The following is a 56,399-nucleotide window of genomic DNA, read 5'->3' on the forward strand; positions in this document are numbered from 1 at the left end:
GTGTCTGCTCTTCTCCGGCGGCAAGGACTCGATCGTCATGCTGCGGGTCGCCGAGAAGGCCTTCTGGCCGGCGCCGATCCCCTTTCCCCTGATGCACGTCGACACCGGGCACAACTTCCCCGAGGTCATCGAGTTCCGCGACCGGCGGGTCGCCGAGCTGGGCGCGCGTCTCGTGGTCGCCTCGGTCCAGGCGTCGATCGACGCCGGGCGGGTGGTCGAGCAGACCGGGCGGCGGGCCTCCCGCAACCGCCTGCAGACCACGACGCTGCTGGACGCCATCGAGGAGCACGAGTTCGACGCGGTCTTCGGCGGGGCCCGGCGCGACGAGGAGAAGGCCCGGGCCAAGGAGCGGGTGTTCTCCTTCCGCGACGAGTTCGGCCAGTGGGACCCGAAGAACCAGCGTCCCGAGCTGTGGAACCTCTACAACACCAAGATCAGCAGGGGTGAGCACATCCGCGTGTTCCCTCTGTCGAACTGGACCGAGCTGGACGTGTGGCACTACATCCGGCGTGAGGGCATCGAGATCCCGTCGATCTACTTCTCCCACAGCCGGACGGTCTTCGAGCGTGACGGCATGCTGCTGTCCGACTCCGAGGTGGTCCAGCGGGGCGACGACGAGCCGACGTTCGAGGCCGTCGTCCGCTACCGCACGGTCGGCGACATGACCTGCACCGGCGCGGTCGCCTCCACCGCCACCACGATCGAGCAGATCATCGACGAGATCGCCGCCACCCGGATCACCGAGCGCGGCGCGACCCGCGCCGACGACCGGGCGTCCGAGGCCGCCATGGAAGATCGCAAGAAGGAAGGCTACTTCTGATGGACATCCTTCGTTTCGCGACGGCGGGCAGTGTCGACGACGGCAAGTCGACGCTGATCGGGCGGCTGCTGTTCGACTCCAAGGCGATCTTCGAGGACCAGCTCGAAGCGGTCGAGCGCACCTCTCGCGACCGGGGCACGGAGTACACCGACCTGTCGCTGCTGACCGACGGCCTGCGGGCCGAGCGCGAGCAGGGCATCACGATCGACGTCGCCTACCGCTACTTCGCCACGCCCAAGCGGAAGTTCATCATCGCCGACACCCCCGGGCACATCCAGTACACCCGGAACATGGTCACCGGCGCCTCCACCGCCGACCTGGCGATCATCCTGATCGACGCGCGCAAGGGCGTGCTGGAGCAGTCGCGGCGGCACGCCTTCCTGACCACGCTGCTGCGGGTGCCGCACCTGGTGCTGGCGGTCAACAAGATGGACCTCGTCGACTACTCCGAGGCCCGGTTCGAGGAGATCCGCGAGGAGTTCACCGCGTTCGCCAGCAAGCTGAACGCGAGCGACCTCACCTTCATCCCGATCTCGGCGCTGCACGGCGACAACGTGGTCTCCCGCTCGGAGAACATGCCGTGGTACGAGGGCTCCTCGCTGCTGCACCACCTGGAGAACGTGCACATCGCCTCCGACCGCAACCTGGTGGACGTGCGCTTCCCCGTGCAGTACGTCATCCGCCCGCACAGCGCGACCAGCCAGGAGCTGCACGACTACCGCGGATACGCCGGGCAGGTCGCGGGCGGCGTGCTCAAGCCGGGCGACGAGGTGCTGCACCTGCCCTCCGGCCTGACCACCACGATCAGCGCGATCGACACCTTCGACGGCCCCGTGGAGGAGGCGTTCGCGCCGATGTCGGTCACGCTGCGCCTGGGTGACGACATCGACATCTCCCGGGGCGACATGATCTGCCGGCCGAACAACCAGCCGCAGTCCGCCCAGGAGATCGACGCGATGATCTGCTGGATGGCCGACGGCCTGAAGCTCCAGCCGCGCTCCAAGCTGATCATCAAGCACACCACCCGTACGGCCCGGGCCCTCGTGCGGGACCTGCACTACCGGCTCGACGTCAACACCCTGCACCGGGACGAGTCGGCCACGGCCCTCGGCCTGAACGAGATCGGCCGGGTGTCGCTGCGGACGACCCAGCCGTTGTTCGTGGACGACTACGCCCGCAACCGCCTGACCGGTGGCTTCATCCTGATCGACGAGGCCACCAACGGCACCGTCGGCGCCGGGATGATCGTCGACGCGCGCTGATCCACCCACCTCTGACACGCTGATCGGCCCCCGGCACGGCACTGCCGGGGGCCGTACGCGTGTGCGGGGTGCCTGGCAGGGCGCTCCGCGCGCCGGTAGATCCTTTGGCGATTGGCGGCCGTACGATTACACTCCGCGCTAGGGTCGTCACGTTTCGCATCCATACGTGGAGGATACGTGGCCGACGCTCAGCCGGTGATCTTCGTGGGCGGCCTGGGGCGCAGCGGGAGCACTCTGGTCGAACGCCTCCTCGGCGAGGTGCCCGGCGTGGCGCCGCTCGGCGAGGTCGTCCACCTGTGGGACCGCGGCGTACGCGCCGACGAGCCCTGCGGCTGCGGGCAGCGGTTCTCCCAGTGCCCGTTCTGGACCAAGGTGGGCGCCCGCGCGTTCGGACAGTGGCGGCAGAGCCAGGCGGGGTGGCTGCCCGGCCTGCGCGCCCGTGTCGACAGGACCCGCCGCGTGCCCGTCCTCGCCCTCGGGCTCGCGACCCGTGAGGCCGAACTGGCCGAATACGTCCGGTCGTACTCCCGCATCTACGCGGCGGCGGCGGAGGTGGCCGACGCCCAGGTCGTCGTCGACTCCAGCAAACACGCCTCCCTGGCGTACTGCCTGGCAGCGATCATGGAGATGCGGGTCGTGCAGGTGGTGCGCGACCCGCGGGCGGTGGCCGCGTCGTGGCGGCGCAGGGTGCGCAGGCCCGAGGACGGGCGGCCGATGACCCGCTGGACGCCCGCGCGCACCGCCGTCCACTGGCTGGCCCAGAACCTCGCCTTCGAAGTGCTGCGCCGCAAGGGCGTGCAGGTCGTCCGGGTGCGTCACGAGGACCTGGTGCGTGATCCGGGCGCGACCCTGGGACGCCTGGCCGCGCGGCTCGGACTTCCCACCGGCGGGCTCGCCTTCCTGGACGACCGCGAAGCGCTGCTCGGCGTCGCGCACACCGTCTCCGGCAACCCGATGCGCTTCTCGGTGGGCCCGGTCGAGATACGCCACCGTCCGGCGCCCCTGCCCCGGCCCCAGCGGTGGCTGGTCACCGCGATCACCCTCCCGCTTCTTCTCTTCTACGGCTATCGCCTCGTCTACCGCCCGGGAGCCCGGCGATGAGGCCGTCCGTCGGCGTCGTCATCCCCACCCGGGGCGACCGGCCCGGCCCGCTGCGAGCCGCGTTGACCGGCGTGCTCGCCCAGGAGTACGCCGGCCGGGTCGAGGTGGTGGTCGTGGCCGACGGGGCCCCCGCCTCCCTCGTCGCCGGTTCCGTGGCCGGTTCTACGGCGTGCTCGGAGGCGGTCCGGAGCGTCCGCGTCCTGGACAACCGACGGGCTGCCGGCCTGCCGGGTGCGCGCAACACCGGGATCTCGGTGCTCGGCACGGACTTCGTCGCCTTCTGCGACGACGACGACCTCTGGCTGCCCGGCAAGCTGGCCGCCCAGGTCGCCGCGCTGACGGAGGAGCCCGACGCCGGCTTCGCGAGTTGCGCCGTCGAGGTCGAGTACGGCGACCGCCGGGTGCCGCGGCTGGCCGGCACCGGCCGGGTGACCCACCGGCACCTCACCCGCTCGCGCATGATGATGGTGCACTCCTCGACGTTCCTGTTCCGCCGGGGCTCGACATGGGTGGACGAGAGCGCGCCGGCCGGCCAGAACGAGGACTGGGACCTCGCGCTGCGGGCCGCCTGGCGGCATCCGATCGTCCACGTCGACCGGCCGCTCGTGCGGGTGCGCTGGGGCTCCTCGCACTATGTCGGGCGCTGGGCCGACCGGATCGCGGGGCTGGAGTGGATGCTCGCCCGGCATCCCGGGCTGGCCGCGGAACCGCGGGGCGCGGCCCGCGTCTACGGGCAGCTCGCCTTCTGCCACGCCGCCCTCGGCCGCCGTCGCGAGGCGGCCCGCTGGTCGCTGCGCGCTTTCTCCGCCCGGCCCGGCGAGCCGCGGGCGGCGGTGGCGCTGGCGGTCGCCGGGGGGCTGGTCAGCCCGCGCGCCGTGGTGCACGCCCTTCACCGTCGCGGCCACGGCATCTGATGGCCGAGCCCGCGCCGGCGCGTACGGCGGCCGTGGACCCGGAGACGCCGGTGAGGCAGTGGTCCGAGGCGGTCGGGGCCCAGGTGGCCGGGGCCCAGGTTGCCGGGGCCCAGGTTGCCGGGGTCGGGGTGGCCGCCCCACGGGGTGTCGGGGCACGGGGTGCCGGGGTTCGCGTGGGCAGGGTTCGCGTGGGCAGGGTTCGCGTGGGCGGAGTGCTGCTCGACCCGCTCACCGAGGCGCAGGTGGTCGCGCGGGTGATGACCGCGCTGGAGCGCGGCACGGGCGGCCACGTCGTCACGCCGAACGTGGACATCTGCCGTGCCGCCGCCCGCGACCCCTCGCTGCGCGCGCTGATCGACGCGGCCGAACTCGCCGTGGCCGACGGCATGCCGCTGGTCTGGGCGTCGCGCCTGCTCGGGCGTCCGCTGCCGGAACGGGTGACGGGAGCCGACCTGATCTGGTCGCTGACCGGGGCCGCCGCGGCCCGCGGCCTGCCCGTCTACCTGATCGGGGGACCGCCCGGCGTCGCCGAGGCGGCGCGGGACGCGCTGTGCGGGCGGCATCCGAGTCTGGTCGTGGCGGGGGTCCACGCTCCGCCGTACGGGTTCGAGACCAGCGCGGCGGCGCTGGCGGAGGTGCGGGGGCGGCTCGTCGCCGCGCGGCCGTCCCTGGTCTTCGTGGGTCTCGGGTTCCCCCGGCAGGACCGGCTCATCGCGGAGCTGCGGGCCGACCTGCCGGGCACCTGGTTCGTGGGATGCGGCGCGGCCATCGCGTTCGCCGCCGGATCGGTGCGCCGGGCCCCGGGCTGGATGGGCGACCACGGGCTCGAATGGCTGTTCCGCCTGATCAGCGAGCCCCAGCGGCTCGCCCGCCGCTACCTGGTCGACGACCTTCCCTTCGCTCTCCGCCTCCTGGCAGGTGCCCTGCTGCGCAGGGCCTTCGGGTCGCGAAGCAGAGATTAGAAGGCGTACGGACCGAAGCGGCCCCACGCGACCACGGCGGCCAGCACCAGGAGCGCCAGGTTGACGACGATCACCTGGGATTCCGCGCGGCGGGCGTGGACGACGACCGCTCCGGCCATGATCAGGGCGATGCCGAGCGCGGCGAGCGGCGTCAGCACCGGGGCGATGCCCGTGACGGCGGGCAGGACGAGGCCGAAGGCGATCAGCACCTCGAGAGCGCCGATGCCCTTGACCGCGCCCGCGGAAAAGTCCTCGGTCCAGGCCATGCCGGACACGGCCAGCCTGTCCTTCGGCTGGGCGAGTTTCATCACCCCGGCGACGAGGAAGGCGAGGGTGAGCAGGCCGGCGATGACCCACAGGGCGACGTTCATGGGGAGTCCGTTCTTGCGGCTTCAGAGCGAAATGTAGCGGATAGGCGAGCCGCGGCCGTCGTCGCGGACCGCTGTCACGCCTGTCGCGGCCGCGAACGCGGATGAGGGAACGGCGGACCGGCCGCCCTCGGTGAGGGAGACCGGCCCGCCGCTCGTGACTGTTCCGCTTCTACTGGGCCACGGTTCTACTGGGCCACGGTGATCGTGGCCGAGGCGGTCTGCCCTCCCGAGGTGACCGTGAGGGTGGCCTGGCCGGGCCGTACGCCGGTCAGCGTGTGCGTGGACACGTCGAGGACGGCGACGACGTCGTGGCGGCGTGCCGCCTTCTTCGCGTCCGCGGCCGACTCGGCCACGGCGAGGGCGCGGTCGCCGCTCCAGGTCACGCTGGCCGGGTATGCCAGCGGGAACGTCAGGTTGGCGCCGCTGGTGCTGCCCGTCGCCGAGACCGCCGCCGAGGAGCCCGGGGCGAGCGTGCCGGGCGCCGACAGGGCGATCTTGTCGATCAGCGGGTTCGTCCGCGCCACGACCCAGTCGCGGGTCTCCGGGCTGGGACGGCCCGCCTCGACCTCACCGGGCCGGGGATCGACGCCGACGAGGTCCCACCCGAAGAATCCGCCCTTGTCGGGGGAGCTGTAGGGCGTCTTGCCCACCGGCGGCGTGGTGACCTCCAGCACGCCGTCCGACCTCGTGGCGGCGGCGGTGTGGGCGTGGCCGGTGAACAGCGCGACCGGCTTGCCCGACGACTCGCGCCAGTCGGCGAGCCACTTCTCGACGAGGTCCGCCTCACGCTGGTCGGAGAACTGCGACGCGCCCGCCCCCGAGGGATCGCGGAGGGGGTGGTGGAAGACGACCGCGACCGACTTCACGGACCTGTCCTTCGTCGCGGCCTCCAGGTCCTGCCGCAGCTCAGGCACCTGCGACCAGTCCGACGCCCGCAGCCCGCCGAGGGTGGTGTTGAGCAGGATGAAGCGCGTGCCCTTGTGGTCGAACACCTGGTGGGCCGGCCGCCCGGTGGCGAGGAAGTTGTCGAGGGTCCCCGTCGCCGTGGCTCCGGACTCGTGGTTGCCCGGCGTCCAGTAGACCGGCAGGTCCGCCGGCACGTTGGCCTTGAGGATCTCCTGCGCGAGAGCAAAGTCGGCCGGCGTGTCGTTGTCCACGAAGTCGCCGTTGATCACGATGAAGTCGGGCTTCGCGGCGACGGCCTGCTTCAGCGCGGCGGCCGCCTGCTGCGCCGCGAACGACGTCGTGCCCCCGGCCGCGCCCACGTGCAGGTCGGACATGATCGCGAACCGCCAGCGCGAGCGGTCGATGTCGGCCTGCTCCAGGACGAACGGATCGGGGGTCTGGGCGTCGCCGGTGGCGAGATCCTGCCCGACCAGCGCGGTGAGTCCGTCGAACCTGAGTTGCCCCGCGTCCTTGGCGAGGTTGGACGTCTCCACCACGTACACATTGAGCAGCGTGATCGGCTCGGTGAAGCCGGTGGGCAGGGTGCCCTCGACCCACTTCCACCCCGTCCAGTCGACGACGGAGGCGAAGGTGAAGGGGACGTTCGTCGTGCCCTGCGACCGCAGCGTGGCCCGCAGCCAGTGCCCGCGGCCGTCGCCGTACACCCACATGCCGAGCCGCCTGGTGCCGGTCGGCAGGGTGAGCGGGCCGGGCTTGGCCACCGCGTACGCCGCCGAGGTGCCGGAGGTGCCGGTGAAGTCGTAGGTGAGGGCGAGGGCCTGGTTGCCGGCCGCCGCGCCGGGGCGGTCCGCGGCGTCGACGCTCGCCACCGACGCGGTGGCCTTGGCGGTCGAGACGCCCCAGGGCTCGCCGCCGTCGAACTCGGCCAGCGACCCGCGCTTCAGCCCGACGGCGACGGGCAGGTGCGCGACCTTGCCCTGGACGGTCGCGGTGACCACGGCGCCTCGGCCGTCGGCCGCCTCCAGGCCGGTGACCGTGAACGACCCGTCGTCCCGCGGCTCCACCTTCACCACGGCCGCGTCGTAGTCCAGGTCGACGTCGCGGGCGGCGATCGGCGCGTCGAAGCCGTCGGCGTCGGTGCCGGTGACCCCTACGACGGCCGAGCCTCCGGCGTCCAGGGTCAGGCTCGTGGTGGTGAACGCGGCGGTGGACAGGGAGCCGAGCACGCGGACGTCCGCCGCGCCGTGCGCCCGCCCCGAGCGGGCCTCGATCTCGCCCTCCCCGGAACGCTCGGCGCGCAGCACGCCGTCGCGCACCGTGCCGAGCTCCCCGGCGTCCCAGCGGACCGTGCCGTCCTTACCACCCTTGCCGTCCTTGCCGCCGCCGAGGGCGACCGGGGCGTACGACTCGTCGTACCCGGCGGCGGAGACGCCGAGGGTGAGCCCGGGGAAGACGCGCGGCGCGCTCGTGCGCACCGCGATGCCCTTGAGGGCTCCCGATCCCTTCGCCGCGAACAGCCCCACCCCGCTGGGGATGGGCCGTTCACCGCCGTCCGACGGGGTGTTGACCACGCTCACCCCGGAGTCCCCGGGCGTGCGGGCGACGAGATCGGACGAGCCGCCTCCGTCGAGCATGAACGCCTCGTCGGCGCCGAGCCGTACGAGGAGCTTGGCCGTCTCGTCGAAGCTCAGACCGGCCGAGAAGTTGGCCGAGCCGTCGACGGTCACGAGCAGGAGCCGCCTGCCGCCGTCGCGCCAGCCGATCGCCGTACGCGGCTTCGGCGCGTCGTTGCCCGTCGAGGGCGGGAAGTCGATCGCCTGGCCGTCCCGTACGAGGACCGCTCCGCTGCCCAGGGCGGTGCGCAGCTTGGCGGGGGAGTCGGTGCGCAGGCCGGTGGCGAGCGTCACCGGGTCACCGGCCTTGGCGGTGGCGAGCGGGGCCGCCGCGTTCCCCACGCCCACGACAACTAGGCCTCCGGCAGGCACCGGGGTGGTCGTGACCGTGTCGTTCACCGCCGTGACGACGCCGCCGGAGACGACCAGCTCGGTGACGGGCGTGGCGTGGCCGATCAGCGTGCGCAGGCCGGGCCCCCACTGGTCGGTGAAGACGGAGACGGTGTTCGCGGGCAGGGACGCCGAGTTGAGCGAGGCGACCGGGTGGTTCGTGCCGCCCACGGTCACCGTGCTCTCCAGCAGCGCGCTCGCGAGCCGGGCGATCTTGTCCTCGCCTACCGAGGCGACCGTGGCGGGCTGGGTGGTCGCCTTGCGCACCTGGCCGTCCCTGACCTCGGGACCGATGACCGCGTTGGTCTGGTTGATGTCGTAGTAGTCCCCGTTGACCGCCGCCACGGCTCCCGCGGCATCCGCCGACTTCGACAGCGCCCGCGTCTCGGTCAGCGTGCCGCCGACCATGCCCACGTCCACCCGGTCGTCCGCCAGGTCGGCGTTGAGCACGTGCGTGCGGGTCCAGCCCGTACGGCCGAAGGTGTCGAACGACGTCAGCACGATGCCGGGGGCGATCACGCGGTCGGTGCGGGCCGCCTCGACCGACTCGCCGGGGACGGTGGTCTGGTAGCCGGGCGGGGCGGCCGGCCTGTCACCGGGCGGCGCCTCGGCCCATGCCGTCCCGGCGACGGCCACGGAGCCCGCGGCGACGACAGCAGCCACGGCGACAATGTGCGCAAATTTGCGCATTTTGTACCTCCAAGCAATAACGGGCCTGAAGGTAGACAATCTCGAAACCGATCTTCCGTCCACGGCATGACGCCGTCATGGCCACCCCATGAACGGCGAGCCTCTCAGACGTCGGTGTCTTTGGGGTGGCGTGTGGAGGCGTAGACGAGGTGGACAGTTCGCCGGGGCTCGTCGACCAGGTAGCGAACGCGACCGCCCGCGGTGACTTCGTACTCCCACTGGGGGTAGTCGCGGCCACCGAGCGAGCCGGTGGCCAGCCGGCCACGAAGCCGGTGTTGCCGGTCCGGATCCTTCTGTGACAACGGGTCCGCGCGTAACGCCTCGAAACAGCGCCTGGTGTTCCCGGCCGCCTCGGCGCACAGGTCGCTCCAGCCCTTGGCGGCCTCGCTGGTGGCGAATCGAAGGTGCCACTCGTCGCCGACCGCGGGCGGAGCAACGGCATCTCCGCGCTTCGGACTCACGGCGCGAACACCTCGCCGTGGTCCTCGTCCGGCAGCGCGCGCGTGAGTTGTGCGGTCAACGCCGGATCGGCCAGAATCCGGGCGGTCGCCCGCCATTCGACGATGACCCGGTGCAGCGTGGCGTGTACATCCAGGTCGATCGCGTCGTAAGTGGCGTCGACAAGGTCCCGCACGAACTGCTGTCTCTCGTCGTCGTCCAGGTGCCGAACCCAGGGAAAGACGACGGGAAGGGCGTGCAGCACGGCACGGGTGCCCTCGTCGCTGGCAAGGAGCGCCGCGACCATACGGGCGGCCACTTCGGCGGTCTCCTCCCGTTGCCGGTCATGCCGGGCGGTGGAGATGAACAGGTCCTCTCCATCGCGGCGCTTGATGTGCACGCGATGAACCCGCTCGACCGTCTCGGCGACGCGCTTCGAGTGCTTCGACAGGTCGGAGAACGGCACAGTCGGCATGGTCATGCCTCATAGTACTTCGGAACACGTTCCGAACTGAAGCGTTCTCCGGGCAGGCGCTGGCTCGGACCAGGATGCTGGGCCGCCTCGGGGCGACGGTCGTCTCCAGCGACTGGCGGCAGTGCCCGGCTGGCAGGGCCCGAGCGACCACGCCGCCCGTCAGGTCCCACCGGTCTCGGCAAGCCTGCGGGCGAGGTAGCGGCGCTCCGCGTCGGTCGGCGCGAGAGCCAGGGCCTCCCCGTAGGCCTGCGCCGCCTCCGCCGTACGGCCCAGCCGCCGCAGCAGGTCGGCACGGGTCGCGGCGAGCAGGTGGTGCCCGGCCAGCTCGCCGCCCGCCCGCAGTTCGTCGACCAGCCGCAGACCGGCGAGGGGGCCGTCGGCCATCGCCACGGCCACCGCCCGGTTCAGCTCGACCACCGAAGACGGCGCCATCCGTGCCAGCCGTGCGTACAGCCCGGCGATCTGCGGCCAGTCGGTGTCGTCCGGGTCGAGGGCGGTGGCGTGACAGGCGGCGATGGCCGCCTGCACCTGATAGGGCCCGGGGCGGCGGCGCGCCAGCGCGTCGTCCAGGAGCCGCAGTCCCTCCTCGATCTCGTCGTGGTCCCACTTCGCGCGGTCCTGGAACTCCAGGGTGACGATGTCACCCGCCTCGTCGAACCGGGCCGCGCGCCGTGAGTCCTGCAGCAGCATGAGCGCGAGCAGCCCCCGCGCCTCGGGCTCGCCCCGCATCAGCCCGGCGAGCACCCGGGCCAGCCGGATGGCCTCGGCGGACAGTTCCGGCCGGGCGGGGCTCGGCCCGCCGCTGGCCGAGTATCCCTCGGTGAACAGGACGTACAGCACGCCGAGCACACCCGCCGTCCGCTCGGCCAGCAGGTGCGCGGGCGGCACCCGGTAGGGGATGCCGGCGTTGCGGATCTTCCGCTTGGCCCTGACCAGCCGCTGCGCCATGGTCGGCTCCGGCACCATGAACGCCGCGGCGATCTCGGCCGTGGTCAGCCCCGCGAGCGTACGGAGGGTGAGGGCGACCTGCGCCTCCAGCGGCAGGGCCGGGTGACAGCAGGTGAACATCAGGCGCAACCGGTCGTCGGGCACGCGGTCCTCCTCCGTGGGTTCCGGCTCCCCGGGTTCCGAAGCCGAGGCGGGCGGCATCGAAGCCAGCGCACGCAGCCGCACCGCCTCGGTCGTGCCGCGGCGGAGCCGGTCCAGCGCCCGGTTACGCGCCGCCGTGGTGAGCCACGCCCCGGGACGGCGCGGCACGCCGTCCCGGGGCCAGCGGGCGAGTGCCTGGGCGAAGGCGTCCTGGGCGCACTCCTCTGCCAGGTCCCAGTCGCCGGTCAGCCGGATGAGCGTGGCGACGACGCGGCCCCACTCCTCGCGGAACGCTTCCTCGACGACGCGGGTGACCTCGGCGTCGCTCACTCCGGCCAGAACGGCCTCACCTCGATCGAGCCGTACGACGCCACGGGATGCTTCGAGGCGATCTCGATGGCCTCGTCCAGGTCGCCGCACTCGATGATGTCGAATCCGGCGATCTGCTCCTTGGTCTCGGCGAACGGCCCCTGGGTCACCAATCCGGCTCGCACCGTCGTGGCGTCGCTGACGGGGCACAGGCGATGCCCGTCGAGGCGCACGCCTCGGCGCTCCGTCTCCTCGAGCCACGGCTCGGGGTCGGCCTGCTCGGGGCTGACCTCGACCGACTCCTCCGCGCAGATCAACAACAGGTATTTCATCGGTTCTCCTCCGGGACACGACGGCCGCCCTGCGCGGCCGCTCTCCTCTACGACGCGGTGGAGTCTCGAAATCGACATCCGGTCCCGCCCGGATGTCGAAAATCCGCCTCGGCGCCGTCGTCCTTCGGGAGGCGCCGTACGGGAAGGCGGGCACAGAAGAGGGCGCCACGGGCGCGACCGCCGCGGTCTCGCGGCTCACCACCATGACCTACTCCGCCATGCTGCTCGCTCCGGCGCTCGTCGGCCGCGTCGCACAGCCGCTCGGGCTGACCTGGACGCCGGCGCTGCTGGTGCCGCTGCTGGTGACCGTGGCCTGGAAGGCTCCGGTGGTGGCGCGCATCCCGTCGAGCTCGACCCCACCTGGTGCGGTCTGGCGGTGCGGGGTGTTCAGCCGCGGTCGGCGGCCCGCACGGTGTGCCGCAGCAGCAGTGCGGTGGTGACCGGGCCGACCCCGCCGGGCACGGGAGTGAGCGCCCCGGCCTTGTCCGCGACCGTGAGCGCGTCGACGTCGCCGACCAGGCCGCCGTCCTCGGTGGGGTTGGTGCCGACGTCCACGACCGCCGCCCCGGCCCGCACGTGCTCGGCCGTGATCAGCCCGGCGCGGCCGACCGCGGCCACGACCACGTCGGCCGCGGAGGTGACGGCGGCCAGCTCCCGCGTACGGGAGTGGCAGACCGTCACGGTGGCGTTCCTGTCCAGCAGGAGATGGGCGGCGGGCTTGCCGACCACGGTGGACCGGCCGACCACGGCGACGTGGAGGCCGGTCAGGTCGATCCCGTGGTGGTCGAGGATCGCCACGACGGCCTCGGCGGTCGCCGGAGCGAACGCGGGCAGGCCCGCGGCCAGGCGGCCCAGCGACAGCGGGTTGGCGCCGTCGACGTCCTTCTCGAACGCGATCGCACCGGCCAGGTCCTCCAGCTTCGCTCCCTGCGGCAGCGGAGTCTGGAGGATGATCCCGTGCACGGTGTCGTCGGCGCTCAGCGACGCCAGCCTGTCGCGGATCAGGCCGGGGGCGGCCTCCGGGCCGAGGTCGACGATGTCGCAGATGATGCCGGCCTTCTCGGCGGCACGGGCGATCGAGCGTACGTACCAGGCGCTGGACTCGTCCGCCGTGGCGACGACGACCGCGAGCTTCGGCGGCGCGCCGGCCGCGGCGAGCGCGGCGGCCCGCTCGGCGGCCTCGGCCCGGATCGACGACGCGAGCTCCTTGCCGGACAGAACGCGGGCGCTCACTTGGAGATCTCCTCACGGACGGCGGCGGTGACCCGTTCGGCCCGCGCGGCGACGTCGTCCACCCCGGCCGCCTCGGCGGCCAGTTCGGCGCGGGCCCGCTCGTCCTTGATCCCCCCGAGGTTGATCTCGATGTTCACCCGGGCGGTGGTCGCCGCGGCCCGCGCGGCCTCGGTGGCGGCGGCGATGTCGGAGACGACGTTGCGGTTGCCGATGGGCAGCAGTTCCTCGGCGATCCCGACGGCCTTCCTCGCGACGGCGACCACCTCGGCAGGGACCCTGCCCGCCCCTATCAGCGCCTCAGCGATGGCGGCCGATCGGGCCGCCTTCGCCTCGTCGGTGTCCTTGGGCAGTTTGTACGCCTCGGTGACCGCCGTGAACGCCGCCGCGTCGTCCTCGGCGAGGAGTAGGGCGCTCGACCGCAGTTCGTCGGTCTCACCGATGATCCGTTCGATCACGGCCGTGTGCTCGGCGTACTTCTCGCCGGTGGTGTAGCGCGCGACCATGCCGAGCAGCGCGGCGGCCTGCGCGGCCTGCAGGGCCGCGGCGGCGCCTCCGCCCGGTGCGGGCACCCGATCGGCGAGGCGGGACAGGAAATCGCTGATCTTCTCGTCGCGCATCGCGCTCGTCCTCCGGTCGTCCTGGGTCGCGAATGGGCACAGTTCGCGCATGGGCACAGTTCGCGCATGGCACAGTTCGCGCATGGCACGGCCGGGAAAATCCTCCCACGTCCCGCTCGTCGCTCCGCGTATTGGGCTCCTTCGTGTCAGCGCGACGGGCAGGCCGTCTGGGCCGCGGGCCGTACGGGTGCGGGCGGGGTCGCGGCGCGCCCGGAGGGCCGGGCCGGGGCCTGGCCGAGCAGGGTGCCGCCGAGGGCGAGGACCATGCCGAACAGCTGAACCGGGCTGAGGGCCTGACCGAGCGCCGCCCAGCCGATGACGGCCGCGGAAACCGGACTCAGCAGTGCGAGGAAGGCGACGGACGTCGCGGGGAGCCGGGAGATTCCGCGGAACCAGATCCAGTAGCCGATGGCGGTGCCGACGATGCCCAGATAGGTGTAGCCGAGCAGGTTCTCGCCGCTGAGCGCCGGTGGCGCGCCCTCGATGAGCAGGGCGACCGGGACGAGCAGCAGCCCGCCGGCGGTGAGCTGCCATCCGGTGAGGGCGAGGGCTCCGACCCCCTCGGGGCGGCCCCAGCGCTTGGTCAGGATCGTCCCGGCCGACATGGACGCGGCCCCGGCCAGCCCGGCGAGCACGCCGACCATGTCCAGCCGCGCCTCGGCGCGCAGGACGACCAACCCGACCCCGAGCAGTCCGAGGAGGCCGGCGAGCACCTTGCGCACGGTCGGACGCTCGGCGAGCAACAGGGCGGCGAAGACGAGCGCGAACAGCGGGCCCACCGCGCCCAGCACGGCCGCGACGCCGCCGGGCAGCCGGTACGCCGCCAGGAACAGCAAGGGGAAGAACGCCCCGATGTTCAACACGCCGAGCGCCGCCGCCCGCCAGATCCAGACGCCGCGCGGCAGCACGCGGCAGATGACCAGCAGTACCAGCCCGGCGGGCAGCGCTCTCATCACCGCGGTGAACATCGGGCGGTCGGGTGGCAGGAACTCCGTGGTCACGGCGTACGTCGAGCCCCAGGCGAGCGGCGTGAGCGCGGTGAGGGCCAGCGTTCCGGCGTACGGCGCGGAACCGGACCGAGATGCGGCGAACGTGCCCATGGAGATTGCTCCTCATTGATAATCTCAACGTTGAAATAACAGCATGAGACTCGCATCGACGTCAAACTGATTAATGTTGAGATACTTAGTGTTTGGGGGTCGCCATGGGTGACGCCGTCGATCTGCTGATGGCGCAGTGGGCGCGGGAACGGCCTGACCTGGACGTATGGCCGATGGGGGTCATGGGCCGGATCGCCCGGCTGTCGCGGCTGCTGGACCGGGAGCTGAAGGAGTTCTTCGCCGCGTACGGCCTGGAGCGCTGGGAGTTCGACGTGCTCGCGACGCTGCGCCGGTCCGGCCCGCCGTACGAGTTGACGGCGGGAGCGCTGAACAGGGCGGCGATGGTGACCTCCGGTGCGATCACCAACCGCATCGACCGCATGGCGGGCAAGGGACTGGTCGAGCGGATCCCGGACGAGGACGACCGGCGGTCGATCCGGGTCCGGCTCACCGACCGCGGCCTCGCGCTCGTGGACCAGGTGCTGGAACCGCACGTCGCGAACGAGGCGCGCCTGCTGGCGTCGCTGGACCCCGGGGAGCGGGAGCACCTCGCCGGAGCCCTGCGCACCCTCCTCGCATCCCTCGGCGACACCACCCTCGGCTAGCTCGATGCCGCTGTTCAAGGCTGGTGGTTGCCCGATCGGGGGCGTGGTCTGCACCTGCACCGCATACAAAATCTGCTGGTGGAGCCCAACATGCTGACCGGTATTGGTCTTCAGAGGGCAGAACCGGTGTCTGCGGCATAGAACCCGGCCCGGATGCAGGTCGGCTCCCCGGGGAGACGCAGTCGGTGTGCTTCAGCCGGGCTGCAGGGCCTGTACGAGATCGGCGGCGAGGAGGGACGTTGCCAAGGCAACAGTTTCAGGTTCACCGATGCCCTCTTCTGCGCGTCCCGCCATCCTCGCGCCGAGTGCGTCGGGCCCCGGTGCGAACAGTGCAGTCAGATACTCGACGGCTTGGTCAGTGATCTCGCTGCTGATGGGGTCGCTGAGTAGGACGTTGAAGGCGGCAGCCAGTTGGGAGGTGTCGGTGTCGATCAAGACGCGGTATATGTCATGTGCGTCCTTGTCGTTGAGCCGGTGAGGAACAGATACGCGTTCGGAAATCTTGTGAAGCTTGGCCACCAGTAAGGCCGCAGGCCCAGCGACCTTGACCCGATACGTCCGGTCATCGTCCGGGTCGAGCGCGGTGACGTCCATGACCATGTTGTCGATGACGGCGGCTTCGAGACCTCGAGCACGCCGAGTAGCACGCCGATCATGCGGGGGGATGCGCGCTCCTCGTGTGTTCTTCGTGCCGGGTCCTGCGAGAGCTTCGGGCACCATCAGATCGACAGGAATGCCCTCAGAGTTCAGCCATGCGCCAGGCTGTCCACCGAGGGGGTCACGGTAGAACCCCGCACGGCTCATGGACCGCTCCAGAAGGGGTTCGTCCTCCAGCGCCCTCGGATCGAGTGCGATATCGCTGTCTTTCGTCGTCTCGGCCAGCGCGACGGGACTTCGCGCGGTGTGCAGATAGATGGCCTGCGCGCCAATCACGATCACGGCGTTGCGATGTGCATCCAGAGCGGCCAGAGCATCAAGAAGCGCGGAGCGAGATCGAACGAGGAGGTCTCCTCTATCTACGCCAGGAGGATTCATTGCGCGTCATCCATTCGATGAGTTCTTCGGCTTCGGCAGGATTGCGCCCAGGACCCGTCATCAGGTCAACGGCGACCTGGGATGGCGCTGCGATCATCAGGCCGGCGGCATCGGCAAGGCCGCGAGCGAAGACGACGTCGATTTCGGGCTCGGCCAACATGACATTCGCCCCGGCATCGGCAGGGCGGAGATCCCAAAGCTGCGCGGATCGCTTGGCGTCCTGTGTATAGATCATCGCCGAGCGGGCGGGGGCGTAGGGGGCCCACGTAGCGGCGGCCAAGGTTCCGGTTACCGCGTAGCGAACAGAGCTTCCCGCCGCCCGCTGCAGGAGGTTCGATAGACCTCTCGGTGCTATCCAGCGGGTGACGCGGCTGTTCCGCACGAACCCGTAGTCCTCGCTCCATCGCCTCAGAAGTGCAACCCAGTCGGGCACGATGACAGCGCCTGAACTGTTTCGCGTCGCGAGGCCCTCTGCCTCGAGGAACTCGACCACCCGATAAGTCGACCCCGTGGAAACGCCTGCGATGTCAACCAATTCGCGGATCGCCCACGATTTGTCATGGTCCAGCAGCGCACGTGCGATCTTGGCCGCAGGAGCGCCCTTCAGCGTTCCGCGCGGTCTGCCGGGACCGCGCCACGGGTCGCGGTCAGCCCCTCGGTCCGCTATGTAAAGTCCAGGCCGAGGCGCACTCACACGTATGTTGCCTGTCGCGTCGATGTAGGACAGGCCGGCAGTGGAGAGCCGCTCACGCACCGGCGGCGACAGGTATCTGGATACGACAACCCCACGGCTGCCTGGAATGGCTCCTGTGGAGGTGCTCAGTTGCTGAAGCAGTGCGGCGGTGTCGCGCCTTTCCACCAGGCGCTTGGCCTCCACCACTAGCACGACCGTGCTTCCATCTGGTGCGGTCACCTCCCAGAGCGCGTCGAAGCCGGCATCGGGGACGCTGCCGTGGCTGCGCGACCGGACGTCCCACCCGGTCGGCAACCGGTCTTTCAGCACCGCGATCCCGGCCTTCAGGACTTCAACCTCGTTCTGAGGCCGCGCCCTCGACTCCATCTACTCTCCAGCCCTCGTATCGTTCGGGAAACAGCCTACTTCCGCCGCCGGTGGAACGGTGGCATTTCCCGAACGTCGGTGCTGGTGCCCAACCACCTGGCCGGAACCCTGCGCGCCCTCCTCGCATCCCTCGGCGGCACCACCCTCGGCTAGCGGGAGCGATACGCCGATCAGTCGTACGCGAGGGCCCGTACGCGGGCGGCGTCCTCGTGGGGGAGGGAGGACGACGTGAGCGCCCGCCGGGAGTCCATCGGGCGGTAGGCCGTACGGGACAGGCCGGTCCAGGCGAAGGCGGGGCGGGTCGCGGCCTGGGAGGACGTGCAGGCGGCGGTTATCCGGCGGGCGGCGCGGCCGGTCCAGGGCAGGCCGCACCAGTCGTACAGCTCGCGGAAGCCGTCGAGGGGCGCGGCGCACAGATCCTCGTACCGCACGACGCTGATGCCGGCGGCACGCCGGGCCACCGTGTCGGTGACCCGTCGCGCGACCCGCCACAACATCGCCGCTCCGGTGACGAGGTCCCGGTTCCCGGCGAGCGGTCCGAGCTCGGCCACGTACGGGTGATCGCGCAGCAGGAGGGGCTGGCCGAGCAGCTCGCGCACGTCCACCCTCCAGCCGAGCCGTTGCCAGCTCCCGGCGAACGACACGGGGTCGCGGACCACGACGACCACGCGGCAGCCGAGGCGGCCGGCGAACCACTCGGCGGACAGGAGCGCGAACGGGTCGTCGAGCAGGGCCCGCCTGGCCAGCAGGCGGCCGAGGGTGAAGGCCGTGCCGTACTTGGCCATCCGCGCGAGGTCACCGGGCCCGTGGTTGCGCCGGATCTCGGCCCACCAGTTGTAACGCAGCGCGACCGTACGGGAGAACGCCGCCAGCCAGGGCGTCTCGTTGTCGGGGCAGAGGTACTGGAAGCGGTGTGTCACGGACGCGTCGAGCACGCCGGGGGAGCGGCCCGGCGGGCGCTGCGGGTTCAGCGGCTCGTTGACGTAGACCAGCCGGCCGCTCGCCGTGAGCATCCGGCCCACCCAGCTCGTGCCGCTGCGGGGCAGACCCGTGACCAGCACCGGCGGCCCGGCGGTCATGACGCCGCCTTCGCGGCCTTGACCGAGCGGCCTACGCCGAAGGGGCGCAGGCCGTAGCGGCGGTGGACCTGGACGGCGGGCAGCAGGTTCTTCACGAGCACGCCGCCCGACCAGCCCAGCGCCGCCCCCAGCGCGCCGTACGCGGGGACGAGCAGCACGTCGAGGGCGATCGTCACGGCGACGGCCGCGACCACGTTGGCCAGGCTGGCGGCCGCACGCCCGCCCGCGACGAGCACGACGTCGACCATGCCGCAGGCGGTCGCGACCATCATCGTGACCGACAGGACGAGCGCGATCGCGCCGCCGCCGGCGTAGGCGGGCCCGAACAGCGGCAGCAGCCACGGTGCGAGCGCCGCGTACCCCAGCCAGAGCGGCCAGGTGAGCACGACCAGCCACCTGGTGGTCGTCCGGTACAGCGCGCGGGCGCCGTCCAGGTCGCCCTCGGCCAGGGCCCTGACCAGCCGGGCCTGCGCGGCCTGGGCGAGCCCCTGACCGGCGAGCTGCCCCAGCACCTTGAACCGGGTCGCCGCCGTGTAGACGGCCGCCGCGGCGGGCCCCGCGAGCAGCGCGACGATCACCACGTCGAGCCGCTGGAACACCGACTGCACGGCCGCCGCGGCCGACCGCGGGGCGGTGTGCCGCCAGAAGGCGCCCACCTCGCCCACGTCGTACGGCCCGAGCCCGCGCAGCCGTACGGCGGCCAGCACCGCGCCGGCCACGGAGGGAAGCGCCCAGGCGGCGGCCAGCATCGGCGGCGGTGCCCCCGCTAGCACGGCCGCGGCGACGAGGGCGAGCTGCCCGAGCGGCTGGACGGCCCCGGCGAGCAGCAGCGTCGGCCGCATGGTGCCGAGGCCGCGGGTGGCGCAGATCAGCACGTCCGACAGGACGACGAACGGCAGGGCGGCGGCCAGCACGACCCAGACGCCGCCGGGCACGCCGGTGAGGCCGGCCAGCGGTCCGGCCGCCACGGCGACCCCGGCCCCCGTCACGGACGCGAGCGCGGCCACCGGCGCGAGGACCCCGCGGACCAGCCGCCGGCGCCCATCCCGGCCGGTGCCGTCGACGGACCGGTTGCGGGCCAGGGTGTGGACGAGACCGTTGCCGGTGTCGAGGCGGACGACGCCCGCGAGCATCAGGCACAGCGCGGTGGCCGTGAAGAACGCCCCGGCGGCCGCCGGGGCGAGCGACCGCGTCACCACCAGCACGAGCGCGAACTGCCCGCCCGCCGTGGCGCCCGCCGTGGCCAGACCGGCGGCTCCGTGTCGCATCAAGCCGCCCGGTCGCGACAGGCCGGTCAGCGCCGCCACGAGGGCACCGCTCCCAGCCACGGGACGAGCAGCGCGTCCCACGGCTCGAAATGCTCGCGAAGCCGCCGGTAGACCGACGCGGGCATGGCCTCCCGCGGCCGGGCGTTGTGCCGCTCGAACTCCACCCCGCCGAGCCGGGGCAGTCCCAGGAACCCGAGCACCCGGTCGTACGCGGCGCCGGGATCGCGGAACAGCAGTCCGCTGTCGAGGACCAGGATCCGGTCGCGCCCCACGAGCGGCTCCAGCCGGGCCAGTTGCTCGGCGTAGCGTCCCCGGGCCAGGTAGGCGTGGTGCCGGTGCGCGTGGCTCGCGTACCCGGGGACGGTCCGCAGCCGTTCTGCCTCGCCGGCGAGGCGCTCCGGCTCCAGCGCGAGGGCGCGCTCGAAGCACGGCTCCGTCTCGAATCCCCGTGCCAGCTCGTGCGCGTGGGCCGAGCAGGCCCGCTCGACCGGGTCCCGGACCAAGACGATCAGCTTGACCCCGGGAAGGTCTCGGGCGATGCGGGCCCCCGCCAGGGGATGGAACAGGTAGTAAGGGGCCGACTCGAACGCCTGGGGGGCATGGCCCCACCGGAATCGGAGCGCCTGCGCCCTGGACGTCAGCGGGAAGTGGGCGCGATACCAGGGCAGACCCCGCTCGTACGCCATGTCGAAGTAGTGGACGCCCTTGCGCAGCACCGGCTTCATGACCAGCGGATGCCGGGACAGGGCGCGGTACAGCGAGGTCGTGCCGCACCGCTGGGCCCCGATGATCAGGAACGAGGGCAGCACCCTGCCCGCGCTGGTCGCCCTCCCGGCGGCGAGCGAGACGGCGTGCGCCGAGTGTTTCAGCGTGGACCTCAAAGCAGGAACTCCAGGTGATCGACGAGAGGGTTCAGCCAGACGGCGGGCGGCCCGAGCGGCTCGTGGCCGTCGCGGCGGTGCCGCTCGGCCAGGGCGACCAGGTAGTGGACCGCCGTACGGCGGGCCAGGGCCACGTCGACGCCGAACGGTTCCAGGAGCCCGCCCGCCTGGGCGAGACAGGATCGGGCGGCGACCGGAGGCGGCATCCGGCGCAGCGCCCGGTGGAAGAAGTGGTGCAGGGCGTCGAAGCCGAGCGGCACGCCCACCGCGAACCGCTCCCAGTCCCACACGAGCAGCCGCCCGTCCGCCCCCGCGGCGACGTTCCAGGGGGTGAAGTCGCCGTGCCAGGCCGCCGCCTCCCCGGACCGCTCCGCAGGGCCCGTCTCCTCGTCGTACGGGCGGATGGCGGCGATCTCCCGTGCGGCCGAGGTGAGCAGGCGGGCGGGCACGCGGCGGGAGGCGACGGGCAGCGGCGACAGCATCAGCACCTCAAGGCCTTGCCACACGCCGTGATAGAGCACGTCGGGCGGCACGACGACCTTCAACGGCCGCCCGGCGAGCATGCGCAGCACCTCGCTCTCGTATCGCACCAGCCGCCTGGCCCGCGGAGAGTCGCCGATCTTCACGAACCCCGCGAGCCCCGACTCGTCGTACGCCTCCAGGATCGGTTTGCGGTTGGCGCGGCGGGCGGGCCTGACGTGGACGACGACCCGCATCCGGCGGGCGAGGACGTCGCTGAGGTGCGTCTCGATCGTGTCGGTCCCGCCGCCGACGGGCAGGCGGCGGCCCAGCGCGGTGTGCCACCACGCGCGCGGGACGACCCGCCGGGGGACGAGGCGGTGCGGCAGCACGCTGCGGACGCCCTGCCGGGCGCCTGGCCCGGCAGGGGGGAACAGCAGGGGCAGCACCTCATCCAGGTAGCCGAGACGATCGGCCGCGTCTCTCATCGCGCGTCCTCCCGGTCCGGTGCCACGGCGGCGTTGCGCCACAGCAGGGCGAAGGAGATCAGATACAGGGTCAGGGCGCTGATCAGCCCGTCGTAGACGAACATGTAGAGCAGCACGAGGATCATCACGAGCGTCCCCGCCTTGCCGATCGGCGTCCGGTCCGCCCAGTAGCGCCGCACCGCACCGGCGAAGAAGGCGACGTACAGCAGGGCCCCCGCGAAACCCTGGCTGATCAGCAGCAGCCACAGCTGCCCGTCGCTGCCGAGCGGGGGATGGCCGCACTCCACGCACCACGCGCTGCGGCCCGTCGTGACCGTGCGGTGGCTGCCGTACGCGTTGCGCGTGTTGCCATACCCGATGACCGGCGACGCGGCCGCGGCCCGGACGGTGGACGCGACCGTGAACGCGCGGATGCCGTTGCTGTTCGGGTTGTCCAGCCGTTGCGCGACGATCGTGCTCAGCGGCGACAGCAGGACCGCCGCCGCTGTGACGGCCGCGACCGCTCCGGCCAGGAGGGGGCGTCCGCCCCGGATCACCAGGTACGCCGCCGAGATCCCGAGCCCGATCCACAGGCCCCGGTTGAGCGAGTAGACGACCGGGACGGCGGCGGCGGCGAGCGCGAGCACGGCCGCAACCCGCCGGTACGGCCCGCCGTAGGCCCACCAGCCCACCACGAACCAGATCACCAGCACCGAGACGTCGCTGCCCCACGCGTTGGCCCACTCGAACGGCGCCTCCGGGCGCGGCGCGGCGTGCCCGAGCACGTGCTGCATCTGGGACGCCGTGGGGTGAATCAGGTTGGCGACGAACGGGTTGCCGCCGATCGACGGCGGCAGCGCCATCTCCAGTGGCGAGGTGAACGCGAAGCCCGGTGCGAGCACGCCGAGCAGCCCGCCCGCGACGGCCGTCAGGAACAGCACGCCGAGCCACCTGACCAAGGTGCGCTGCGGCAGCTCGTCATGGGTGAGGTTGCCCAGGTAGAGCACCATGATCAGGAGTGAGACATAGACGGCCAGCCGCATCAGGTAGCCGATGACCCGGCCGGCGGCGAACTCGCCGTACGTGCCGTCCGGAGTCTCGGCGAGCGCGAGCGCGCTGACCAGGTAGCCCGCCAGCAGCAGGGCCCACAGGCCGAAGCCCTTCGGCGCGCGGATCGGCCGCCTGCGCACCAGCACCACCGCCATCGGCACGGCCAGCACCACCACCGACAGCCCGCCCAGGCCGAGCGCCCACCAGACCGGATAACCCAGCAGGAACGCCGCGATCGGCCACGCCGCCGCCGACGCCCTCATGCGCCCCACTCCGCCGTCTCGGGGACGGGCGCGACGAAGCCCGGCGGCACGGCGACGGCGCCGAGCACGCGGGCGCCCTGCCGGGCGAGTTGCCGTACGGCCCGGGTGACCTCCGGAGAAGTCGTCCGCCGCAGGCCGACCAGCAGCAGGACGGCGTCGGGATGGGCGGACCGGCCGGTCACGACCGTCACCGGCACCAGATGCGCCAGCGCGGAGCCGAGGCCCTTGGCGAGCGACCTGGCCGTGCGCTGTGCCCCCATGCCTTTGAGGCTCCCTGCCCCCACGCCTTCGAGGAGCAGCCGGTGGGGCCCGCCGCCCAGGGACGTGGCCACGGCGGCGGCCATCTCGTCGAGGAACGCCGCATCCGGCCTGGCCGGAAGCTCGGCGAGCAGCGGCAGGCCGCACAATCGTTCGATGTCCGCGCAGGTGCGGATGCGGGTGTCCAGCCGGTCGCGGCCGAACGCCGCCCCCGCCCCGGCGAGTACGCCGAGGAACAGGCCGCTGCCGAGGAAGAGCGGCGGGCTCGGATGTGCCGGCCGCGCGGGCGGCCTGGCGGGGCTGATCACCGTGCCCGGCGTCACCGCGACGGTCTTGAGCGCGTCGTAGCGCAGCGTGAGGTCCGACACCTGCCGGGCGAGCACGGCCTGCCGCCGGGCCGTTCCCGGCGCCGCCGCGGTCTGGGCAGCCATGGTCTGAGCGGTCTGGGCGGTCGCCCCCCGGGTCGCGGTGGCCTCGTCGAGATCGCCTTCGACCTCGCGCAGCCGCGCGGCGATCAGCTTCAGCTGGGCGCCGATCGCGTCCTCGGCGGCGCGGGCGCGGTTGCGCAGGTAGGCATCCGCGTACGCCTGGGCTCCCGCCGCCGCGGCCCGGGGATCGGACGCCGAGTAAGAAATGGAGAGAATGGCGGAATTGGGGGGAACGTCCACTGTCACGTGCTCCCGTAATTCCTCCGGGTCCGGATTCTTCAGAATCGCGGCGGCCAGGGCGGAGACGACCGCCGATCGGGCGACCTGTGATTCGGTGTCGAGGTTGAGCGTTTCCCGTTGCCGGGAACTCGGCACGTTGAACTGTTCCTGCGCGCCGGTCGCCAGCACCTGCACCTGGGCGACCGCGGTGTAGCGCTCGGGGGTCACCGCGAGCGCCGCGGCCCCGCCGCCCACTCCCGCGAGCAGGCAGGCGGTGGCGACCAGGCGCCTGCGCCCGAGCACGGAACCGTATTCAGAGAGGTCGCGGCTGTGCGGCGGCAGGCTCATGGAACTCCCCGTGCCCTCGTTCGTCACGCGGCCGCGGCCACCGGTTGCCCCTGGGACGAGGTAGGGGCGGCCGGGCGCGTTCGTGGTCCCGGCGGCGGTCCGGCGGGATCCGGTCTCGAACTATAAGCCGCCATGGAGTTTCGTCCCCGCCTATTGCGGAATTCGCGTCAGGCAATGGCCGCTCAATTAGCCGATGAAAACGGATATTTCCGTACACGTGAGATGGGGAAACGGCCTCCAAAGCAACGGGGATTGATGGGATGGTGTTTGCCCATCCGTTCATTGCGTGGTCTGCCGAGGAAGGGGGCGCGATGAGACTCATCGCCGGCTTGGCCGTACTGGTGGCGGGGGTGTGTGTGACGGCCTGCACCGGCACCGCCACGAGCGGGCGGGTGCCGGGCGGCGCCGGGACGGCGCCGGTCGCCTGCGCGGTCACCGACAAGCTCATCCCGACGTGCGGGGCGTGGTGGGGGATCGCGCCCGACGTCTTCTCGGGACGCGGCCCGATCCGCGCGGTGGACATGGCCGAACGGCGCATGGGCCGCCGGGCCGACATCGTGCACGTCTACCACCGCGGCGGCGAACTCTTCCCGACCGCCGAGGAGCGGGAGATCGCCAAGGGGCCCCGCCTGCTGCTGGTGAACTGGAAACCGGCGCTCGACCACACCTGGGCCGAGGTCGCGCGCGGCGAGGTGGACGGGCGCGTCGACCGGCTCGCCGAGCACATCCGGCGCACCTTCCCCGGCCGGTTCTTCCTCACGATCCACCACGAGCCCGAGAACGACGTGCGCGAGGGCGGGGGATACTCACCCGCCGACTACGTCGCGATGTACCGCCACGTGGTGATCCGCCTGCGGCAACAGGGGGTGCGCAACGCGGTGACCGTGATGACCTACATGGGCGCGCCCAACTGGGCGATCAAGCCGTGGTTCGGCAGGCTCTACCCCGGTGACGACGTGGTCGACTGGGTGGCCTTCGACCCGTACGCGGACGACCGGGTGAGCGACTTCGCCGGGCTGGTCGACAAGACCCGGCCCGACGCGCCGGGCTGGCCCGGGTTCTACCGGTGGATGCAGGCCAGGTTCCCGGCCAAACCGATCATGATCGCCGAGTGGGGAGCCTTCGAGCGGTCCGGAGCGCCCCACTTCAAGCGCGACTTCTTCGAGTCGGTCCAGCGCCAGATCGGGGACTACCCCCAGATCAAGGCGCTGGTCTACTTCGACTCGCCGCTGGCGCCCCGGGGCGACACCAGGTTCGACACCACGCCGGGCGCCACCCGGGCGTTCGTGCGGCTCGGGGGGTTGCCCCGCTTCACGTCGACGCCGGTGCCGCCCTCCTGAGCTTCGGACGCCTCAGCGGACCCAGCCGCCCGAGGTGACGAGGTTCAGCACGGCGCCGACGGCGCGCTCGATCGTCATGTCCGTGGTGTCGAGGACGAGGTCGGCGTCCTCCGGCTCCTCGTACGGGTCGGAGATCCCGGTGAACTCCGGGATCAACCCGGCCCGCGCCTTCGCGTACAGGCCCTTGCGGTCGCGGCGCTCGCACTCCTCCAGCGGCGTGGCCACGTGGACGAGCAGGAAGTCGCCGCCGACCTCCTCGACCATCGCCCGCACCTCGTCGCGGGTCGCGGCGTACGGCGCGATGGGCGCGCAGATCGCCAGGCCGCCGTGGCGGGCGACCTCGGCGGCCACGAAGCCGATCCTGCGGATGTTGCGGTCGCGGTCCTCGCGCGAGAACGTGAGCCCCGCCGACAGCATCCGCCGCACGACGTCGCCGTCCAGGTAGGTGACCGTGCGACCGCCCCGTTCGAGCAGCGCGTCGCGCAGGCCCCGGGCGATCGTCGACTTGCCCGAGCCGGACAGCCCGGTGAAGAACACCACGAGCCCCCGCTTGTGCGGCGGCCCCGGGATGGTGACCGGCGCGGGACCGGCGTAGTGCTCGGTGGCGCCGTAGTTGCGGGCCACGTGCTCGCGGAGTTCGAGGTCGATCTCGGTGTCCTCGCGCGGCGCGAGCGGCACCGCGACCACCGTCGCCCCGGGGAGCCGCTCGGCCGCCTTGAGCGCGGCGCGCACCACGGCCGGGCCGCCCTCGCCGAAGACGAGGGGCATGAGGAGCACGGCCGCGTCCAGTTCCTCGGCGGTCGCCACCACGTCGTCGAGTGCGGCGCCGTCGAGCGGCCCGCGCATGGTCACCGCGAGGACCTCGCCGTCCGGCAGGTCCTTGCGCACCTCCTCCGGCGCACGGCGCAGCCGGGAGAACGGTCCGTACACGGGGGCGTCGAGTGCCTCGACCTGTCCGGCGGCGTGGTGGCCGTCCCGCTCCACGACGGTCAGCACCGCGACCGCCGCGCCCTCGGGGTCCCTGAGTGTCACCCGGTCGCCGGGCCCGAACTCGTCCGGGAGCGCGATCGTGATCGGGTCGGGCCAGGACGCCCCGCCGGGCAGCCGACCACGCTCGACCACGCTCTCCACCTCGGCCGAGGTGAGGAAACCGGTCAGCGGCGCGTACGCCCCGGACAGCAGCAGCTCCAGGTCGGCCAGCTCACGTGCGTCGGGCGTCCACTCGGTCATGGCTTCCGTTTCCGCTCGATTGTTCGCAGCTCGGTGGGGTCGGATACGCACCCTACTGGCAACCGCACGCATAGCGCGCCGGTGCTCGAGGCGTCTACAGGCAGACATTAATCCGAGGAGGTGCTCGTGGACGCCGCAGAAGAGCGACGATTCCGCGAATTCGTGTCGGCCCGCGCGCCGGCGCTCATGCGCCTGGCCTATCTGCTGACCGGAGGAGATCAGCATTCCGCCGAGGACCTGCTGCAGACCGCCCTGGCCAAGGTCGTCACCCGGTGGGGGCGGCTCGACGAGCCCGAGGCGTACGTGCGGCAGGTGATGTACCGGCAGCAGATCAGCTGGTGGCGGCTCGCCTGGCGGCAACGGGAGACCAGCGTGGCCGACGTGCCGGAGCGCCCGGCCGATCGCGCGGGCACCGATGAGGCCGAGCTGCGGATGATCCTGCGCCGCGCGCTCGCCCGGCTGACGCCCCGCCAGCGTGCCGTGCTCGTGCTGCGCTATCTCGAAGACCTGCCCGAGGACGAGGTGGCCCGGGTCCTCGGCTGCTCCGTGGGGACCGTGCGCAGCACCGCGCACCGGTCCCTCGCCCGGCTGCGGGCGACCGCGCCGGAACTCGCCGACCTGCGCCTGAGTGAGGTGATCTCATGACTCCCCGGATCCTGAAGGAGACCCTGGCGGAGTGGTCCCAGGAGGTTCGCGTTCCCGCCGACCTCGCCGACCGCGCGCTGCGCCGCCGGTCGCGGCTGCGCCTGACGAGATTCGCGGGGGCGGTCTCGTGCGCGGCCGTCGTGGCGGCCGTGGCCCTGCTGGTGCCGCTGGTCGTGATCCCCCTCTTCACCGAAGAGCCGATCTCGCAGGTCGGCGGGCCGCCGGTGGTGGTGCCCGTCGAGCCGTACCGGCAGACGACCCCCGCGGAGGACGTGCTCGCCGATACCGAGAACTCCCCGCCGAAGACGATGATCGCGGCGGGCCGGGTGGCCGTCTCCGCCTACTACACGGGGCGGTCGCGCACGGTCGCCGGACGCAAGGTGCTGGACCGCACGTGGTATCTCCTCGACCAGGCGACGGAGAGCTACGAGAAGACCGAGTGGGGCTGGACCGAGGTCGCGCCCGGCCTGCGCTGGGCGGCGGTGCTGGAGAAGGATCTGCCCGCACGCAGAATCGGGATCTTCGACATGGAGACCCGCACGGTGCGGGCGTGGGTGCCGGTGGACCACCCCGTGGGCGGCGTCGCCTGGTCGCCGGACGGCACACGCCTGCTGGCAACCGCCTACGACGAGTCCCCCGACCTGGACATGACGTCCGTCGACGAGCGGCGGTGCCCGGCACGGGTCGCGGCGACGCCGGAGGATCCCCAGGAGCCGCCGTTCCAGATGATCTCCACCAGCCGCACCGGCTTCTACGTCGTCGACGTGGCGACCGCGACGGCGGGGGACTTCCACGCCGTCGATCCCTGCTGGACCGACAACAGCAATGTCAGGCGCGACTTCACGTGGAGCAGCGACGGAACGTTGATCCGCGAGCGGAGCCTCTCCCAGTGGCCCGACGCCTTCCTGGACCTGGAAGGCCGCCCGCACGACGCGCCTGATGGGTACGTCGCGAGGGAGTCGAAGGCGGGCGTGTCGCCCGACGGCACGCTGCGCGCCGGCCCTGACGGCATGCCCACCCAGGTCACCCAGCTCTCGACGGGCGAGATCGTGGGCCGTCAGCAGGTGCTCCAGCTTCTCGCCTGGGCCGACGACCGCCGCCTGGTCGCGCTGGGCTGCGCGGGCACGTGCGGGAACGAGTTCCACAACGGCCTCGTCCTGGTGAATGTCGACGGCGAGGGCATGGTCCAGCTCTCGGCCTATAGGAAGAACAGCCTGGAGGCCGAGGCCTGGGAGCCGGTCCTGACCCTCAGGTAGCGGCTCAGATGAGGCGGGCGAAGTGGTTCTGCGGACGGCGGATCACCATCGTGATCTCGTCCTCGGTCCCGTTGAGCCCGCCTCGCGAGAGTGCGGCCACGGCCCGGCAGACCACGGAGACCAGACCGCCGTGCGGACCCCGCCGGGCCGGGCCGCTCACCGCCGAGTAGTCCTCGGCGATCATCAGCCCGCGCATCAGGCAGTAGGCCTGGATGCCCTCGCGGGAGGCCAGCGGCTCGTACATCGCCGGAAGCGGCCCCACGGACCCGGCCGGGGCGAGCGTGCGCCACAGCGCCCGTCGCAACCAGCGGGGGGTCGTCCGGTCGCAGAAGCCGTACGCCGACTTCCGGTCGCGCATCTTCAGCAGCAGCAGCCCGCCGGGGCGCAGCCCGGCCACGAGCCGGTCGAGCACGAGCTCGGCGTGTCGGATGCGTTCGAGGAGGAACGACACGTAGACGACGTCGAAGGAGCGTGGCGGGATCGGCACGAGACGCAGGTCGCCCAGGTAGGACGCCTCCAGGTCGCCGCGGTTGGCGGTGTGGACCCGCAGGGGCGGCAGATCCTCGTCCACTCCCGTCATCCTCGGCTCGTAGCGCCCCACGTCGAGGACGCCGCCCCGACCGCATCCGGCGATGAGGATGTCGAGCCGCCGTCCGAGCTGGTCGGTCCACTGCTCGCGAATCCGCTGGCTGAACACGTCGTCCTGGTCGGCGGACGACAACCGAACCTCTGTCATGCCACTGAGAGTAATCATTTGACGACTCGCAGTTGCGCATTTGCCGTCACTCGTCATGTCCGGACCGAGGAGCGAGCGGAGCGGGGCGGATGAACAGGGCGTAGCCTTGGTAGCCGCGGCCCGGTTGGGAGCGTCTCGCGGATCTCCTCCGTAAGGGGGATCGGCCGGATGAACGGGGCCGCGTCCGCACGCCGGCTGTCTTTGTCACGGGGCTTTTGAAGGCATCGATGTCTCTTTCCGGACTGCTCGACCTCGTATCCGCCGAACCAAGGCTGGCCGCCGCGCTCGACGCGGCAGGGCAGGCCGCCCACCCCGGCGCCGAGTTGGTGGCGCCGCCCGCGCTGCGGCCGTTCGCCGTGGCCGCGCTGTCCCGCGTACGGCCGGTGCTCGCCGTCACGGCGACCGGGCGCGAGGCGGAGGATCTCGCCGCCGCGCTCACGAGCCTGGTCGACGAGAACTCGGTGGCCGTCTTCCCCGCCTGGGAGACGCTGCCGCACGAGCGCCTGTCGCCGCGCAGCGACACCGTCGGCCAGCGCCTGGCCGTGCTGCGGCGGCTGGCGCACCCGATCGAGGGCGACCCGGCGGCGGGCCCGCTGCGGATCGTGGTGGCCCCGATCCGCTCGCTGCTCCAGCCCATCGTGGCCGGTCTCGGCGACCTCGCGCCCGTACGGCTGCGCGCGGGCGACGACGCCGACCTGGACGACGTGGTGGCCCGGCTGGTCGAGAACGGCTACCACCGGGTGGACATGGTGGAAAAGCGCGGCGAGGTGGCCGTGCGCGGCGGTCTGCTCGACGTGTTCCCGCCCACCGAGGAGCATCCGCTGCGGCTGGAGTTCTGGGGCGACACGATCGAGGAGATCCGCTGGTTCAAGGTGGCCGACCAGCGCTCGCTGGAGGTCGCCCAGGACGGGCTGTTCGCCGCGCCCTGCCGCGAGCTGCTGCTCACCGACGACGTACGGCGGCGTGCCCGCGAGCTGGGGGAGGAGCACCCGGCGCTGAAGGACGTGCTCGACCAGCTCGCCGAGGGTGTGCCGGTGGAGGGCATGGAGGCGTTCGCGCCCGTGCTCGCCGGGGAGATGGACCTGCTGCTCGACCACCTGCCGATCCGGTCGGCCGTGTTCGTCTGCGACCCCGAGCGCATCCGCGGCCGGGCCGTCGAGCTGGTCCGCACCAGTCAGGAGTTCATGGAGGCGTCCTGGATCGCCGCGGCGGCGGGCGGGGAGGCCCCGATCGACCTGGAGGCGGCCGCCTTCCGCACGCTCGAGGAGGTGCGCCACCACGCCGGCGAGCTGGGCCAGCAGTGGTGGAGCATCGCCCCCTTCGGCGAGGGCGTGGAGCTGGACGCGCAGGACGTCGAGGCCTACCGAGGCGACACCCAGCGGGCGCTCGCCGACATCAAGGGCTGGATGGGCACGGGCAAGGCCGTCGTGCTGCTGAGCGAGGGGCATGGCCCGGCCGAGCGCATGGTCGAGCTGCTCAAGGGCGTGGACGTGGCGGCGCGGCTGGTGCCGTCCCTCGACGGCCCGCCGCCGAAGGACGTCGTGCAGGTCACGACGGGCCGGATCGACCACGGCTTCGTCACGCCGGACGTCGCCGTGGTGACCCACCTCGACCTCGTCGGCCAGAAGGCGTCCACCAAGGACATGCGGCGGCTGCCGTCGCGCCGCCGCAACATGGTCGACCCGCTGCAGCTCAAGGTCGGCGACCACGTGGTGCACGAGCAGCACGGCGTGGGCCGCTACATCGAGATGGTGCAGCGCACGGTCCAGGGCGCGACCCGTGAGTACCTCGTGATCGAGTACGCCAGGGGCGACCGCCTCTACGTGCCGACCGACCAGCTCGACGAGGTCACGCGCTACGTCGGCGGCGAGGCGCCCACGCTCAACCGCATGGGCGGGGCCGACTGGGCCAAAGCCAAGACCCGGGCGAAGAAGGCGGTCAGGGAGATCGCGGGCGAGCTGATCCGGCTCTACTCGGCCCGGATGGCCTCGCCCGGCTACGCGTTCGCCGCCGACAGCCCCTGGCAGCGGGAGATGGAGGACGCCTTCCCGTACGCCGAGACGGGCGACCAGCTCGAAGCGATCGACGAGGTCAAGCGCGACATGGAGCGGCCCGTCCCGATGGACCGCCTGATCTGCGGCGACGTCGGGTACGGCAAGACCGAGATCGCGGTGCGGGCGGCGTTCAAGGCGGTGCAGGACGGCAAGCAGGTCGCCGTGCTCGTGCCGACGACGCTGCTGGTGCAGCAGCACCTGTCGACGTTCGGCGAGCGGTTCGCCAGCTTCCCCGTCGCCGTGAAGCCGGTCTCCCGGTTCCAGACCGACGGCGAGGTCAAGCAGACCCTTGAGGGGCTCACCACGGGTGAGGTCGACGTCGTGATCGGCACCCACCGGCTGCTGTCGCCCGAGGTCAGGTTCAAGGACCTCGGCCTGATCATCGTGGACGAGGAGCAGCGGTTCGGCGTCGAGCACAAGGAGGCCATGAAGCACATGCGTACGCAGGTGGACGTGCTCGCCATGTCGGCGACGCCGATCCCGCGGACGCTGGAGATGGGCCTCACCGGGATCCGCGAGATGTCCACGATCCTCACCCCGCCGGAGGAGCGGCACCCGATCCTCACGTTCGTCGGGCCGTACGACGAGAAGCAGATCGCGGCGGCGATCCGGCGCGAGCTGATGCGCGACGGCCAGGTGTTCTTCGTCCACAACCGGGTCCGCACGATCGACAAGGTGGCCTCGCGGCTGCACGAGCTGGTGCCGGAGGCGCGGATCGCGGTCGCGCACGGGCAGATGAACGAGAGCCAGCTCGAAAAGATCATGGTGGACTTCTGGGAGCGCAACTTCGACGTGCTCGTCTCCACCACGATCGTCGAGTCCGGCCTGGACGTGCCCAACGCCAACACGCTCATCGTGGACCGCGCGGACAACTACGGCCTGTCGCAGCTCCACCAGCTGCGCGGCCGGGTCGGCCGGGGCCGCGAGCGCGGCTACGCCTACTTCCTCTATCCGCCCGAGTCGCCGCTGACCGAGACCGCGCACGAGCGGCTCGCCACGATCGCCCAGCACACCGAGATGGGCGCGGGCATGTATGTCGCCATGAAGGACCTGGAGATCCGCGGCGCCGGCAACATCCTCGGGGCCGAGCAGTCGGGCCACATCGCCGGCGTCGGCTTCGACCTGTACGTCCGCATGATGGCCGAGGCCGTCCAAGAGCAGAAGTCCAAGCTCGCGGGCGAGGCGAAGGTGGAGGAGCGGCCCGAGGTCAAGGTCGAACTGCCGATCAACGCCCACGTGCCGCACGACTACGTCACCTCGGAGCGGCTGCGCCTGGAGGCGTACAAGCGGATCGCGGCGATCGGGTCGGAGGACGACATCACGGCGGTCCGCGACGAGCTCACCGACCGGTACGGCAGGCCGCCCCAGGAGGTGGACAACCTGCTGGAGGTGGCGCGCTTCCGGATCAAGGCCCGCAAGGCGGGACTGACCGACGTGACGCTGCAGGGCCAGCAGATCAAGTTCGCGCCCGTGGAGCTGAAGGACTCCCAGCAGGTGCGGCTGCAGCGGCTCTATCCCCGCTCCCTTTGGAAGCAGGCGACGGGCATCCTGCTCGTGCCGGTGCCCAAGACCAAGCCGATCGGCGGTCAGCCACTACGCGACCTCGACCTGCTGAAATGGTGTGGGGACCTGGTCGAGGCCATGTTCCTGGAGTCGATGCGGGTACAGTGACCCGCGAATTGTCAACATATGCGTGGCCGGTGTCGTTCGGGAGGATCGTCCGTGAAGTCGTATCGAGTGCGCGCCGCCGTGGCGCTGGCGGCGGCCGGGATCGCCGTGACCGCGTGCGGCGGCCCCGTGCAGGCGGGTTCCGCGGCCATCGTGGGCAAGGAGCGCATCACCTCCAGTGAGCTGAACGACGAGGTCCGCGCGCTGCGCGCCGACCTGGCCGCCAACAAGATCCCCGAGGAGCAGCTCCAGCTGTCCTTCTCGCTGCCGCAGACGGTCCTGCTCAACATGAGCACGAGCAGGCAGTTCCAGGAGCTCGGCCGGCGCAAGGGTGTCACGGTCACCGACCGGGAGGTCGACGACGTCGCCACGGCGCAGGGCGGCTGGGACCAGTTCGACAAGGTGCTGCTGGCCAACGGCATCCCGCTGGACGAGGGCCGCGACTTCGTCCGCGCCGTCATCGTCCGCAACAAGCTGGCGCAGCAGTCCGGCGCCGGTCAGGACCAGGCGAGCCAGCAGGCCGCCCTCCAGAAGGTCATCGAGGAGGCCGACTCGACCGTGCCGGTGAAGTACAGCCCGCGCTACGGCAAGTTCGACCCCCAGCAGGGCTTCGTCGCCGACGACCGCTTCGGCTCGGCGAGCGGGGCCACCGCGGGCGGGGCCGCCGCGGATGCGGCGGGCGCCGCCCAGGCGGGCTGAGCCCCGGCTTCATTAGGCTGAGGCCATGGCGTTGATCGTGGTGACCACCTCGCCCCGGGTCGCTCCGGGCCTGCTCGCGCCCGCGGCGTGGAAGGCCCTCACCCGGGGGCGGGTGCTCACCGGCACCCCGGACCACCCCTACCTGCCCTATCTCGACGAGGCCGGCGTCCGGGTCGAGGTGGTGACCCCCGACCCCGGCGCGATCGCCCGCGAGAGCCGTACGGGGACGGTGGTGTGGCTGGCCGCGCAGGACGGCGACGAGGACTTCATGCGCGCGGTCGGCCACGCCGCGATCTCCCTCGACGAGCCGCCGGAGATCGAGGTCGTCCCCGGCTCCTACGACCTGCCCGGCGCCCGGCTGCTCGACCTCGTCCAGGTCATGGACCGGCTGCGCCGCGAGTGCCCGTGGGACCGCAAGCAGACCCACGAGTCGCTCGTGCCCTACCTGGTCGAAGAGGCCTACGAGGTGCTGGAGACCATCCACCAGGGCGACTACGGCCCGCCGCTGCGCGAGGAGCTCGGCGACCTGCTGCTCCAGGTGATGTTCCACGCCCGGCTCGCCCAGGAACGGATGGGCGCGGAGGGGACGTCAGGGGACGGCTTCGACATCGACGACGTCGCCGCCGGGATCGTGGAGAAGCTGGTCCGCCGCCATCCGCACGTCTTCGCGGACGTCGACGTCTCCGGCGCCGGTGAGGTCAGCGACAACTGGGAGACGATCAAGGCGGCGGAGCGGGCCGCCAAGGGGGAGACCGCCTCGGCGCTCAGCGGCGTGCCCATGGGCCAGCCGGCGATCTCCCTGGCCGCTCAGCTCCTGCGCCGGGCCGGCCGGGCCGGCGCGCCCGCCTCCCTCGCCGGCGACCTCGCCCCGCCCGCCGGCGCCCGCCTGTTCACGCTCGTACGGGAGACCCAGGACGCGGGGCTCGACCCCGAGGCCGAGCTGAGGGCGGCGGCCAGGGAGTACCGGCGGCGCGTGGAGGAGTGGGAGGGCACGGCGGACCCCGCTGCCCCCGGCCTCGAATGACCCGGCCGCGGCCCGCCGGACACGCCGTGAATGGGCGGCCCTGCGCCGTACCGAGTAGTAGGGACCGATAGGCTCGGGTGGCAAACCGCCCGCCATTTTGCTAGGAGCGTTCGTGGCTGCCATCGAGGCCATCACCGCCCGCGAGATCCTCGACTCCCGTGGGAACCCCACGGTCGAGGTCGAGGTACTGCTGGACGACTACAGCACCGGCCGTGCCGCCGTTCCGAGTGGCGCCTCCACCGGGCAGTTCGAGGCCGTCGAGCTGCGCGACGGGGACAAGAAGCGCTATCTCGGCAAGGGTGTCGAGAAGGCCGTCCTCGGCGTGACCGACGAGATCGCCGACGAGCTCCTCGGGTTCGACGCCGAGGAGCAGCGTCTCATCGACCAGACGATGATCGACCTGGACGGCACGCCCAACAAGGCCCGCCTCGGGGCCAACGCGATCCTCGGCATCTCGCTGGCCGTCGCCAAGGCCGCCGCCGACAGCGCCGACCTGCCCCTGTTCCGCTACGTCGGCGGGCCGAACGCGCACATCCTGCCCGTGCCGATGATGAACATCCTGAACGGCGGCGCGCACGCCGACACCAACGTGGACATCCAGGAGTTCATGATCGCGCCGATCGGCGCCGAGACGTTCTCCGAGGCGGTGCGCATGGGCGCGGAGACCTACCACACGCTCAAGGGCGTGCTGAAGGAGAAGGGCTACGCCACCGGCCTGGGCGACGAGGGCGGCTTCGCGCCCAACCTGCCGTCCAACCGCGACGCGCTCGACCTGATCATGGTCGCCATCGAGAAGGCCGGCTACACGCCGGGCCAGGACATCGCGCTCGCGCTCGACGTCGCGGCCAGCGAGTTCCACAACGACGGCGTCTACACGATCGACGGCAAGGGCGTGTCGGCCGCCGAGCTGATCTCCTTCTACGAGGACCTGGTCCGCTCCTACCCGCTGGTCTCCATCGAGGACCCGCTGAACGAGGAGGACTGGGAGGGCTGGAAGGCCATCACCACGTCGCTCGGCGCCAAGGTCCAGCTCGTGGGCGACGACCTGTTCGTCACCAACCCCGAGCGGCTCGGGCGGGGCATCCGCGAGGGCGCCGCCAACGCCCTGCTGGTGAAGGTGAACCAGATCGGCACGCTGTCGGAGACCCTCGACGCGGTCGACCTGGCCCACCGCAGCGGCTACCGCTCCATGATGAGCCACCGCTCCGGCGAGACCGAGGACACCACGATCGCCGACCTCGCCGTGGCCACCAACTGCGGCCAGATCAAGACCGGTGCCCCGGCCCGCTCGGACCGGGTGGCCAAGTACAACCAGCTCCTGCGCATCGAGGAGCTGCTCGACGACGCGGCGCGGTACGCCGGTCGCTCCGCCTTCCCGCGCTTCCAGGGCTAGGTCGCACACGGGGGTAGCCCGGCTGGACACGTTCCGGACGCGTGGTGCGGCGACGCCGTGCCACGTCTGGGCGTGTACGGCCGGGACGGGCGGTTAGTGTGGCCGTTGACCGGGCCATGGGCTGACCGACCGGGAGGGGTGGTTTCGTGGCGGCGAAGCGGCCGCAGCTCACGGGGCGCGCGGCGATCCTCGCGGTCGTCGTGTGCGCCATCGCCATGAGCCTGGCCTACCCCGTGCGGGAGTACGTCGCCCAGCGCCGGCAGATCGCCCAGCTGGAGGACCAGCAGGCGAACGCGCTGCGCAAGCTCCAGAATCTGGAGGAGCGGCGCCGGCGGCTGGAGGATCCGGATTACATCAAGCGCCTGGCCAAGGAGCGGTTGTTCTACTGCGAGCCGGGCGCGGACTGTTATCAGGTGCTCGACGAGAAGACGGCCGGGACGGCCGCCGCCAAGGCGGGGACGAAGCCGCCGGAGCGGCCCGCCTGGTACCTCACCCTCTGGCGGTCGTTCGAGGCGGCGGACAAGGGGCGGCCCGCCGTACCCGCGGCGCGGCAGAGCCCCGCACCGACGGCGTCCGCGTCCCCGTCGGCGTCGGCGCCGACGGGATGAGGATCGCGGACGCGCCCCGACAGGGCATCGTGACGGGCTCCGTGGCGGAAATCGTGAAGGGCGAGGAGATCGACGTGGTGGACGACCAGGCGGACCACGTGGGCCACGTGAGCCATGTGGACCCCGCGGACCTGGCGGCGGCGCGGGCGCAGCTCGGGCGGCAGCCGCGCGGGGTGCGGGCCGTCGCCCACCGGTGCCCCTGCGGGCTGCCCGACGTGCTGGAGACCGCGCCCCGGCTGCCCGACGGCGCGCCGTTCCCCACGCTGTTCTACCTGACCTGCCCGAAAGCCGCCTCGGCGATCGGGACGCTGGAGTCGTCCGGCCTGATGAAGAGCATGCAGGCCCGGCTTTCCGAGGACCCCGAGCTGGCCGAGGCCTACCGGGCGGCCCACGAGGACTACGTCGCCCGCCGCGACCGCGCGGCCGACGAGGAGGGCCTGGAGCCGCTGCCGCGCGACATGCAGAGCGCCGGCGGCATGCCGGGCCGGGTCAAGTGCCTGCACGCGCTGGTCGCCCACGAGCTGGCCGCGCCGGGGGCCAACCCGTTCGGCCGGGAGGCCATCGACGCGCTGCCCGACTGGTGGGCCGGCGGCCCCTGCGTCGTCGTGGAGAAATCCGAAGAGCGGTCATGAGCCCGGCGCGGGACAGAGACGGGAGCGCCGTCGTGGCGCGGGGAGCCGACCGGAGGGGATGAGCGTGGGGACGAAGCGGGTCGCGGCCATCGATTGCGGGACCAACTCGGTCCGCCTTCTCATCGCGGACATTTCCGGCGACGACCTCACCGACGTCGAGCGGCGGATGGAGATCGTCAGGCTCGGTCAGGACGTCGACCGCACGGGACGGCTCGCGCCGGAGGCCCTGGAGCGGACGTTCGCCGCCATGCGCGGGTACGCCAAGCTGATCAGGGAGCACTCTCCGGACGGTCCCGTGCCGGTCCGCGTCGTCGCCACCTCGGCGACCCGCGACGCCGCCAACCGGGCCGACTTCGTCTCCGGCGTACGGGAGATCTTCGGCGTGGAGCCCGAGGTGGTGACCGGTGACGAGGAGGCGCGGCTGTCCTTCACCGGCGCCACCCGGGGCCTCGCCCGGTCCGGTGCCGAGGCCGAGACGCCCTATCTGGTGGTGGACATCGGGGGCGGCTCGACGGAGTTCGTCGTCGGCTCCCGGTCCGTCGAGGGCGCGCTGTCGGTGGACATCGGCTGCGTACGGCTGACCGAGCGCCACCTGCGCGACGACCCGCCGAGCGCCGAGACGGTGGAGGCGGCCGTCGCCGACATCGAGGCGGCCATGGACCGGGTCGAGGAGAGCGTCCCGGTGCGTACGGCGCGGACGCTGGTCGGCCTGGCGGGCTCGGTCACCACGGTCGCCGGGATCGCGCTCGACCTGCCCGCCTACGACCCCGCGCGCATCCATCACTCGCGCATCCCGGCCGAGCAGGTCCACGAGGTGTCCGCGCGGCTGCTGCGCATGACGCACGACGAGCGGGCGGCCATCCCGGTCATGCACCCGGGCCGGGTGGACGTCATCGGCGCGGGCTCGCTCATCCTCGATCGCATCGTCCGTCGCTACGGTTTCTCCGAGGTCGTGGTCAGCGAGCACGACATCCTCGACGGCATCGCCTGGTCCCTCACCACCTGACGCGTCCGCCGGCCCCGCTCCTCCGGGAGGCCCTCCGCTCCCGAAGATGTCCCCAGCCGCCAGGTAGCGGATTGAGCCCACGTGTTTCCTCGCGCGGACGAGGCCCTTGGAGACCAATGGCAGTGGATCCGGCGCTGAGCGGTGAGGGCCTGGGCAGCCACGTGACGACGGCTGGGCTGCGGGCGTTGGGGTGCTGCCGGTGCGGATGTTGCGCTAGATCGTCATGGGATGACGGCGCAGGAGGTCGACGTCGCTGATGATCAGCTTTGGTAACCCGCAGCGGGCTGCTTCATGGTCTTGACAACACATCTAGTGCAGCCGAAATAATTTATCCATCCAACCAAATCGCCCAAGCGTTCTAGACCTTCGACCCCAGACACGGTCGGCGCCGAGGGCTTCGGGTTCATCCGCTCAACCAGCTCGCCGTCGACCACTTGGTCCGCGCCCCCGCTGACCAACCGCGCCACCTGACTCGCACCCGACAACCCCCGGAGGACCGGTGCCCCTCGTCGCCGGGGTCGACTCGTCGACCCAGTCGTGCAAAGTCGTCATCCGCGACGCCGAGACCGGGAAGCTGGTGCGCGAAGGTCGCGCACCACACCCCGTCGGCACCGCCGTGCCGCCGGCCGCCTGGGAGGCCGCACTGTCCGACGCGGTCGCACAGGCCGGCGGACTGGACGACGTGGCGGCCGCCTCGATCGCCGGGCAGCAGCAGGGCATGGTGTGCCTGGACGCCGGCGGCGAGGTGATCCGGGATGCCGTGCTGTGGAACGACACCCGCTCGGCCGGCGCCGCCGCCGACCTGATCTCGGATCTCGGTGGCGGCGAGGCGGGACAGCGAGCATGGGCGGAGGCGGTCGGCCTGGTGCCGGTGGCCAGCTTCACCGTCACCAAGCTGCGCTGGCTGGCCTCGGCGGAGCCGGACAACGCCGCCCGTACAGCCGCGGTTTGTCTGCCCCACGACTGGTTGACCTGGCGACTGTCCGGCGCACCGGGGCTCGATGCGCTGCGCACCGATCGCAGCGAGGCCAGCGGGACCGGATACTGGTCGGCCGCGACCGATGAGTACCGCCTGGACCTGCTCCGGTTGGCCTTCGGTCGCGACGACGTGCTGCTGCCGCAGGTGCTCGGGCCGACCGGTCAGGCCGGGCACCTGCGCACCGGCGCGCCGCTGGGCCCCGGTGCCGGCGACTGCGCCGCAGCGGCGCTGGGTGTCGGTGCCGAGCCGGGCGACGTGATCGTGTCGATCGGCACCTCCGGCATAGTGTCCACCGTTTCCGACGTGCCGGCCGCGGACCCGAGCGGGATCGTGGCCGGGTTCGCCGACACGACCGGCCGGTTCCTGCCGGTGGTGTGCACGCTCAACGCCGCCCGGGTGCTGGACGCGGCCGCGACCATGCTGCGGGTGGACCACGCAGAGCTGTCGGCGCTGGCGCTGTCCGCCCCGCCGGGCGCCGACGGGCTGGTCCTGGTGCCCTACCTGGAGGGCGAGCGCACACCGAACCTCCCGCACGCCACCGGAGCCGTGCACGGCCTGGCCCTGCGGACCTCGACTCCCGCGCACCTGGCCCGCGCGGCGGTGGAGGGCATGCTGTGCGCACTCGCCGACGGGCTGGACGCAATGATCGCGCAGGGCGCGACGGTCAACCGGGTCATCCTGGTCGGCGGCGGCGCCCGCTCGGAGGCGGTACGCCGGATCGCGCCTACAGTCTTCGGCCGCCCCGTACTCGTCCCACCACTGGGGGAGTACGTCGCCGACGGCGCCGCCCGCCAGGCGGCCTGGGTGTTGTCGGGCGGGCAGCGGGCGCCGTCATGGACGGTCGGGCAGGTCGAGACGCACGAGGCGGACGCCGTGCCGGCGATCCGCGAACGGTACGCCGTGGCCCGCGCGAACGTCCTCGACCGCGCTGACTGATGGTGGCAGAGCTGGTCAGCGGGCCGGCGCTACGAGCCACGCACCACGCCGAGGCATTCACGTGCGCGCCTGCGTCGGCCGACCCCGCGCTCGGGGATGAGTCACCTAAGCGCGGGCCGGTTCACACGCCACGCGGCTTGAAGCGGTGGTGCAAGCCACGCAACGACCGCACCGTCACGGCGGCGTCCGCCTCCGCCCGCAGGCCCATGGCTAACCACATGAGAGCTGACCTTTCGCCTGAGGATCACCGGCGGACGCGGCCCGGCGTTGTTGTTCGGACACCGCTCGGACCGGCCGCGCGGCCCGCCCGGCCAAGGGACCTGCGCCCGCCCACCCGGCGGACCCGGCTGCGCTACGACCGCGCCCGAACCGCACTGATACCGCGCCCGTAAGGGCAACCGGGGATGAGGACCGCTCTCTACTCCTCGACGGCGTCAGGATTTCGCAGCGGCCGACGGGCACCGCCGAGGTCGGGCAGAGAGAACCAGCGAGAGCCGCGCGGGACAGCCGAGCTGCCTGGGCTGTGGTCGGCAGCGTGCGGCCCAGGAGGAGCTCTTGTCGCTATTGCGCATTGCGTAGTACTGTGCAGTGCGTGGACAGTAGCCAGCTCCTCAAAGGGGTTCTCGATTTGGCGGTCCTCGCGGTGCTCGCCGAGCGCGACAGCTACGGATACGACGTCGTGCGCCGCCTGCGTGAGGCGGGGCTGGAGGACGTCGGCGACGCCTCGGTGTACGGGACGCTGCGGCGGCTCTTCAAGGCCGGAGCGCTCACCTCCTACGTGGTCGCCTCCGACGAGGGGCCGCACCGCAAGTACTACGGCCTGAACGACGTGGGCCGCTCGCTCCTCCAGACCTCGGCGAAGACCTGGACGTCGTTCGCCGCCACCATGAACGACCTGCTCAAGGAGGTCGATCCGGGATGAATCCCCCAATGACGCCCCAGGACTACGCCGCCGAAGTACGCGAGGCGCTCGCCGATCTCCCCGCCCGCGACAGGGACGCACTGCTGGAGGACCTGGACGAGCATCTGGCCGAGGTCGCCGCCGAGCCGGGCATGCCGCTGGAGGAACGCCTCGGCAGCCCCGAGGCGTACGCGGCCGAGCTTCGGGCCGCCTACGGCGGGCGGCCGTCGGGCGGCGGCTCCTCGCTGGGCGGGCGGCTGCGCGAGCGGGTGAGCGGAGCCGTCCGGCGCGTTCACACGCGGCTGCTCGTGCTCCCGCCCTACCGTCAGGCCGCCGTCTTCGCCCCCGAACTGCGCCCCGCGTGGTGGGTGCTGCGGGGCTACGTGCTCGCGCTGGCCGTGCTCGCGCCGATCAGTGCCCCCGGGCTGGTCCCCGGCGACATCCCCGCCTGGGTGTTCACGCTGGCGGTTATCTGGGGATCGGTGTGGCTGGGCCGGCGGGGCCGTGCGCGGCCGTCGCGCTGGGGCCGGGCGCTGCTGCTCGGGGCCAACCTGCTCGCCGCGTACCTGGTAATCGTGGCGATGGCGAACGTCCCGAGCACGTCGTCGCGGAGCGTGGCCTTCGACTACGACCCCCAGCCGGACGTGTACGCGCCGGGCATGCGGGTGGAGAGAGCGTCCTCGCTGGGAGGGGACGTGTCCAACATCCTTCCGTTCGCGGCGGACGGCACGCCCCTGCACGACGTGCGGCTGTACGACCAGGACGGAAATCCGATCATGGTGGATCCGGAGGGCTCCGGACAGACGATCGTCATCCCCTGTGACGGCGAGCCGCCCATCCGCAACGCCTACCCGCTGCCGCTTCGGCGGGTGGACGAGCCCGTCGACCCCGCCGGGTTCCCCGATCGGGACGGGACGGAGGCGACCTGCGTGCCCGCCCCGCCGACGCCCACGGACGCCACGGCCCCCGCGGCGCCCTCCGCCGAACCGTCGCCCTCCGCCGAACCGTCGCCCACCGACGCCAATAGGTAGGCGCGAGATCAGGCCGGCTCCGTCTATGGACGGAGCCGGGCGGGACGTCAGCCGTGCAGGCGGACAGGCAGGGAGAACAGACCGCGCATGATGGCGCTGGGCCACCACCTCAGCTCGGCGGGGTCGGCGGCGAGGGCCAGATCGGGGAACCGTTCGAGGACCCGGCCGATCGCGGCCTCTCCCTCCACCTTGGCCAGCGCCGCGCCGACGCAGTAGTGCGGCCCCCGGCCGAAGGCGAGGTGCGGCTCGCCGATCCGGCCGGGGGAGAACGCGTCCGGGTCGGCGAACGCCGCCGGGTCCCGGTTGGCCGCGAGCAACGAGACGAGGATGGGCTCCCCGGGCAGCATCTCCTGGCCGCCGATGACCACGGGCTCGGTGGGAAAGCGCCAGGTGGCGTTCCGTACGGGACCGTCGTAACGCAGCATCTCGTCGATGAAGTCCGGCAGCTGGGAGAGGTCGGCGCGCAGGGCCGCCGCCTGGCCGGGATGCCGTAGCAGCGCGAGCAGGCCGTTGCCGATCAGCGCCACGGTCGTCTCGTGGCCGGCGATCAGCAGCAGGAACGCGGTCGAGGTCAGCTCGTCCTTGTCGATCTCGCCCTGGTTGGACCGCCGTACGAGGTCGGTGAGCAGGTCGTTGCCCGGACGGGAGCGCTTGAGCTCGACCAGGTCGGCCAGGAAGATCTCCAGGGCGTCCGTGGCGCGGGCGATCTCCTCCACCTCGGACGCCGCCGCCGAGTCGATGACGGAGGCGTGGTGGTGGAAGGTGGCCCGGTCCTCCTCCGGTACGCCGAGCAGGTCGCAGATGATCGTGATCGGCAGCGGGTAGGCGAGACCGGCGACCAGGTCCACCTCCGGGCCGTCGAGGTGGTCGAGCAGCGTGTCGGTCACCTCCAGCGCCCGCGTCCGCAGCCCCGCCATGCGCCCGGGCGTGAAGGCCGAGCTCACGAGCCGCCGCAGCCGCGCGTGGTCGCGTCCGTCGGCGTTGATCATGTGACGGGCGAGCCCCGGCCGGTGGTCCAGGGGCAGGCCGAGAGAGGCGGCCCGCCATTCGGGCGAGCCGGCCGCCGGGTCCTTGGCGAGGGCGGGGTGGGTCAGCGCGGTCACGGCGTCCTCGTACCGCGTGACCAGCCACGCCTCGCAGCCGGGCAGCGGCACGCGGGTCACCGGGGCGTTCCGGCGCAGCCAGTCGTAGGCGGGGTAGGGGTCGGCGTCGAACGCCGGGCCGAACAGCGGGGGGAATGAGTCGGTGGACACGGGCCCTACGTACCCAGCTCCGGTGCGACGGAAAAGATGGGAATCTTTCTCGGCATGGCCTCTTCAGGACACGCGCGCCGATGCCCCGCGGACACCGTGTGGAGACCGCGGGACGGCGTGGCACCGGCGGGCCGGTTCCGGGCGGTGTGATCGGGCGGTCGCGGGCGACGGCGCCGCGAGAGTCGGCTTCTGGCCGACGCACACCTTTTGACCTGGCACGATCGGTGTCATGAGCTCCGTTCCTCCCGGTTCCGGCTGGCCGGGCGACCCCGCGTGCCCGGACACCCCCGTCGCCCACGACGCCCACGAGGTCGCCAAACTGGCCGCCGAGAGCCGTACGCTGAGCGAACTGACCGCCAGGCAGTCGGTGTGCCGCGCCTGCCCGCGCCTCGTCGAGTGGCGGGAGGAGGTCGCCGACGTCAAACGGCGGGCGTTCGCGGACGAGACCTACTGGGGCCGGCCGATCGCGGGGTGGGGCGACGAGGCGCCGCACACGCTCATCGTGGGGCTGGCCCCCGCCGCGCACGGCGGCAACCGGACCGGCCGGATCTTCACCGGCGACCGCAGCGGCGACTGGCTGTTCGCGTCGCTGTACCGCACCGGGCTCGCCGCGCAGGAGACCAGCGTTCACGCGGGCGACGGGCAGCGGCTGATCGGCGCCCGGATGATGGCGGCGGTGCGGTGCGCGCCGCCCGCCAACAAGCCCACCCCGGAGGAGCGCGACACCTGTTTCCCCTGGCTCGCCAGGGAGCTCGCGCTGGTGGCCGGCACGACCCGGGTGATCGTGGCGCTCGGCGGCTTCGCCTGGCAGGCGGTGTGGCCCGCGCTGCGCGAGGCCGGGTTCACGCTGCCGTCCCGCAGGCCGCCGTTCGGTCACGCCGTGGAGGTGCCCGTCTCCTACGGCGCGGCTCCGGTCACGCTCATCGGCTGCTATCACCCCAGCCAGCAGAACACTTTCACCGGCCGGGTCACCACGGACATGCTCGACGCGGTCTTCGCCCGCGCCGCCACCCTGGGAACGGCAGCTTTGTGAAGCATTTCACAAGTGTGAAGTCGATCACTGAGGGAAGATTGCGGGAATTTTCCTGAGAAATGTCGTCAAGAGATGACGAAGTGGGGAAAATCACTGGACCTTTGGCCCTAGTGGATTGGTGCGGTTGCCATCTCGTGACGTAGGCTTGTGAACGCTTTCACAAGCGTTGGGAGGGCATCCGTGGCAGACCGCAACTGGAAGCACGTCGTCATCGTCGGCGGTGGGTACGTGGGCCTTTACTCGGCTCTTCGTCTCCAGCGCACACTCCGCCGTGAGCTGCGCGACGGCAGCGTGCGGATCACGCTCATCGACCCGCAGTCGTACATGACCTACCAGCCGTTCCTCCCTGAGGCGGCGGCCGGCAACATCTCGCCGCGCCACGTCGTGGCGCCGCTGCGCCGGGTGCTGCCCATGGTGCGCATCCTCAACGGCAAGGTCGCCAAGGTGCACCACGAGGCGCGCACGCTGACCTTCGAGCCGGGCGCGGGCCAGTCCCGGGAGATCGAGTACGACGTCGTCGTCATGGCGGCCGGCTCGATCTCGCGTACGCTGCCGATCCCCGGCCTGGAGGACGCGGCCATCGGCTTCAAGACCGTCGGTGAGGCCATCGCGCTGCGCAACCGGGTCCTGGCCCTCCTCGACCGGGCCGAGTCGAGCGACGACGAGGACGTGCGCCGCCGCGCGCTGACCTTCGTCGTGGTCGGCGGCGGCTTCGCGGGCATCGAGGCCCTCGCCGAGCTCGAGGACATGACCGAGGACGCGATCAAGTACTACCCGAGCATCGACAAGAAGGACCTGCGCTGGGTCCTGATCGAGGCGTCCAACCGCATCCTGCCCGAGGTCGGCCCCGAGATGGGCGAGTGGACCGCCGAGCAGCTGCGCGAGCGCGGCATCGAGCTCAAGATGGAGACGTTCCTCCAGTCGTGCGAGGGCGGCCTGGTCAAGACCTCGGACGGCGACGAGTTCGAGTCGGCCACGATCGTCTGGACCGCCGGCGTCAAGGCGAGCCCGATCGTCAACTCCACCGACCTGCCGCTCGACGAGCGTGGTCGGATCAAGACCACGACGCGCCTGACCGTCGCGGGCGTCAAGGGCGCCTTCGCCGCCGGCGACATCGCGGGCGTGCCCGACGTGACCAACCCCGGCCAGTACTGCGCGCCCAACGCCCAGCACGCCGTACGGCAGGCGAGGGTCCTCGGCGACAACATCACCGCCTATCTGCGCGGGGAGAAGCTGCAGGACTACCGGCACAAGTACGCCGGGTCGGTCGCCGGGCTCGGCCTCTACCGGGGCGTCGCGAACGTCTACGGCATGAAGCTGCGCGGCTTCCCGGCCTGGTTCATGCACCGCACCTACCACCTGTCGCGGGTCCCCACGATCAACCGGAAGGTCCGCGTGGTGATGGACTGGACGCTGTCGCTCTTTTTCAAGCGGGAGACGATCTCTCTGGGCGAGATCGAGCACCCGCGCGACGAGTTCAGGGCGGCCGCGAAGAGCGGCATCAAGCGCTGACCCGCTCGGCGCGGACGGATCGACGGACGACCTCAGGACACGCAGACGGCCCGGCGGCGCACACCGCCGGGCCGTGTGCGTGTTCCTGCGCTCTGACATGCTGGTGTGGTGGACGGGGGAGAAGGTGCGGACGGTCTCCCGGACCTTGACCGGGCGGCGGCCAGGGCTGCCGTTCACGCGCTGTGGAAAGGGGGACAAGCCGCGTAAGACGTAACTTGCTTACAGAGGAGTGATCCGTGACATATGATCGCGGCGCCCCCGTAGCCCAATGGCAGAGGCAAGCCCCTTAAAAGGGCTGTGGTGTGGGTTCGAGTCCCACCGGGGGCACTGAGCACCGCCTCGACCAATCAGCCCGTGACCTGGGGGAGCGTGGTCATGGGCCGATCGTAGCTATCCGGTTGACCACGGCTGAATGGCGAGCGTCTACGGGACGCCGTGCCCGTGGTGTGCCCGCACGTTCATCCCTCGCCCAGCATGGAGCGCTGCCTTGCGCGCCTTGCGCCAGAGTGTGGTGCCGGGGCCTAGAGTGCGCGCATCAGCAAGTGGCCGCGGCGGAATCGTTCATCCTCCAAAGGCTCGCGCAACATCCGCGCCACCTCGACGAACTCTTCCTTGCGGGCCAGGTCGGCCAAATCCTCGATCGGCCACCGGTAGGCCGGCGTGACCTTGTGGTCGAACTCCAGCACTGGACCGCCCTCGGATTCGAAGAAACCGAGCAGGAGGTAGCCACCCGGGGACAGCACCCGGCGGAACTCGGCAAAGTACGGCGGCAGCTCCGGTGGCGGGATGTGGATGACGGAGTACCAGGAGAGCAGACCGCCCAGCTCGCCGTCGGCCACGTCGAAGGCGCCCATCGAACCGACCTCGAAACGCAGGTCAGGATGGTCTTTGCGGGCGATGTCGATCAGTGCGGGAGACAGGTCGACGCCGAAGGCGTCCAGTCCGAGGTTACGCAGGTGTGCCGTCATGTACCCGGGACCGCAGCCGGCCTCGGCGACGGGCCGGGGCCCGGCGGCCCGTACGAGTTCGGCGAATGCGGCGATTATCGCTCGATCCAGCGGCAGGCGGTCGAGCGAGTCTCGGGCGAGGTCGGCGTAGAGGTCGGCGACGGCGTCGTAGGCGTCCGCCGTCGCGGTCAGATAGGGGGAGGATTCGGCCACGGCGGACGACTGTAGTTCATCGGCCGGCAAGAGTCGCCGATCACCGATCGGGCGGCGCGTCGGTCCCGTTCCGGTCGGCTGACCCTCAACGATCGGCCGCTTCACCACCGCGTACCGGGAGCATGAGCACTATGAGGATGGTTCGGCCGGCTGAGCGGAGAAGGCCCGTGACATCCCCTTCATCGAGGCGATGGCTTTGGAGTTGCGAGGGCAACTCAAGATTCCAAATTGACGGCTGGTGCCCCTATGACCTCGTGGGGAGGGGAATAGTCCCGTATGTCTGATTCGGAGGCTTCCGGGCGCTCGTGTGGCGCTACAGAGGCCTCGGCCGGAAGGAATCACATGCGCGCGAAACGAATCGGCATCTTAGGCGCGGCCCTGCTCGGCGTGCTCATGCTGTGGCCGGCTGGGGCTGCCCTGGCCTCGCCCTCGACGACTTCCAGTTCGGCGGTCGCGGCAGCGGCGACATCCCCGCAGGGTGACGGGCCTGGCCATCGCCACGGTCGGCACCATCACGGTCGGCACCACCACGTCCGGGGGCACCATCACCGTCGGGGGCACCGCCACATCCGGCGGCACCACCGCCTCCGGGGGCACCGCCACGTTCAAAAGTACCGGCGCGTTTGGGGACACCGTATGCCGAGGTAGGTGACTCGGACCGCATTGTCATGGCCGCTCCTCCTTTGACTGGAGGGGCGGTCTTCGCTTGTAGGGCGGGGGTGTGGCCCTGCGCCTCCTGGTGCGTGTTCTGCCGGCCCGAGCCGTGGCCGGCTGGCTCAACCGCCGATGGCGGATGTTGATATGCGAAGTCCCGGCCTGACGGCCGGTCGGTAGATCTTCTCGCGGCGATTGCCATACGGAACCCATGCTCGGATACATTTGCGCATGCGTTTCGTCCCCTTTGTCATGATTCTTGCCGGTTTGGTGGCAAGTATCGCCTCGCCTGCGTCGGCCATCACCCATGGCTCGGTCGATGGGACCGAGCACCCGGAAGTGGGAGCTCTGATCGGAGACACGCCGGAACGCGACGGCACGTGGGCATACTGCACCGGCACCCTCATCTCGCCGACCGTCTTCCTCACGGCCGCCCACTGCGGGCATGAGGACAAGAAGACCGCCCGGATCTCCTTCGCCAGCCACTACCAGCCCGGGACCAAGCTCTACACCGGTCGCTTCGTGCCCGACCCGAGGCACACGGACAAGAGCGACGCCCATGACATGGCGGTCGTCGTCTTCTCCGAGCCCGTTACCGGCATCGCGCCGGCCAAGCTGCCTCCTCTGGGCCTGCTCGATCAGCTCAAGGCCGACGGCAGTCTGAAGACCGCGCGCTTCACCCCGGTCGGCTACGGCTCGGTGGACCCCACGAAGAAGCGGCACGGATGGCGGTTCCACTACACCGACACGCGCAGCCAGACCTCCATCTCCTTCAAGCGCCTCGGCAGCAGGTGGCTCGACCTGGCGCCGAACTCCTCGCGCGGGGAGGGCGGAACCTGCTACGGCGACTCGGGCGGCCCCAACTACCTCGGAGGCACCGACTCGAACCTGCTCGTGGCCACGACGATCAGCGGAGTGGACGACGCCTGTCAGACGACCAACGTCGACTACCGCCTGGACATCCCCGAGGTCCGGGAGTTCCTCGGCAAGTACGTCACGCTTCCCTGACCTGGGCATCAGGGTTGGGGGTAGACATGTAACCCCACTGGGGGTATGAATGATGCATGCCTAAGATCAACGTGTACCTGCCGGACGATCTCGCGGAGGCGGTCAAGGAGGCGGCCCTCCCGGTGTCCGCGATCTGTCAGCGGGCGCTTGAGCAGGCGGTCCGCCGGGTGACCGCCATCCGCGAGAGCATCCTCGGCGATTTCGAGATCGACGATCCCCGGCTGTCGCACTTCACGCCCAGGACCCGCGCCGTCTTCCGGCTGGCGCTGGAACGGGCCCGGGCCGAGGAGGCCTCCGGCATCGGCATCGGCACCGAGCACCTGCTCGCCGCGATGCTCGCCGAGGGGCAGAACCTCGCCCTGCACGTCCTGCGAGCGATGGAGATCGAGCCCACCCTGATCGAGCGCGACCTCGCGAGCCACCGCCCGTCCCCACCCGCCGGGGCGGCCGGCCCGGAACAGGCCGGGGACGAGGGAACGCGGAAGGACGGTCCGAGCAGGTTCGACGCGCCCGCCGCCAACGCCCTCGAACTGGCGGTCACCGAGGCCCATGCGCTGGGGCACAACTACATTGGGTGCGAGCACCTGCTGCTCGGCCTGGTCACGGAGCCCGACGGGATCGGCGGGCAGGTGCTGCGGGCGCGGGGCGCAGAGCCCCGCCTCACGCGGCGCGCGGTCGTCGCGGCGCTCGCCGGCTACGTCCACCTCCGGGCCCAGGGACAGGACGCCTCCGCATCCCAGGCCGCCACCCAGACCGCCCCTCAGGCCGCATCCCAGGCCGCCTCCCCGACCGCTGTGCAGGCCGTGGCGGCGGTCGTCCGTCAGGAGATGGCTCCGCTCCTGCGGCGCGTCGAGCGGCTCGAGCGGCACGCCGGGGTCGCCGCATCCGCCGAGGACGACGCGTCGTGACCGGACGCGTGCTGCTGGTCGCGACGGGCGACGTCATGGCGTACGCCCGTCACACCGGCCGCCCGGGGCTCGCGACGGCCGCCGATCTGCTGGCGGCCGTACCGGGGAATCTCGGCGTGGAGGTGGTGACCGAGGACGTGCAGGCCGAGCCGAGCTGGGACACCTCGCCCTCCACCATGCTGCGGCTGGCCCGGCGTGCCCGCACGGCCCTGCTCGACGAGGGGTACGACGGCGTGGTCGTCACCCACGGCCTGGACACGATCGAGGAGACGGCCTTCCTCGCGGACCTGCTCGCCGGGCCCGCCGCTCTACGCGGCGGCATCGTGCTGACCGGCGCCGTGCGCGGGCTGGACGAGCTGTCGAGCGACGGCCCGCGCAACCTCGCGTCGTCCCTGGTCGCGGCCGCCGACCCCGCTCTTCGCGGCGTCGGCGCGGTGGTCTGCGTGAACGACGAGCTGCACGCGGCCCGCTGGGTCACGATGACCGACGCGACGGGCGTGGCGGCCCTCTCCTCCGCCCCCGCGCCGATCCTCGGCCGGGTGGCCGACGGCCGGGTCGAGATGACGGCGACGCCGCCGCCGCGGCCCCCGGCCGCGCGGGGAGAGCCGGAGACGAACGTCGCGCTGATCAAGACGTACCCGGAGATGGATCCCGTGCTGATCACGGCCGTCGTGGACGCCGGAGCCAGGGGCGTCGTCCTGGAGGGCACCGGCGCCGGGAACGTCCCGATCACCCTGTACGCGACCCTCAGCGAGCTGGCGGAGTGGGACATCCCCGTGGTGGTCGCCTCACGGTGCCGCACCCGGCCGGTCGCGCTGGAGGACCTGCCGCCGGCCCTGGGGCTGGCCGCGAAGGTCGGCGCCATCGGAGCGCGCGGGCTGGCTCCCGTGAAGGCCCGGTACGCCCTGATGGTGGCGCTCGGCGGGGGCGGGCGGCGGGCCGCCCGCGACTGGTTCGCCCGCCTCTGACCGCCGTCAGGCGCGATCCTCCGGTGCCGAGGCGTTCTCCGCCTGCGGCGGCTCGGCGTACGGGCCCGCGGCGCGGATCGCGGCCTGCGAGGTCGCGGCCTCGGTGTTCGGCGGGCAGCCGGAGACCGGCAGGCACAGCACGAACTTGGCGCCGCCGTACGACGACTCGGTCGCCACCAGCGTGCCGCAGTGGGCGCGGGCGATGTCGCGGGCGATGGCCAGGCCGAGCCCGGTGCCCCCGCGGCCTCGGCTGCGCGCCGTGTCCGACCTGGCGAACCGCTCGAAGATCCGCTCCCGTTCGCACACCGGAACGCCGGGACCGTCGTCGCCGACCCACAACTCGACGAAGCCGTCGTCGCCCCGGAGCCCGATCTCGACCACGCTCCGGGCGTGCCGCTGCGCGTTGTCGAGCAGGTTGGTCAGCAGACGGGCGAGGTGGCGCGGCGCGGCGTGCATCCTGACCCCGTCCGCCAGCAGAAGGCGCACCGGTATCCGGTCGGTCCGGCGGGCGACCTCATCCCTGACCAGCGCCGACACGTCCACGGGCTTGCGGTCCGGTGCCGTCGCCCCCACCTTCGCCAGCAGGAGCAGGTCGTCGATGATCGCTTCCAGTCGCTCCACGTCGAGCAGCGCGTCGCCGAGCAGCGACCGCAGATCGGTCTCGTCCGGGTGGAGTTGCGCCTCCTCCAGTTGCGCGCGCAGGCCGGCGAGCGGAGTGCGCAGTTCGTGGGAGGCGTCCGCGGCGAACTCGCGCTGCCGCCGCAGCGCCCGCTCGGTGGTGAGCTTCGCCTGCTCGATGCGGGCGAGCGTGCTGTTCACGGTGCGGGCGAGCCGCCCGATCTCGTCGTCCACGGCCGGTACGGGCACCCGGGTGTCCAGGTCGTTCACGTTGACGGCGGCCAGGTCGCTGCGGATGGCCTCGACGGGGCGCAGGGTGCGTCCGGCGACCTTCCAGGTGGCCCAGGCGGTGAGCAGCACGAGTACGGCGACCTCCACGGTGAAGAGAAGATCGAACATCGCGACGGGGGTGAAGCCGTCGATGGGACGTCCCGCGTACACGACGGGAGAGTCGGGCCCCGGCATCACCCGCAGCGCCGACAGGCGCAGGCAGCCGGTCCCGTCGTGCGCGCAGGCCTGCAGGTCCTGCATCGGATCCTGCTGGGACGGCCAGAAGGAACTCAGCGGGGCCATGCCCCGCGCGGCGGGCGACGCGGCGAGCACCCTCCGATTCGGAGCCACCACCTGGACCAGGTCGATCCCGGCCACCTGCGGGGTGATGACGTGGCGGAAGTGGCCCGTACGCCACCCGGCGGCCGTGAGCGCGGCCTCCTGCCGGGCGTCGAGCCAGACCGCTGTGGAGAAGGCCTGCCGGGCCAGGACGCTGCCCACGATCCCGGTGGGGATCAGCAGCAGGGTGGCGAGCGCCGTGACGAGGATGGTGATGCGCCCTCGAATGGAATGAGGCCGGAGCCTTCGCAGTAACGGTGGGCCGCTGACGTTCATCGCCGTCCTCCTCGCGATGACACGGCTTGCTGTGCCTGTCTGATTCGGGACGAGAGGCTCGCAACGGCAGGCGGAGTGGTCGCTGAGGCGTTCTGCCTGGTCAGGCCGCTACTTCTCGGCTTCACACCACACTAACATTAGACTTGAAGACCTCAAGTAAAGGAATTGTTCAAGTTGCTCGGTGATCGGCGTCGGCCGTTGTGGCCGGTGGGCGACGGCGGGAACTCGCCCGCACGTCAGATCGTTGCCACTGTGGTGGAGTGGCGCTCCCCCTTGTAGGGGCACCACTCCTCGGGCACCATCCCCACTAGGCCGCGCAGCGGCTGATCAGTGAGTCGCGTCCTGGAGGAAGCGAATGGAGAGCAAGAACCCCATATTCAGTCGGCGCGGGGCGGCTGGTCAGCAGGCGTGGGGCGGTCCGACGCCCAGCGTGCAGCAGCTGAACCAGATGTACGCCGCACCCTCGTACGCTCCCCCGGCGGCGCGGGCCATGACGATGGACGACGTCGTGGTGCGCGGCTTCATGACCCTCGGCACGCTCGTCGTGTCGGCCGCCCTGGCCTGGTACTTCAACGTCGGCTGGGGGCTGGCGGCACCGGCGATGATCGTGGGCCTGATCCTCGGGCTCATCGTGTCGTTCAAGCAGAGCACGAACCCCGCGCTGATCCTCGGCTACTCCGTGTGCTACGGCGTCGCCATCGGCGTGCTGAGCCACATGTACGAAACGGTCTACAACGGCATCGTCCTGCAGGCCGTGCTCGGCACGATGGTGGCCTTCGGCGGCACACTGGCCGTGTACGCGCTGAAGATCTTCCGGCCGACTCCGAAGTTCGCCAAGTTCGTGGTCGCCGCCGGGTTCGGCGCGGTCGGCCTGGTGCTGATCAACTGGATCGCGAGCATCTTCGTCAGCGGTGGCCTGGGCCTGCGCACCGACAGCCCCATCGGCTGGATCTTCAGCGTCGGCATGATCCTGCTCGGCTGCTTCTTCCTGCTGCTCGACTTCAGTGAGATCGAGCAGGGGGTGCGTGCCGGCGTGCCGGAGCGCTACTCGTGGCTGATGGCGTTCGGCCTGACCCTGAGCCTCGTCTGGCTCTACCTGGAGATCCTTCGCTTCATCAGCTACTTCACGAACAACGACTAGTCGTACGAGTCGAAGGGGCGCCGTTCCTCCGGGAGCGGCGCCCCTTTGTCGCGCTATATCAGGATCCGGTGATCGGCGACGCAACTTTCGATCAACATCTTGTAACAAATCAATGCCGCTGAGGGCTTGTCAAGCGCGGACCGGTGATGCACTGTGACACAAAGCAGCCTTTTCCGTGGAGGTGCCCATGTCGTTGAACCACTCACCGGAGACCCAGAACAAGCTGATCGCCCGTGTCCCGTCCATAACCGGGCGCGACCTCCCAGAGTGGTTCGAAGCCATCGACAACGGCCCGTCGTTCCTACGCTGTGACGAGCGGGCCAACTGGCTCGCCGACGAGCACGGGCTGAGCCACGGCTACGCCGCCGCGATCGTCCTCGAGCACGAACGGCGCCGTCGCTTCTAGACCGGAGCGCGGGAGGGGGCAGTGACGTCCCGCGCACACAGCAACACGAACACAGCAACACGAACACAGCACACACGAACACAGCACGCACAAGCAGCGACCCGGGAGCGAAACGCTCCCGGCAGCCACCGTCCTGCGTACTGTCCTGAGGCAGCGCTGATGCGCCCGCACCGGCCCGGTGCGGGCGCATCATTGTTCTATGGATCTCGACAAGGCGCGTGAGTTCGTCAGGAACAACCACCGAGCGGTCATGCTGACCCGCTTTCCGGACGGCCGGCCGCAGACCTCCCCGGTGACCGTCGGCTGCGACAAGGACGGCTACATCGTGATCAGCAGCCGCGAGACGGCCGTCAAGACCCGCAACCTGCGGGAGAACCCCCAGGTCGTGCTCACCGTGATGACCGACGCCTTCTATGGCCAGTGGATGCAGATCGAGGGCATCGCCCACGTCGTCTCGCTGCCGGACGCGATGGAGCAGCTGGTGCAGTACTACCGCGACATCAGCGGCGAGCACCCGGACTGGGACGACTACCGCGCTGTGATGATCCGGGACAGGCGAGTGATCATCCGGGTCGAGCCCACGCGCGCGGGCCCCGACTACCACGGCTGAGCCCCCGCCGGTCCCGGCCTCGGCCGGGACCGGCGTGAACTCCGTCGATCAGGACAGCCGCTCCAGCACCATCGCCATGCCCTGGCCGCCGCCGACGCACATCGTCTCCAGCCCGATCGACTTGTCGTGGAACCGGAGGCTGTTGACCAGCGTGGAGGTGATGCGGGCGCCGGTCATGCCGAACGGGTGGCCCACCGCGATCGCGCCTCCGTTCACGTTGAGCCGCTCGATGTCGATGCCCAGCTCCTGGTAGGAGGGGATCACCTGGGCCGCGAACGCCTCGTTGATCTCGACCAGGTCGACGTCGCCGATCGACATGCCCGCGCGGGCGAGGGCCTGCCGCGACGCCTCGATCGGGCCCAGCCCCATGATCTCGGGGGACAGGCCGGTGACGCCGGTCGACACGATCCGGGCGAGCGGCGTGATGCCGAGCTCGGCGGCCTTGGTGTCGCTCATGACGATCACCGCGGCGGCGCCGTCGTTCAGCGGGCAGCAGTTGCCCGCCGTCACCGTGCCGTCCGGCCGGAAGACCGGCTTGAGCTGCGAGACCGCCTCGTACGTCGTGCCGGCCCTCGGGCCGTCGTCCTTGCTGGCGACGGTGCCGTCGGGCAGCGTCACCGGGGTGATGTCGCTCTCCCAGAAGCCGTTGGCGAGGGCCTTCTCGGCGAGGTTCTGCGAGCGCACGCCGAACTCGTCCTGCTCGCGCCGCGAGACGCCCTTCAGGGCCGCGACGTTCTCGGCCGTCTGACCCATGGCGATGTAGACGTCCGGCAGCGCGCCGTCCTCACGCGGGTCGCGCCACACCGGAGCGCCGCCCTTCGCGGTCTCCTCCGTCCGCGCCTTCGCCTCGCCGAACAGCGGGTTCTGCGCCTGGGGCATGTCGGAGCTGCCGTTCGCGAAGCGGGAGACGGTCTCGACACCCGCCGAGATGAACACGTCGCCCTCGCCGGCCTTGATGGCGTGGAACGCCATCCGGGTCGTCTGCAGAGAGGAGGAGCAGTAGCGGGTCACGGTCGTGCCCGGCACGTTGTCGAGCCCGAGCATCACCGCGACCACGCGTCCCAGGTTGTGGCCCTGCTCGCCGCCGGGGAGCCCACAGCCCAGCATCAGGTCGTCAACGTCGTTCGGGTCGAGCTGCGGCACCTTCGCCAGCGCGGCGCGGACCATCTGCACGGTCAGGTCGTCCGGGCGGATGTCCTTGAGTGACCCCTTGAAGGCGCGGCCGATCGGCGACCGCGCGGTCGCCACGATGACTGCCTCGGGCATGTGACTCTCCTGCCTGATCTCGTGCCCCTCCACACAGGGTTCGGGGGGCCTCCTCCCCGGAGGTTACCCCTCGGTACGCCGCCCGCCACGTCCCGGGCCCCACTCACCAGAATTTTGTACTACTGCACAGTGTTTCCACTGCACAGTGCCGCGGCCCTGCCGTCTTCCGTCGATCTCGTACGGCGAGATCGGTGTGGGAGACTGGTTTCGGGGTGGTTACGGCTCATGTCCGCGGTGGAGGCAGGAGATCTCGTGGGTTCCCGAGCGCCGGTCAGCGCGCTGCGGCGTACGCCGAGACAGGCCCGCAGCAGGGACAAGGTCGAGCGGATCATCTCGGCTGCCGAGGCGCTTCTCAAAGAGGTCGGCTACGACGGCTGCGTCAGTTCGCCGACGCTGCTCATCGAGAGGTCCGGGGTCAACGCCGGCTCGTTCTACACGTACTTCCACAGCGTCCAGGCGGTGCTGGAGGAGCTGACCTTCCGCTACATGGACCGGGCCTACGCGCTCATCGACACGGTCTGCGCCCGCGAGTATCCGACCTGGGAGGCGGCCAACGACGCGGTGGTGGACGCGTTCGAAAGCTTCCACCGCGACTCGGTGGTGCGCGAACTGTGGAACGGCAACCACATGAGCGATCAGGCGCTCAAGGTCCAGAGCCGCCTTCAGGAGTATCTGACCGCCTCCTCGCAGAAGCTGCTCGTCGCCTCTTCCGGCGGGAAGCTGGAGGCCCCCGACGTCGCCTTCGCGGTGGCGACGATGGTCGGCAACCACCTGGTGCAGACGGCGCTGGGGCCAGG

The 56,399-nt window shown here is 71.6% G+C and carries 52 protein-coding genes and 1 tRNA gene (2 of these 53 running past the window's edge); 30 read left to right on the forward strand and 23 right to left on the reverse strand.

What is annotated here, in order from left to right; all coding sequences use genetic code 11:
• From cysD to ACQEVJ_RS04535, 5 genes are all read left to right on the forward strand, one after another.
• Positions 1-820 carry the 3' portion of a sulfate adenylyltransferase subunit CysD gene (cysD, locus tag ACQEVJ_RS04515; RefSeq protein ID WP_433097454.1) on the forward strand. 95 nt of this gene lie to the left of the window's left edge, so only the last 820 of its 915 coding nucleotides appear in the window; the start codon falls outside the window, past its left edge; its stop codon occupies positions 818-820.
• Positions 820-2,082: a sulfate adenylyltransferase subunit CysN gene (gene cysN, locus ACQEVJ_RS04520; protein WP_433097456.1), complete on the forward strand. Its 1,263-nt coding sequence runs from the start codon at positions 820-822 to the stop codon at positions 2,080-2,082. The genes cysD and cysN overlap by 1 nt, the downstream gene beginning before the upstream one ends.
• Positions 2,083-2,259: 177 nt before the next feature.
• On the forward strand, positions 2,260-3,183 hold the full coding sequence (locus tag ACQEVJ_RS04525) for a sulfotransferase family protein (RefSeq protein WP_433097458.1): 924 nt from the start codon (positions 2,260-2,262) through the stop codon (positions 3,181-3,183).
• Positions 3,180-4,097 (forward strand): glycosyltransferase family 2 protein, encoded by a 918-nt coding sequence (locus tag ACQEVJ_RS04530; RefSeq protein WP_433097460.1) that lies wholly within the window; start codon positions 3,180-3,182, stop codon positions 4,095-4,097. The genes ACQEVJ_RS04525 and ACQEVJ_RS04530 overlap by 4 nt, the downstream gene beginning before the upstream one ends.
• A 188-nt stretch (positions 4,098-4,285) precedes the next feature.
• Entirely contained in the window at positions 4,286-5,059 is a 774-nt protein-coding gene (locus ACQEVJ_RS04535) for a WecB/TagA/CpsF family glycosyltransferase (protein ID WP_433097462.1), read from the forward strand.
• Here ACQEVJ_RS04535 and ACQEVJ_RS04540 read toward each other — a convergent pair.
• The 6 genes from ACQEVJ_RS04540 to ACQEVJ_RS04565 all read right to left on the reverse strand — a co-directional run bounded on the left by ACQEVJ_RS04540 (position 5,056) and on the right by ACQEVJ_RS04565 (position 11,672).
• Complete coding sequence (locus ACQEVJ_RS04540; RefSeq protein WP_433097464.1) at positions 5,056-5,430, reverse strand: DoxX family protein; 375 nt, start codon at positions 5,428-5,430, stop codon at positions 5,056-5,058. The genes ACQEVJ_RS04535 and ACQEVJ_RS04540 overlap by 4 nt on opposite strands.
• 185 nt (positions 5,431-5,615) lie before the next feature.
• Complete coding sequence (locus ACQEVJ_RS04545) at positions 5,616-9,002, reverse strand: phosphodiester glycosidase family protein (protein ID WP_433097466.1); 3,387 nt, start codon at positions 9,000-9,002, stop codon at positions 5,616-5,618.
• 131 nt (positions 9,003-9,133) lie between these two features.
• Entirely contained in the window at positions 9,134-9,490 is a 357-nt protein-coding gene (locus ACQEVJ_RS04550; protein WP_433097468.1) for a hypothetical protein, read from the reverse strand.
• Positions 9,487-9,948, reverse strand: coding sequence for a hypothetical protein (locus tag ACQEVJ_RS04555; RefSeq protein WP_433097470.1), 462 nt, complete (start codon positions 9,946-9,948; stop codon positions 9,487-9,489). The genes ACQEVJ_RS04550 and ACQEVJ_RS04555 overlap by 4 nt, the downstream gene beginning before the upstream one ends.
• 153 nt (positions 9,949-10,101) lie before the next feature.
• Positions 10,102-11,361, reverse strand: a complete 1,260-nt coding sequence (locus tag ACQEVJ_RS04560; RefSeq protein WP_433097472.1) for an RNA polymerase sigma factor — start codon at positions 11,359-11,361, stop codon at positions 10,102-10,104.
• The gene (locus ACQEVJ_RS04565) at positions 11,358-11,672 is read right to left on the reverse strand and encodes a YciI family protein (RefSeq protein WP_433097474.1); all 315 of its coding nucleotides are present in this window, start codon (positions 11,670-11,672) and stop codon (positions 11,358-11,360) included. The genes ACQEVJ_RS04560 and ACQEVJ_RS04565 overlap by 4 nt, the downstream gene beginning before the upstream one ends.
• Positions 11,673-11,764: 92 nt before the next feature.
• Here ACQEVJ_RS04565 and ACQEVJ_RS04570 point away from each other — a divergent pair, with 92 nt between their 5' ends.
• On the forward strand, positions 11,765-12,112 hold the full coding sequence (locus ACQEVJ_RS04570) for a hypothetical protein (RefSeq protein WP_433097476.1): 348 nt from the start codon (positions 11,765-11,767) through the stop codon (positions 12,110-12,112).
• On the opposite strand, the gene ACQEVJ_RS04575 is transcribed toward ACQEVJ_RS04570, so the two are convergent.
• The 3 genes from ACQEVJ_RS04575 to ACQEVJ_RS04585 form a co-directional block, all read right to left on the reverse strand.
• Positions 12,060-12,905, reverse strand: coding sequence for a bifunctional 5,10-methylenetetrahydrofolate dehydrogenase/5,10-methenyltetrahydrofolate cyclohydrolase (locus ACQEVJ_RS04575; RefSeq protein WP_433097478.1), 846 nt, complete (start codon positions 12,903-12,905; stop codon positions 12,060-12,062). The genes ACQEVJ_RS04570 and ACQEVJ_RS04575 overlap by 53 nt on opposite strands.
• Positions 12,902-13,522 carry a cyclodeaminase/cyclohydrolase family protein gene (locus ACQEVJ_RS04580; RefSeq protein WP_433097480.1) on the reverse strand — a complete coding sequence of 207 codons (621 nt, stop codon included), beginning with the start codon at positions 13,520-13,522 and terminating at the stop codon, positions 12,902-12,904. Before ACQEVJ_RS04580 ends, ACQEVJ_RS04575 begins: the two co-directional genes overlap by 4 nt.
• Positions 13,523-13,668: 146 nt before the next feature.
• Positions 13,669-14,622 (reverse strand): EamA family transporter, encoded by a 954-nt coding sequence (locus tag ACQEVJ_RS04585; protein WP_433097482.1) that lies wholly within the window; start codon positions 14,620-14,622, stop codon positions 13,669-13,671.
• Positions 14,623-14,726: 104 nt separating this feature from the next.
• On the opposite strand from ACQEVJ_RS04585, the gene ACQEVJ_RS04590 reads away from it, so the two are divergent.
• Positions 14,727-15,227, forward strand: a complete 501-nt coding sequence (locus ACQEVJ_RS04590) for a MarR family winged helix-turn-helix transcriptional regulator (protein ID WP_433097484.1) — start codon at positions 14,727-14,729, stop codon at positions 15,225-15,227.
• A 192-nt stretch (positions 15,228-15,419) separates the two neighbouring features.
• Here the strand turns inward: ACQEVJ_RS04590 and ACQEVJ_RS04595 are convergent, their stop codons facing one another.
• From ACQEVJ_RS04595 to ACQEVJ_RS04630, 8 genes are all read right to left on the reverse strand, one after another.
• On the reverse strand, positions 15,420-16,166 hold the full coding sequence (locus ACQEVJ_RS04595; protein WP_433097486.1) for a hypothetical protein: 747 nt from the start codon (positions 16,164-16,166) through the stop codon (positions 15,420-15,422).
• 73 nt (positions 16,167-16,239) lie between these two features.
• Positions 16,240-17,322, reverse strand: coding sequence for a hypothetical protein (locus ACQEVJ_RS04600; RefSeq protein ID WP_433097488.1), 1,083 nt, complete (start codon positions 17,320-17,322; stop codon positions 16,240-16,242).
• 170 nt (positions 17,323-17,492) lie between these two features.
• The gene (locus tag ACQEVJ_RS04605; RefSeq protein ID WP_433097490.1) at positions 17,493-18,401 is read right to left on the reverse strand and encodes a sulfotransferase domain-containing protein; all 909 of its coding nucleotides are present in this window, start codon (positions 18,399-18,401) and stop codon (positions 17,493-17,495) included.
• Positions 18,398-19,729: a lipopolysaccharide biosynthesis protein gene (locus tag ACQEVJ_RS04610; RefSeq protein WP_433097492.1), complete on the reverse strand. Its 1,332-nt coding sequence runs from the start codon at positions 19,727-19,729 to the stop codon at positions 18,398-18,400. The genes ACQEVJ_RS04605 and ACQEVJ_RS04610 overlap by 4 nt, the downstream gene beginning before the upstream one ends.
• Positions 19,696-20,550: a sulfotransferase gene (locus ACQEVJ_RS04615; protein ID WP_433097494.1), complete on the reverse strand. Its 855-nt coding sequence runs from the start codon at positions 20,548-20,550 to the stop codon at positions 19,696-19,698. Before ACQEVJ_RS04615 ends, ACQEVJ_RS04610 begins: the two co-directional genes overlap by 34 nt.
• On the reverse strand, positions 20,547-21,497 hold the full coding sequence (locus tag ACQEVJ_RS04620) for a hypothetical protein (RefSeq protein WP_433097496.1): 951 nt from the start codon (positions 21,495-21,497) through the stop codon (positions 20,547-20,549). The genes ACQEVJ_RS04615 and ACQEVJ_RS04620 overlap by 4 nt, the downstream gene beginning before the upstream one ends.
• On the reverse strand, positions 21,494-22,789 hold the full coding sequence (locus ACQEVJ_RS04625) for a hypothetical protein (protein WP_433097498.1): 1,296 nt from the start codon (positions 22,787-22,789) through the stop codon (positions 21,494-21,496). The genes ACQEVJ_RS04620 and ACQEVJ_RS04625 overlap by 4 nt, the downstream gene beginning before the upstream one ends.
• Positions 22,786-24,042 (reverse strand): hypothetical protein, encoded by a 1,257-nt coding sequence (locus ACQEVJ_RS04630; protein ID WP_433097500.1) that lies wholly within the window; start codon positions 24,040-24,042, stop codon positions 22,786-22,788. Before ACQEVJ_RS04630 ends, ACQEVJ_RS04625 begins: the two co-directional genes overlap by 4 nt.
• Before the next feature lie 311 nt (positions 24,043-24,353).
• Here ACQEVJ_RS04630 and ACQEVJ_RS04635 point away from each other — a divergent pair, with 311 nt between their 5' ends.
• Complete coding sequence (locus ACQEVJ_RS04635; protein WP_433097502.1) at positions 24,354-25,382, forward strand: glycoside hydrolase family 26 protein; 1,029 nt, start codon at positions 24,354-24,356, stop codon at positions 25,380-25,382.
• Between the two features lie 12 nt (positions 25,383-25,394).
• On the opposite strand, the gene cysC is transcribed toward ACQEVJ_RS04635, so the two are convergent.
• Positions 25,395-26,837 (reverse strand): adenylyl-sulfate kinase, encoded by a 1,443-nt coding sequence (gene cysC / locus ACQEVJ_RS04640; protein ID WP_433097504.1) that lies wholly within the window; start codon positions 26,835-26,837, stop codon positions 25,395-25,397.
• On the opposite strand from cysC, the gene ACQEVJ_RS04645 reads away from it, so the two are divergent.
• Both ACQEVJ_RS04645 and ACQEVJ_RS04650 read left to right on the forward strand, forming a co-directional pair.
• Positions 26,739-27,257 (forward strand): SigE family RNA polymerase sigma factor, encoded by a 519-nt coding sequence (locus ACQEVJ_RS04645; RefSeq protein ID WP_433097506.1) that lies wholly within the window; start codon positions 26,739-26,741, stop codon positions 27,255-27,257. The two genes, cysC and ACQEVJ_RS04645, sit on opposite strands and share 99 nt — an antisense overlap.
• Complete coding sequence (locus tag ACQEVJ_RS04650) at positions 27,254-28,513, forward strand: hypothetical protein (protein WP_433097507.1); 1,260 nt, start codon at positions 27,254-27,256, stop codon at positions 28,511-28,513. The genes ACQEVJ_RS04645 and ACQEVJ_RS04650 overlap by 4 nt, the downstream gene beginning before the upstream one ends.
• A gap of 4 nt (positions 28,514-28,517) precedes the next feature.
• Here the strand turns inward: ACQEVJ_RS04650 and ACQEVJ_RS04655 are convergent, their stop codons facing one another.
• Positions 28,518-29,249 carry a methyltransferase domain-containing protein gene (locus ACQEVJ_RS04655; RefSeq protein WP_433097509.1) on the reverse strand — a complete coding sequence of 244 codons (732 nt, stop codon included), beginning with the start codon at positions 29,247-29,249 and terminating at the stop codon, positions 28,518-28,520.
• Between the two features lie 227 nt (positions 29,250-29,476).
• On the opposite strand from ACQEVJ_RS04655, the gene mfd reads away from it, so the two are divergent.
• From mfd to ACQEVJ_RS04705, 10 genes are all read left to right on the forward strand, one after another.
• The gene (mfd, locus tag ACQEVJ_RS04660) at positions 29,477-32,974 is read left to right on the forward strand and encodes a transcription-repair coupling factor (RefSeq protein WP_433097511.1); all 3,498 of its coding nucleotides are present in this window, start codon (positions 29,477-29,479) and stop codon (positions 32,972-32,974) included.
• 51 nt (positions 32,975-33,025) lie between these two features.
• Entirely contained in the window at positions 33,026-33,670 is a 645-nt protein-coding gene (locus ACQEVJ_RS04665; protein WP_433097513.1) for a SurA N-terminal domain-containing protein, read from the forward strand.
• Positions 33,671-33,695: 25 nt separating this feature from the next.
• Positions 33,696-34,694 carry a MazG family protein gene (locus ACQEVJ_RS04670; RefSeq protein ID WP_433097515.1) on the forward strand — a complete coding sequence of 333 codons (999 nt, stop codon included), beginning with the start codon at positions 33,696-33,698 and terminating at the stop codon, positions 34,692-34,694.
• A 112-nt stretch (positions 34,695-34,806) separates the two neighbouring features.
• On the forward strand, positions 34,807-36,087 hold the full coding sequence (gene eno, locus ACQEVJ_RS04675) for a phosphopyruvate hydratase (RefSeq protein WP_433097517.1): 1,281 nt from the start codon (positions 34,807-34,809) through the stop codon (positions 36,085-36,087).
• A gap of 146 nt (positions 36,088-36,233) precedes the next feature.
• A complete protein-coding gene (locus ACQEVJ_RS04680; protein WP_433097519.1) occupies positions 36,234-36,695 on the forward strand; it encodes an FtsB family cell division protein in 462 nt (153 codons plus the stop codon).
• 107 nt (positions 36,696-36,802) lie between these two features.
• Positions 36,803-37,327, forward strand: a complete 525-nt coding sequence (locus ACQEVJ_RS04685; protein ID WP_433112558.1) for a DUF501 domain-containing protein — start codon at positions 36,803-36,805, stop codon at positions 37,325-37,327.
• Positions 37,328-37,391: 64 nt separating this feature from the next.
• Positions 37,392-38,333, forward strand: coding sequence for an exopolyphosphatase (locus ACQEVJ_RS04690; RefSeq protein ID WP_433097521.1), 942 nt, complete (start codon positions 37,392-37,394; stop codon positions 38,331-38,333).
• Positions 38,334-38,832: 499 nt separating this feature from the next.
• Positions 38,833-40,248: a xylulokinase gene (locus ACQEVJ_RS04695; RefSeq protein ID WP_433097523.1), complete on the forward strand. Its 1,416-nt coding sequence runs from the start codon at positions 38,833-38,835 to the stop codon at positions 40,246-40,248.
• A gap of 592 nt (positions 40,249-40,840) precedes the next feature.
• On the forward strand, positions 40,841-41,170 hold the full coding sequence (locus ACQEVJ_RS04700) for a PadR family transcriptional regulator (protein ID WP_142571211.1): 330 nt from the start codon (positions 40,841-40,843) through the stop codon (positions 41,168-41,170).
• Positions 41,167-42,180 carry an HAAS signaling domain-containing protein gene (locus ACQEVJ_RS04705; protein ID WP_433097526.1) on the forward strand — a complete coding sequence of 338 codons (1,014 nt, stop codon included), beginning with the start codon at positions 41,167-41,169 and terminating at the stop codon, positions 42,178-42,180. Before ACQEVJ_RS04700 ends, ACQEVJ_RS04705 begins: the two co-directional genes overlap by 4 nt.
• A gap of 47 nt (positions 42,181-42,227) precedes the next feature.
• On the opposite strand, the gene ACQEVJ_RS04710 is transcribed toward ACQEVJ_RS04705, so the two are convergent.
• Positions 42,228-43,433: a cytochrome P450 family protein gene (locus ACQEVJ_RS04710; protein ID WP_433097528.1), complete on the reverse strand. Its 1,206-nt coding sequence runs from the start codon at positions 43,431-43,433 to the stop codon at positions 42,228-42,230.
• A 229-nt stretch (positions 43,434-43,662) separates the two neighbouring features.
• Here ACQEVJ_RS04710 and ACQEVJ_RS04715 point away from each other — a divergent pair, with 229 nt between their 5' ends.
• The 3 genes from ACQEVJ_RS04715 (at position 43,663) to ACQEVJ_RS04725 (ending at position 46,305) form a co-directional block, all read left to right on the forward strand.
• Entirely contained in the window at positions 43,663-44,466 is an 804-nt protein-coding gene (locus tag ACQEVJ_RS04715) for a uracil-DNA glycosylase (RefSeq protein ID WP_433097530.1), read from the forward strand.
• Between the two features lie 180 nt (positions 44,467-44,646).
• On the forward strand, positions 44,647-45,978 hold the full coding sequence (locus ACQEVJ_RS04720) for an NAD(P)/FAD-dependent oxidoreductase (protein ID WP_433097532.1): 1,332 nt from the start codon (positions 44,647-44,649) through the stop codon (positions 45,976-45,978).
• A 254-nt stretch (positions 45,979-46,232) separates the two neighbouring features.
• A tRNA-Leu gene (locus tag ACQEVJ_RS04725) sits at positions 46,233-46,305 on the forward strand.
• Between the two features lie 194 nt (positions 46,306-46,499).
• On the opposite strand, the gene ACQEVJ_RS04730 is transcribed toward ACQEVJ_RS04725, so the two are convergent.
• Positions 46,500-47,138, reverse strand: coding sequence for a class I SAM-dependent DNA methyltransferase (locus ACQEVJ_RS04730; RefSeq protein ID WP_433112561.1), 639 nt, complete (start codon positions 47,136-47,138; stop codon positions 46,500-46,502).
• A 993-nt stretch (positions 47,139-48,131) separates the two neighbouring features.
• Here ACQEVJ_RS04730 and ACQEVJ_RS04735 point away from each other — a divergent pair.
• The 3 genes from ACQEVJ_RS04735 to ACQEVJ_RS04745 are packed head-to-tail and all read left to right on the forward strand — an operon-like array spanning position 48,132 to position 50,676.
• Complete coding sequence (locus ACQEVJ_RS04735; RefSeq protein ID WP_433097534.1) at positions 48,132-48,800, forward strand: trypsin-like serine protease; 669 nt, start codon at positions 48,132-48,134, stop codon at positions 48,798-48,800.
• Between the two features lie 56 nt (positions 48,801-48,856).
• Positions 48,857-49,708: a Clp protease N-terminal domain-containing protein gene (locus tag ACQEVJ_RS04740; RefSeq protein WP_433097536.1), complete on the forward strand. Its 852-nt coding sequence runs from the start codon at positions 48,857-48,859 to the stop codon at positions 49,706-49,708.
• Positions 49,705-50,676 carry an asparaginase gene (locus ACQEVJ_RS04745; RefSeq protein WP_433097538.1) on the forward strand — a complete coding sequence of 324 codons (972 nt, stop codon included), beginning with the start codon at positions 49,705-49,707 and terminating at the stop codon, positions 50,674-50,676. The genes ACQEVJ_RS04740 and ACQEVJ_RS04745 overlap by 4 nt, the downstream gene beginning before the upstream one ends.
• Before the next feature lie 6 nt (positions 50,677-50,682).
• On the opposite strand, the gene ACQEVJ_RS04750 is transcribed toward ACQEVJ_RS04745, so the two are convergent.
• Positions 50,683-52,179, reverse strand: coding sequence for a HAMP domain-containing sensor histidine kinase (locus tag ACQEVJ_RS04750; protein ID WP_433097540.1), 1,497 nt, complete (start codon positions 52,177-52,179; stop codon positions 50,683-50,685).
• 355 nt (positions 52,180-52,534) lie between these two features.
• Between ACQEVJ_RS04750 and ACQEVJ_RS04755 the strand changes: the two genes are divergently transcribed.
• The 3 genes from ACQEVJ_RS04755 (at position 52,535) to ACQEVJ_RS04765 (ending at position 54,336) form a co-directional block, all read left to right on the forward strand.
• On the forward strand, positions 52,535-53,320 hold the full coding sequence (locus tag ACQEVJ_RS04755; RefSeq protein WP_433097542.1) for a Bax inhibitor-1/YccA family protein: 786 nt from the start codon (positions 52,535-52,537) through the stop codon (positions 53,318-53,320).
• Positions 53,321-53,507: 187 nt separating this feature from the next.
• Positions 53,508-53,726 carry a DUF4287 domain-containing protein gene (locus ACQEVJ_RS04760; protein WP_030507588.1) on the forward strand — a complete coding sequence of 73 codons (219 nt, stop codon included), beginning with the start codon at positions 53,508-53,510 and terminating at the stop codon, positions 53,724-53,726.
• 199 nt (positions 53,727-53,925) lie between these two features.
• Complete coding sequence (locus tag ACQEVJ_RS04765; RefSeq protein WP_433097544.1) at positions 53,926-54,336, forward strand: PPOX class F420-dependent oxidoreductase; 411 nt, start codon at positions 53,926-53,928, stop codon at positions 54,334-54,336.
• 48 nt (positions 54,337-54,384) lie between these two features.
• Here ACQEVJ_RS04765 and ACQEVJ_RS04770 read toward each other — a convergent pair whose 3' ends face one another.
• The gene (locus ACQEVJ_RS04770) at positions 54,385-55,602 is read right to left on the reverse strand and encodes an acetyl-CoA C-acetyltransferase (protein ID WP_433097546.1); all 1,218 of its coding nucleotides are present in this window, start codon (positions 55,600-55,602) and stop codon (positions 54,385-54,387) included.
• A 252-nt stretch (positions 55,603-55,854) separates the two neighbouring features.
• Between ACQEVJ_RS04770 and ACQEVJ_RS04775 the strand changes: the two genes are divergently transcribed.
• Positions 55,855-56,399, forward strand: the 5' portion of a protein-coding gene (locus ACQEVJ_RS04775; RefSeq protein ID WP_433097548.1) for a TetR/AcrR family transcriptional regulator. 187 nt of this gene lie beyond the right edge of the window; 545 of the gene's 732 nt are visible here — the first part of the coding sequence; the start codon lies at positions 55,855-55,857; its stop codon lies beyond the right edge, outside the window.

Origin of the sequence: Microbispora sp. CA-102843, assembly GCF_050936215.1 — a bacterium.
In the GTDB taxonomy this organism is placed as follows: domain Bacteria; phylum Actinomycetota; class Actinomycetes; order Streptosporangiales; family Streptosporangiaceae; genus Microbispora.

What these genes read in the sequence shown, in the direction of transcription:
- cysN (WP_433097456.1), top strand. Translation starts at nt 820, where the DNA reads ATGGACATCCTTCGTTTCGCGACGGCGGGCAGTGTCGACGACGGCAAG.
- ACQEVJ_RS04530 (WP_433097460.1), top strand. Translation starts at nt 3,180, where the DNA reads ATGAGGCCGTCCGTCGGCGTCGTCATCCCCACCCGGGGCGACCGGCCC.
- ACQEVJ_RS04540 (WP_433097464.1), bottom strand. Translation starts at nt 5,430, where the DNA reads ATGAACGTCGCCCTGTGGGTCATCGCCGGCCTGCTCACCCTCGCCTTC.
- ACQEVJ_RS04555 (WP_433097470.1), bottom strand. Translation starts at nt 9,948, where the DNA reads ATGACCATGCCGACTGTGCCGTTCTCCGACCTGTCGAAGCACTCGAAG.
- ACQEVJ_RS04565 (WP_433097474.1), bottom strand. Translation starts at nt 11,672, where the DNA reads ATGAAATACCTGTTGTTGATCTGCGCGGAGGAGTCGGTCGAGGTCAGC.
- ACQEVJ_RS04570 (WP_433097476.1), top strand. Translation starts at nt 11,765, where the DNA reads ATGTCGAAAATCCGCCTCGGCGCCGTCGTCCTTCGGGAGGCGCCGTAC.
- ACQEVJ_RS04580 (WP_433097480.1), bottom strand. Translation starts at nt 13,522, where the DNA reads ATGCGCGACGAGAAGATCAGCGATTTCCTGTCCCGCCTCGCCGATCGG.
- ACQEVJ_RS04585 (WP_433097482.1), bottom strand. Translation starts at nt 14,622, where the DNA reads ATGGGCACGTTCGCCGCATCTCGGTCCGGTTCCGCGCCGTACGCCGGA.
- ACQEVJ_RS04590 (WP_433097484.1), top strand. Translation starts at nt 14,727, where the DNA reads ATGGGTGACGCCGTCGATCTGCTGATGGCGCAGTGGGCGCGGGAACGG.
- ACQEVJ_RS04600 (WP_433097488.1), bottom strand. Translation starts at nt 17,322, where the DNA reads ATGGAGTCGAGGGCGCGGCCTCAGAACGAGGTTGAAGTCCTGAAGGCC.
- ACQEVJ_RS04605 (WP_433097490.1), bottom strand. Translation starts at nt 18,401, where the DNA reads ATGACCGCCGGGCCGCCGGTGCTGGTCACGGGTCTGCCCCGCAGCGGC.
- ACQEVJ_RS04620 (WP_433097496.1), bottom strand. Translation starts at nt 21,497, where the DNA reads ATGAGAGACGCGGCCGATCGTCTCGGCTACCTGGATGAGGTGCTGCCC.
- ACQEVJ_RS04625 (WP_433097498.1), bottom strand. Translation starts at nt 22,789, where the DNA reads ATGAGGGCGTCGGCGGCGGCGTGGCCGATCGCGGCGTTCCTGCTGGGT.
- ACQEVJ_RS04630 (WP_433097500.1), bottom strand. Translation starts at nt 24,042, where the DNA reads ATGAGCCTGCCGCCGCACAGCCGCGACCTCTCTGAATACGGTTCCGTG.
- ACQEVJ_RS04635 (WP_433097502.1), top strand. Translation starts at nt 24,354, where the DNA reads ATGAGACTCATCGCCGGCTTGGCCGTACTGGTGGCGGGGGTGTGTGTG.
- cysC (WP_433097504.1), bottom strand. Translation starts at nt 26,837, where the DNA reads ATGCTGATCTCCTCCGGTCAGCAGATAGGCCAGGCGCATGAGCGCCGG.
- ACQEVJ_RS04650 (WP_433097507.1), top strand. Translation starts at nt 27,254, where the DNA reads ATGACTCCCCGGATCCTGAAGGAGACCCTGGCGGAGTGGTCCCAGGAG.
- ACQEVJ_RS04655 (WP_433097509.1), bottom strand. Translation starts at nt 29,249, where the DNA reads ATGACAGAGGTTCGGTTGTCGTCCGCCGACCAGGACGACGTGTTCAGC.
- mfd (WP_433097511.1), top strand. Translation starts at nt 29,477, where the DNA reads ATGTCTCTTTCCGGACTGCTCGACCTCGTATCCGCCGAACCAAGGCTG.
- ACQEVJ_RS04670 (WP_433097515.1), top strand. Translation starts at nt 33,696, where the DNA reads ATGGCGTTGATCGTGGTGACCACCTCGCCCCGGGTCGCTCCGGGCCTG.
- ACQEVJ_RS04705 (WP_433097526.1), top strand. Translation starts at nt 41,167, where the DNA reads ATGAATCCCCCAATGACGCCCCAGGACTACGCCGCCGAAGTACGCGAG.
- ACQEVJ_RS04715 (WP_433097530.1), top strand. Translation starts at nt 43,663, where the DNA reads ATGAGCTCCGTTCCTCCCGGTTCCGGCTGGCCGGGCGACCCCGCGTGC.
- ACQEVJ_RS04740 (WP_433097536.1), top strand. Translation starts at nt 48,857, where the DNA reads ATGCCTAAGATCAACGTGTACCTGCCGGACGATCTCGCGGAGGCGGTC.
- ACQEVJ_RS04750 (WP_433097540.1), bottom strand. Translation starts at nt 52,179, where the DNA reads ATGAACGTCAGCGGCCCACCGTTACTGCGAAGGCTCCGGCCTCATTCC.
- ACQEVJ_RS04755 (WP_433097542.1), top strand. Translation starts at nt 52,535, where the DNA reads ATGGAGAGCAAGAACCCCATATTCAGTCGGCGCGGGGCGGCTGGTCAG.
- ACQEVJ_RS04760 (WP_030507588.1), top strand. Translation starts at nt 53,508, where the DNA reads ATGTCGTTGAACCACTCACCGGAGACCCAGAACAAGCTGATCGCCCGT.
- ACQEVJ_RS04765 (WP_433097544.1), top strand. Translation starts at nt 53,926, where the DNA reads ATGGATCTCGACAAGGCGCGTGAGTTCGTCAGGAACAACCACCGAGCG.
- ACQEVJ_RS04770 (WP_433097546.1), bottom strand. Translation starts at nt 55,602, where the DNA reads ATGCCCGAGGCAGTCATCGTGGCGACCGCGCGGTCGCCGATCGGCCGC.